Below are 50,133 nucleotides of genomic sequence, written 5' to 3'. Positions count from 1 at the left end.
CTCGCCTGGGTCGCGCTGACGGATTATGCCAGCTCTGGGATCCGGCGCTACCTCCAGACCCTGAGGAGCATGGTCGACAACCATATCGCAGAGAAGGTGTTACGGATCTCTCAGCCGACGCTCGTGGTCTGGGGCACGCGCGACTACATCGTGCCCTATGCGTTCGTGACGAGCCTCGCTGTCTCTCTGCCTCGAGGGACTCTTGCCGTTATCCCCGGCGCGGCCCACGGGATCAATTACTCGCATCCGGAGGCCTTCACGGCTGCCTTGCTGCCATTCCTTCTTGCACCGCAAGAGAGGCCTTCAGCTTGAAGACTTATCCTTCGAATTCGACTTGGATTGAGATCCTTCAGCCGAACTCGACATACTCTAAAGATGTCTACCCACCGACACTCCGTCGGCCGCGTGGCCCAGCGGATACGGGCGTGTCGTCATGATTTTCCGACTCCTCCCCGAGACCTTCCTGCGGAGCTCACTTCCTGCACCGTCAAGACTGGATCTCGCTTAGGTTGCACGCCATGATGCAACCCGAGCTGCGGGGGAGGCGGACGTTCGATGGAGTGGGGGCTTCTCGGCGGCGAGCGCCTGGGCGGGACGCGCCGGGTGCGCACCCTCGGTCTGGGTGCCATCGTCCGCTTCTTCAACGAGCGCGCCGTGCCGGGCCTCGGTGGTGTCTGGTTCGGCCGGCAGGTCATCCTGGCGCTGCTCGGCATCCATCTGGCCGGGACGCTGCGCCGCGAGGGCCGCGGGCCCGCGAACATCGCAGCGGCCAACGCCGTCGAGGCCCTGGCGGTCTGGTTGACCCTCTCCCGCAACGGATGGCCCCGCGATGCGCGCCTGCCGGGGTACCTCAAGCTGCAGCAGCACGCAGGTGGGGAGGATCCAACCTTCCGGCACGCCGGCAGCCGGGCATTCTATGTCAGCCAACCGATGCGCATCGGGACCCGCGACGCGCTCCCGATGCTCGGCCTCGTCTCGGCATCCAGCCGCCGCTTCAACAGCTACGCCGTCACCGAACGCGGCCTCGCCCTTCTTGAGGCCACCTGCCCGCGTGCCCGCACGCCCCTCCGGCTTTGGGCGGGTGGGGGATCCTTGCCGGTTCGCCGCAAGGTCATCGTGGACGAGCTCGATCCGACGCGGCCCCTGCCGGATCGGGCACGTGAGATCCTGCGGGAAGCCTTCCTGTCCGGTCCCGAGGCCGAACGCGCGCGGCGGCGCGAGGCCTTGGCCTTCGTCGAGGGACTTCGCGTCCGGCCGGGCGGCCACACCGCCTGGGACACGCGGCCTCCAGAAATCAGGGACCCGGCGCACTGGGCCGACATGCGCGCGGGGGCCGCGCTCGCCGGGGTGATGGAGGCCGCAGCCGGAGAGGGACCGGGCGGTTCGGTGCTCGGTCGAATCGAGGCCCGCATGGGCGCGGCGGGCTTGCGCAGGCTCGCCCTCGGCGATGCCGTGGATGCCCCCCTGGTCGCTGCGCTCGAGCTGCTGCGCAGTCGGGCGCAGGCCTTCCTGGCCACCGGGCACGATCCCTCGCCAGGGCGAGCCGCCGCGCGGTTCTGCACGGACTGCATCGAGGCGGATGCCCAAACCCTGGTCGGCCGCCTTGTGGCCCGGGACGGACGCATCCTGCGTCTCATCGACGGCGCCATCCTAGCGGGCATCGCCTTCCGGGGGCGGCCTCCGCGCGAGTCGGACCCGGATGACGCCGCGGACGCGATGCAGAACGAACTGCCGGAGGAGGCGCCCGAGGAGACGGTCCCGCCACTGCCGGAGGGGATCTCGCGGCGCATCCGCAACCTCGCCGCCCTGGCACCCGACCTGCGCGCGATACCTAGCGATGCCGATGGGGCCTGACGCGATGGACAACCGCCGGACCTTCGGCTCGGACCAGCCCCCCGCCCTCCTGCACCTGTTCGAGCCCCCGGACGGACATGTCGGCAGCTTCGGCTGGCTGTGCGGCTACTCCGCCGACGCGTTCTTCCTCGACGCCGCCGCGGAACGCTTCACCCGGCGAACGCGGCGTCGTCGGGCCGCCGAGGGCGAGGTTGCGCTGGGGCTGATCCTCGATCCCGGCAGCCCCCGGGTCTCGATCGTGGATGCGCCGGGCGTGCTGCACCTGCCACTCCCGGCAAACGGCGACCAGCGACTGATGCACGCCAAGGTGGCGCTGCTCGGGTTCCGCCCCCTGGGCCGCGACGGCTGGTGGCTGCGTCTCGTCGTCTCGACCGGCAACTGGACGCGCGAGACCCTGGAGGAGAGCCTCGACCTCGCCTGCCGCATCGAGATCGGCTCCGACGAGGTCGGGCAGGCGGATACCGCGCAGAGTGTGGCCGATCTGAGCGCCGGTTCGGATTTCCTCCGGGCCCTGCGGAACCGGGTCGATGCCGCGCCGCTCCAGGTGGCCTCCCGCCTCACGCGGGAAGCCGTGGCGGCCCTCGACCGCTGGTGCGCGGAGGCTGCGGCCGGTGCACCGACGCAGGTGCGACCGCGCTTCATCGACAGCCGTACGCAGGCTTTGCTGCCCCAGATCATTGCGCGGATCGCGCCAGCACGGCGCAACTACCTCGCGATGGGCTCAGGCTTCTACGAGGGCGGAGCGGGTGACGGCGTTCCGCAGGTCCCCGCCCAAGTCGTGGCGGCTCTCACCGATGCCGGGCACCTCGCGCCGAGGCGGGACATCAATCTCTTCGTCAAGCCGGGCGGCTGCCAGGCGGTCGCGGGGGCAATGGCGGCGATCGCGGCTGCGGGCTGGAGCGTGCGCAAGCCCGGACAGGGACCATTCCGGCGGCCACGCGAGCTGCACGCCAAGTTCCTGTTCGGCGCTCAGTACGATGGACGCTCGCCCCGCTGCCGGGACGCTTGGCTCTACCTCGGCTCAGGCAATCTCACGCATCCGGGTCTGCTGCGCGCCGGTCCGTCCGGCGGCAATCTCGAGGCCGGGATCGTGCTAGCCCCCGAGGGGCTCGTCTGGGAGGATGGTTCCAACGGCGTGCCGGTGAAGGCGGCGCTGCCCATCAGCCGGGACGCGGCAACCCTTCTGGACCCCGAGAACGTGGATCCGGGCGGCGAGATGCCCGAGCGGTCGGAGGCTTACTGCGTCGCACCGGTGTCCCATCTGATCTGGACACCTGTATCCGAAGGCACCGGACGTCTCACGCCGCCGGGCGAGACGGAACTCACCTTCGCGGTGCTCAATCCGTCCGGCATCGCGTGCGGCCGCGACGGGAAATCGGTGCTCTGGCCGGGGCCCTGCCCGCCGGAGGTGACGCTCACTTGGACGGCGGATGGTCAGGCCCGTTCCGAGCGGGTGCCGGTGATCGACGGACACGGCCGCGTTGGCGCGATAGCCCTGGCGCCCGTCACCCTCGACGAAGTCTGGGCGCTCCTCGCCGATTTCCCCGCTCCCCCGGCGGACGACACCGACGGGACCGGGACGGACGATGGCGGCGACGACGACGGCGGATCGAGTGTCGCGAGCGGGCGCGGTGCGGCTTCTGCGCCCAGCGACTACCCGATCCGACAGGTCATGGCCCTGATCGAGCGGATCGCCGCGAGGCAGACGGAGCTGCACCCGGCGGACTGGACAGCGTGGTGCGTCCGGCTCGGCCAGACCCTCGAGCTTGCAGGCGCGGATGCCGGAGTCGAGGCCTTCCGTGCGCTCGGCCTTGACCCCTTCAGCGCGCTGCGCGCCGAGCCCTTCCGGCCCGATTTCGCGCGGGACGCCGCGAGCCCGGAGGGAAAGCTTTACGAGGACACCCTCGCGCGCGCCGCAACCGCCTGGCAGGTCGCCGGGCTCGCAACCTTCGAGGCCTGATATGACGTTCACCGGCTGGCACCGGGTCGGCGACAACCTCGGGATCCTCGCGGATGCACCGGGCCCGCATCTGAACGAGGGACAGCGCGCCAGCCTGCGCGCCCTGGCCGAACGCCTGCCCGAGCACGGCTTGGTGATCGCCGACGAGGTCGGCATGGGCAAGACGCGCATCGCCGTTGCACTCGCGCAGGCCGTCACCGCGGCCGGTGGCCGCGTCGCCATCCTGATCCCGCCGACGCTGGGCTTCCAGTGGCAGGAGGAGCTGCGCCATGGCGGCGTCCCGAACGTGCCCGATGTGGTGCGAAGCCTATGGGGTTTCCTCGCCGCCTGGTCCGATCCGGCGCACGCGAAGCCCTGGTTCGACCAGCGCGTGCTCCTGATCTCGCACGGTTTCGTCACCTGGCGGCTCGGGGCGACGACGCAGCGCTGGCGCTTCGAGATCCTGCCGCTCCTCGCCGGACTAGCCCAGCAGGCCGCGACCGGCACCTACCCCTACGGGTTCAGGGCGATGTCGGAGCGGGCCGACACCTGGGTGCAGGCCGCGGCCCGCTCAATCGTGGCATTCTGCGCCGCTTCGCCCGAGGCGGCCGTCCGGACGCGTTTCGCCACACTCGGCAGCGAGACTGCCTGGCGGGCCGCCAACCAGGGCGCGAGCTACGAGCGGGGCAGCCTATCGCGCCGCCTGCTCCAGAACGCGGTCGGCCTCGGGTTCGGCGCGTTCGACCTCGTCATCATCGACGAGGCGCACAAGAGCCGGGGTGATGACGCGGGTCTCGAAAACCTCCTTGCGAACACTCTGCTGACCTCTGCGGCCGCACGACGCCTCAGCCTGACGGCGACGCCGGTCGAGCTTGGCGCGGGTGACTGGGACCAGACCCTGGCCCGCATCGGGGTCGATGAGGCGTCACGCGCGCGGATCAGGCCCATCGTTGACGAATACGGCGCCGCCGCACGGCGCGTACGCCTCGGCTGGCGCAGCAGCGCGGCGGCGCGAGAGGCCTACATCGTGGCCGCCGACGCCTTCGGCACCGCGCTCAGGCCATACGTCCTGCGCCGCGACAAGCGCGGGGACGCCGCCGTCGCCCTGTTTCGCGAGACGGCGTCCGCGGCAGGCAATCCTGACGCGTACCGCTGGCAGCACGACATCGCCGTGATGCCGGCCAATCTCGGTCCCGGCTGGCGGCAGGCCGTGTGCGCGGCCGAAGCCCTCTCCTTCGTCGTGCGCGGGCGCGACGATCCGGCCGCCCAGCGCCTCCGGCTCACCTTCGCCAACGGGCACGGCATCGCGACCCGGCTCGACGCTTCGGCGGCGGCGGCCGAGGATACGGTGATCCAGCCGGGCGATCCGGATTCGGACGCTGCCCCCCTGCCGGGCGAGCCAGCCCCCCCGAGTGAAGAGGACGTGCTGTCTCCCGGGGAGGAAAAGCGCCTCGCACGTGCGGCCTGGTGGCAGCGGGTCATCGACCGCACGGCGCGGGCGGATGGCGCCCTTCATGCGCACCCGGCGATCCTCGCGGCGATCGCCGCCATCGAGGCCTACCATGCGCAGGGCGAGAAGGTCCTCGTCTTCGGCCGCTTCACCGGCCCGATGCGTGCCCTCGTGGAGCTCCTCAACGCCCGGGCGATGCTGCGCGCCCTCGACGCAGGCGCGCTCTGGCCGCAGCGGCGGATCGAGCAGCGCGAGGTCGCCGCTGCCGCCGCAGCCCACCGGCAGCTCGGACGCGCCGGGCCGTTCGATCCGGCAGCCATCGATGCGCAGCTGGCCCGGCAGTACGAGGCGATCGAGCGGCGTCGCGAGGCGCTGCGGGCGTCGCTGTTCGACCTCATCCTGAGCGGCCTGCCGGAGGCGGAGCGGGACGCGCGGATCCTCGCCGAGACGGCACGGGCGGGGCGCGACGGGGACAGAGCCGTGCTGGCGGCAGCCATCGACCAGCTGCTCGGTCACGATCGTCAGCCAGTGTATGAGGCAGCGGACACGCGCGCGGCCGCATCCTTCCCGGCCGAGGCGGTCGCGGAAGCCTTTCTTCAGTTGCTGTCGGCACTGCGCGAGCGCGGCGAGGGTGACGCGGACAACGACGGTGCGCTCGATCCGGTGGAAGCCGGTGCGCTCTGGCGCACGCTCGCGGAGCGCCTTGGTGACGAGTACGGAACCGAGCGCGGCCGCTTCGCCCGCCTGATGAACGGAGCCACGGCGCTGCCCACACGCCGCACGCTCCAGCTCGCCTTCAACCGGGTAGAGAGCAACCCGCGGGTCCTCGTGGCCAATCCCTCGTCGGACGCGAGGGCCTGAACCTGCATCAGGCCTGCCGGATCGTGATCCTGCTGCACCCGGAGTGGAACCCCGGCGTCGTCGAGCAGCAGGTCGGTCGGATCGACCGTGTCGGGAGCCACTGGGCTCGGGACCTAGAGGCCGCCGTCCGGGCGGGCGCGCAGCCGCTTCCACGCATCGAGATCCGGCCGGTGATCTTCGAGGGCACCTATGATGCCCATCACTGGCGCGTTCTGCACGAGCGCTGGGACGATCTGCGCGCGCAGCTCCACGGCGTCGTGGTCCCCCATCGCCTGCGGCCGGGATGCACGGAGGAGGAGCACACCGAAATCCGCCGTCTCGATGCGGCGGCCCCCGATTTCGAGCCACCAAGGCGTGACGGGAAGGGATCGGGATAGGGCTCTACCTGATCATCCTCCAATCCGGATCTTCCGACGGACACATGGCCCCGGAGCAAGTCCGGGTCCGCTCCGGTCGTCCGGGCGCCGCCATCGGGGCGGAGCCGTCAAGCCGTCGGAACATCCGGTCGGTGCCCCGGATCGGGGCGCTTCATGAGCGCGCCCGCGACGGTCACACGAGCCGCGGGCGCCCGACGCCCCGGACGCGACCACAACGTGCGGCCGATCACGAGTCCGAGCCGCTCGCAGAGGCAGGCCAACCCGAGAATCCAGAAGAAGGCTGCAAGCAGCGTCTGCGTGAGACCGGCGACGGTGGCGCCCAACCCGAGGACCGCCCGGCCGAGGAGCCGGAGCACGCCGCGCGTGCGCGCACCCATGCTCCGCGCTAGGCTGCCCACACGCCCGACCTCCTCGGGCGTGTGGGCGAGGCTCAGCGCATCCATGACGCCGCGGGAGCCGGTGCGCCCGTAGAGGTCATGGATCTCCGAGCCGAGGCGGCGCAGTCGCCCGGCCGCGGCGGGCCGAACAGCCGACCCTGCGACCAGGCGCAGGGCAGCCGGATCGAGCCGGGCGCCGCTGCGCAGCACGGTGCGGAGCGCCTCCGGGTCGATGCTGTCGCGGACCGTGCGCGTGAGGGAATCTGTCAGCGGTCGTGACAAACGGCCGAGCCGATGGGTGGCCTTGAGAAGCGTGAGGCCGCCCCGGGCGGGCGCGCCGACGCCACCCGCCCAAGTCGCAGCGGTGGCCGCGAGGCCGACGCTGGCGAGCCCGAGGATGATCCTGTCACAGGGCTGATCCTGCAGACAGGCGGGCCCCTCCCGCAGGATGTCACGGAGATCGCCGATGCCGCTCGCATCCGCAAGGAGGACACCGGTGAGACCCGCGGCCCCGTCGGCCTGCCCGGAGACAACCCCCTGGGTGAAGGCCCGGAGCGACCTGTAGGCCGATCCATCGTCGAGAGTTGCCACGGCGGCGCGGCGATCCGCGGCGACTGCCACACCATGCTCATCCGCGACCGCAAGGAGACTGCGGGCGAGCTCCTCGTCCTCGGCTGCGACCGCCCCGTCGATCTCCGCCGTGATCCGGTCCGGGGTGAGAAGGGCCGGCAGCTGCAGGGCCGCGAGGGCCGCCGGCTCGTCCGCAGCCTGGAGCAGCAGGAGGGCCTGCCGCGCACGAGGCAGAAGCGGCGTGCCGCTGACAGCCAGCAGCGCCATGGCCAGCGCGAGACCGGTCCAGTTCAGGGCGAGGCGTCCCATGGGAGCTCAGGGTCCGGCTGGTCGGGTGCATCGTGGAGACCACACGCCAGAGCGGGTGTCCACATCCTTGGTGCTCCCGTGAAGCTCCTCGCGTTCCGATCGCCGCTGGGCGATCGCGGGGAGACCTCACGCATTCATGCCCGCCGAACCCTACGCCGTACGGGCGACGGCGCAGCCGTCGTCGGCGGCCACGCCGATGTTGCTGTGGCCGGGGGGCAGACTTCGGTCGACGCAGGCAAGATTGCCCTCGTGGATGCCGGCATCGCGCATGCTGAAGCCGGCGATGCGCCAAAGTAAGGTCGCCGACGGGTTCGGTACGAGCCAGCGCGGCAGCTCGATCGCCTGTTCTTGGAAGTCGTCGGCCGGCGACGGGAAGCCTGCGCAGAGTGCGTGGCCCATGACAGGCACCCGCACGGTCGCGACGGCGTCGCTGGGCAGTTCCTTCACGCAGAAGAGACTGCCGCTCATGGCGTGCCGATCCGGCCACGCACGAAGCCGCGAGAGACTTCGCGCCGCACGGCCTCGGTGCGGCGCTCGGCTGCCGCGAGGTCGGTGAGGGCGTCGGTGATGGCCGCCAGAAGTGCCGCACGGTGATCGCCGCGATGGGCGTCGCGATACGCCTGCGCGATGAATTCGGCCTCGGTGCGCGGTGTGTTCGCTCTGGCCGGTGGCTCGTTGTGCGGGGTCGTTCTGCGCTCGGCAACGGCGTGCATGTGCCCCCTATCTCCCTCAGAACACAAAGAGAACAAAGCTGATGGCGGGGCTTGGTTCAACAAGGTTCGGGCCGGCGCCGAAATGGCGTGGGGAGCACTGTGGACGCGGAGCGAAAAGCGCAGTGACCGTCCAGCGTTACCACTTCCACTGTGTGGGCGAGGGGGGCGATGCCGCGCTCGACCTGTCGGCCGTTGGGTGGCGCGATCGCGCATGCTCGGCCCTCAAGCGGATCGCGTGGCGCGGGCGCTGATGGACGGGGCGCCCGAGACGGATTGGGCGGGGTGGTGGGTCGACGTCCACGACGCGCGGGGACGTCGGGTTCTGGTGCGTGCGTTCGCGGACGTGTGCTCGGGAAAGTGACGTGCGCAGTGTCGATGAAGAACGTCTTTGATGCGCGACATAGCGATCATGGCCGGCGCCGCGACGTGTGTTTTGTCTGAGGCTCTCCAGTTAGGTCGACGTGCAGCGCGCGCAGGTAGAGCCACGGGAACGCGAGCTCGTCGTCCGTCGCCTTCTCGCCGGCCGCGATCAGCACGGCGAGCTTGAGCGCGAGATCGGCGCGGGCTTCCGTGGGCGCCAACATCCAGAGTGCGGAGAGCGCCGAGAAGTGCCGCTTGACCGTCTTCTGCGTGATGAGTGGCGCGCGGTTCACGGCCGGCAACGCGTTGGATGCGGCGAGGATCTCCTCGACCGTGAGGTCACGATAGCGCGGGTGCTTGCCGTAATCGTTTGGCAGCCGTTCGATGTGTTCTCGGAAGCGGCCGGCGTCCTTGCGGGAGTAGGCGGAGAGTGGCCGGTCCCCGCAGACGTCCACAAATAGCCGAAAGGTCGCGCTGGCCTGCGATGCTGTCTGTCGGTCCCAGGCACCTGTAGCAACCTGCGTGGCGCGGAAGGCCGTTCCCACGATCGATAGGGGATCGACGCCATGCTGGGCTGTTTGAGGTTCGGGCTCGACCGCAGCAGGAGGGGCCGCCGGCGGGACGGACGACCCTGAGGCCAGCGCCTCCAGCTGCATTTTGAGCAGGCGGTCGCGGGGCTCGAAGTTGAAGTCGCCCTGATATTGCGCTCGGATGGCCTCAGCGACGTCGATGCCCGCCCGCAGCATGGCCTGTCGCGCCTGGGCGAGGTCCGTCGGGCTGAGATCAGTGACCGCGATGCCCTGCTTGCGTAGCACCTGTTCGGTGACGAAGCTGGCTTCCTCCAGCCTGTTACAGGCAAGCGCGTCGCGGTTGCGTACTGCCATCGCCTCGTACTGCAAGACCCGGCGCTCGCGCACCTCGTTCGGAATGGCACCGTGCGTGAGGCGTCCTCGGTTCTCACCGTCGAGGATGAGACCGTAGAAATCCTGTACGAGGCGGGCGAGTTGGGCTTCGGTCAGCATCGGCATCGCACGGAGGGCCGAGAAAAGGCTCTCCGAGGCAACGTATAACTGACACGCTCTCAGCTTGGCAGTGCGGGCATCGGAAGTCGCGAGGCTGCGCACCAGTTCGCGCCGCCCAATGCGCTTACGCAGGTCGTCGGGTATACTGCGCCGGAAGTGAAAGACCGTCCCTCGCAGGACGAAATTGGATCGTGCCGACACTCCGCTCCTTCGCCGTTCCTCGAACGGACTTTGTAGCAGCGGATTGTAGCAACGGGCTCACTCCGCAGGGCGGCTGCGCGAGAAGCTCAATGAACTGAATGACTTAGAGATTTAGTGGCTGGGGGACCTGGATTCGAACCAGGACTAGCGGAGTCAGAGTCCGCGGTTCTACCGTTAAACTATCCCCCACCGGAGGTGTCGCGCGGCCAGCCGATTCGGACTGGGCGCGGTCGGGGAAGCGTTTGTCGGGCCCCCGCACTCGGTGCTGGCGTCAGATAGGCTGGGACGGGCGCCACGTCAACATGGGTGCGCGCGCGATCCGGGCGGTGAGGCCCGGCGGCCACGGTGGGCCCCATCCGCGCCAGGGCCGGTCGGGCTGCGCACAACCTCGAAAAGCCTGGATCAGTTCAACGAGGGCTGACGGTGGCCGGCTTCGGCCGTGACGAGCGCCTCCTCCGCGGACGGGGGGATCGGCCGGGGGAGCGGACCCAAGGCCAGCGTCTCGGCGATCACGTAGCGGGCGAGCGCGTCGAAGGTGTAGACCCGTTCGACGAGGGCCTGGGCCGCCGCCGTCATCCGGTCGACCTCGCCGTCGTCGGTGCGCAGCAGGAGGTCGAGGGCCCGTTCCAGATCCTCCTGCGGGTCGAGGTAGAACCCCTCGCGGCCGTGCAGGAAGGGTTCGATGCCGGCCAGCGGGCGGGTATCGAAGATCGGAACGCTGCCCAGCGACGCGACCTCGTAGTGCCGGTAGCAGTCCCAGCCGACGCCGCCCGGCGACAGGCAGAACCGGCTCCCGGCGATCGCCGCGGCGAACGCGTCCCGGCTCAGGCGGTGCGCGGGCGCGTGGATGCGCCAGCCCCGGGCCGCCAATCGCGGCAGGACGGCGTTCACGGCCTCGCGGAAGGCGATTCCCTGGGCCGAGCCGACGTAGAACAGGTCATGGCTGCGCGCGGCGGCCGGAACCGGCGGCCGCAGCGCCGCGGCCTCGATCCCGAGGGCGAAGGGGCGCAGCTTGGCCCGGAGCGCGAGGCAGGCGGGATCCTGCCGGGCATGGCCGGCGCAGGCGCCGCGGGGCAGCACCGTCTCGAGCGTGTTCCACCGGTTGGCGGCGAGCTCCCGCTTGAAGAACAGGTCGCAGCGGCGAAGGAAGGCGCGGTCGCGCGGATGGATCGTGAGGTGGTCGGTGACGTCGAGAATCGCGAGCCGGACGCGGCCGCCGCGGGCGGCGAACAGGACGAGCCCGCGGAAGGCGAGGCCGATCAGGCTCAGGGCCGCGTGGACGGCAAGCGGTCGCCCGGCGCTGTTCACCGGGCCGACGCAGCGGGCCACGACGATGTCGTAGTCCTGGACAAGGCAGGTGCGGCCGATGCCGGCGACCCGCCGCGCCAGCCTCAGCAGCCGCACGGGCAGGCTGCCGGACCGGGGCGCACGGGTCCGGACGTCGGCCCAGCGCAGCCGCGTGTCGAGAAAGGTCGTGCGGTCGGGGAAGGCGGCGGTGACGAGCGGCATCAGGCCGAGTTCGAGGATCCGGGGAGGCCCCGGATGAGGGTCCGACGCCGCCGCGCGGGGGCGCTCGTTCACCGTCCGCATGGCCGTCCCCATGGCCGTCTCCATGGCCGTTCTCCGCCGGCATGCGACCGTGTCGTCCGGCCGCGCCCGCCCCGAGCCCGGCGGGAGCGGGGGTGGGATCGAGGAGAGGCCGCGCGGGACATCAGAAATGGGCGTGCGGCTGAAGCTTCAGCCGGCTGCGGCCGAAATCGAGCTGCTTGCTGACGAGCCAGTCCGGGTTGCGGGCGTTGAAGTAGCCCTTCAGCGCGTAGCGCCAGAACAGGTCCTCCGCGCGCGAGGACGGCCCGTGCACCGCCTTCACCCGGGCGACCTCGCCCAGCGCCCGCGCCTTGTGGGCGAGGTTGGCGCTGTTGTTTTGGCCCGTGCGGCGGAAGCAGGCCACCGGGCGGCCGACCCGCGCGTAGGGCTCCCGCGCCAGGGCACGGCAGAACATCTCGTAGTCGCCGCAATCCTTGAAGGCGTGATCGAACCCGCCGAGTTCGGCGTAGAAGTCGCGCGCGATGTAGGTCGCCATGTGCATCACCGGGTTCCACCCGAGGCACACGAGCATGCGCGGCGTCATCCAGTTGGGCGGGGCGGCGAGCCCGCCCAGGCCCCGGCCGCGCCCGTCGATCCAGCGGATCCCGCCGACGACCCAGCGCCGACGCTGCGTCGTGTAGGCCTCGACCACGGCCTCCAGGCCGCCTTCGAGCAGGACGTCGTCGGCCCCGAGGAACCCGAGCAATTCGCCCGAGGCGGCGAAGGACCCCTTGTTGATCGCGTCGAAGATGCCGCGATCCTTACCCTGGAGCACCGTGGCGCCGAGGCTCCGGGCGAGTTCCACGGTGCCGTCGGTGCTGCCCGCATCGACGATCACGTGCTCGACCTCGATGCCGTTACGGGCGCTGGCGCGGGAGGATTCGATGCATTCGCGCAGGTATTCGACGCCGTTGAGCGTCGGGGTGACCACGGACACCTTCATCGCCGGCTTCCTCGTCTCTGGCTCGAATGACGCTTGGAATGACGCTTGAGCCGCACGGGTTGCGGCAGCGGCGGCGCCGGGCCCTCACGGCGCCGCAGGATCATCAGGCGACCATCAGGCGATCGTCAGGCAACCGCCGCCACCAGAGCGGAGGAAAAGCCGTCGCGGGCCGCGACCAGGGGGAGGGGAGGCAGAAGGCTTCCGAACCGCTCGGCGGGGGCGCTTCCGTGGCTGACGATGCCCTTGTTCATCGCCCAGACCGCGGCCTGCGTCCGGTTCTTCACCCGGACCTTGCGCAGGATCGCCTTGACGTGAACCTTGACCGTCGCCTCCGCGATGTCGAGGTTGCGGGCGATGACCTTGTTGGACTCGCCCAGGGCGAGACCTTCGAGGATGTTGACCTCGCGGCTCGACAGGCTGGAGAGCGAGGTGCCGTCCGCCCGCTGGAGCCCCGTCAGGGCGGTGACCGGGCCGGGCGCCCGCACCGGATCGGCCGCTAGGCACAGGCGCCCGAGGAAGCTCATCGGCAGCACCGCGCAATCGGCGATCACCACCTCGAGGGTCTTGAGAAGGTCGGCCGGGGAGACGTCCTCGGTCAGATAGGCCGAGGCGCCGAGTTGGAGGCTGCGCAGCATCAGCCCCTCGGTGTCGCGCAGCGCGAGCGCCACGATCTTGACCTCGGGCAGCGCTTCGGCGACCTGCCCGACGATGCACGCCGCCTCCTCGTCGATGACGACGAGCGCCAAGCGCGCCGCCTCCAGGCCGGACAGGTGCAGCGCCGGGCTGGCCGCGACCTGCCGCACCGTGAAGCGGGTGCCGGATAGAAGCGCGACCAAACTTTCCCTCACCATGCGATTGTCACTGACAATCAGCGTATCGATGTGTTCCATCGGAGCTACTCCCCTGATCTGCCGAGAACCTCCTGCGCCGGTTCTTCCTGACTGCCACATTCTATTCGGGCCGTTCGCACAGAGGTATTGTGCGTCGCAGGATGTTAGGCACAAATTAACTAGACCGAATGGGAGCTTCCCTGTCATGTCAGAAAAAACTTGGACACCCCAACAGGACCTATCCAGTTCGTATTAGATTTTACCCTTGAGGATGGTCGGCGCGAGCAGCGCAGCCTCGGTCCGATTCCTGACGCCGAGCATTCGGATTACGGCGGAAACATGGATTTTCACCGTGGCCTCGGCGATGTTCAGCGCGAACGCGATCTCTCGATTGGAAAGGCCCTTGCCGATCAGGGCCAGAACTTCGCGCTGACGCAGGGTCAGCCCGATCGTCCGCGCGCCGCGCTCCGGCGGCCGCATGGCGGGGGCGGCCTCCGGCGGCTTCACGGCGAGGATGGTGTTGGGAGCGTAGAGCCGGCCGTCGAGCGTCGTGCGGATGGCCTCGAGCATTTCCTCGGGGCGCTGCCGGCGGACGATCAGCCCGTGGAAGCCGAGACTCAGGGCATCCTGGAACAGGTCGGCCGAGGCATGCGGAACGACGAGCAGGAGGCGCGCGGCCCCGGCCGCCCGCTTCAGGGCTCCGAGATAGGTCGGGTCCCCGGCCGGAAGGAGGCGCGATCCGACGATGACGAGATCGGTCTTCAGCGGCGATCGAAGGTGACCGAGCAGTTCGGACGCCCCGGCGACGTCGACGATGATCAGCCCGCTCGAACCAACTTCCAGAGCCTTCCGCAGGCCGACGCGAAAGCTTTTCTGGTCATCCGCGATGATGATCCGCCACATAGCTTCGCATTTACTCCACTGGCGGCAATCAACGTTCGGGACGGACCCGATTGGTCTCGACGATCACACTCCGTGCGCAAGAGAGGCCGGCTCATCGTCCGCGACGGGTCCGCACGGCACCGCACAACGCCAGGTGACAGACGGCCCATCGATTTAAACTATAGGCAGGCATGTGAGCGCAGGTCAGCCGCATCACAGCAAAGCTCGACGCCGCCGAGTTTTAACACGCCGCCGGCGACCGGCAAGTTTCTCTCAAGAGACTACCCTATATAGGCAAATATAATTTAACACGCTCACTTTCGCTTCGGATCGAAGCCAGAAAAATCCCGAGCCCCCCACGAGCGACCATTGAATACGCCCTTTGGACTATCAACAACGAGGTATCCACAAAACACTTTTGTTATATACCGCGCTGCAACGGAGTCGTATCCTACAACCTTACGGTTGATTGTGCGGTCCTGATCCATTGTCCGGTTCATAGCTCGGTTGGATCAGTCATCGCGGCGGCCGTAGGCAATTGGGGGGCTTCGATGTTCTCAGTCATCGCGGCAGGCGGCCTCCGCCGGCGCTTGAACCCGACCACGCCGCCGCCCCGCGCGGCGTCGTGCGAGACACTCCCCGCATGTCCCGCGCCGCGTCGTGCGTGGGACCGACCGAATCGACTCCGCCCCCCCGGCCACTGACCTCCCTGGGGGGCCTCGTCGATGGATCAGGACGTGGCACCGGAACGGGCCGGCTCGGGTTCGCTGAGCGCGGAGGCCGTGCGCGCCCTTGAGGCGATCGGCGATCCCGTGCTGGTCGTCGCCCGCTCAGGCAGCGTCGCCTACGCGAACAACCCCGCCCGCCTGCTGCTGACGCGGGAGGATCCGACCCGGATCCATCTCACCGGCAGGGCCTCGACGGCCTTCCTGGCTCGGGCCGGGGCGACGCGGCGACCGCTCCCCGGCGTGATCGCGGTCAAGCGGAGGGCGGGGGTGCACCGCTACCGCTGCCAGGGTTGCCGCCTGACGCGAGAGAGCATCGATCCCCTCGTCCTCCTGCGGCTCCTGCCGGTGCGGGATGCGCGCTTCCACCTGCTGGCGGGCGAGGCGATGATGCTGCGGCGTGAACTCGCCGAGCGCGAGCGCTATCAGCGCCGCCTGCAATCGCTGCTGCGCGAGCGGGACCTGCTTCTGGCCAACCTGCGCAGCACCGCCCAAGCCCGTGCCTGCGCCGAGCGCGACCGGGACGCGGTCCTGGCCCAGCTCTACCGGGCGCATCAGGCGGAGCGGGAACGCCTCGCCCGCGAACTCCACGACGAGGCCGGCCAGCAGCTCGCATGGCTGAAGCTGCGGCTGGACCGCCTGCGGCGCGAGCCGTCGCCGACGGAAGTCGAGGCGATGCTGAGGCAGGTCGATGCGATCTCGGCCAGCCTGCGCCAGGTGGTTCGGGAGTTGCGCCCGGTCGCGCTGGCCGAACTCGGCCTCACCTTCGCCCTGGGCGGCCTCGTGCGCGAATGGTCGGATCGGTGCGGGATCCCCATCGAATTCCAGCTTTCCGGAACCACGGTCGCCCTCACGCCGGAGATCGAGGTGACGATCTTCCGGCTCGTTCAGGAAGCGCTGACCAACGTCGTCAAGCACGCGCCGGGCGCGCAGCACATCTCCGTGACGCTGCAATACGCCCAGGCCGGCGTCACGCTGGCGATCGAGGACGACGGGCCGGGGCTCGTGGACGAGCCGGAGCCGGAGGACCGTCGCGCGGCAAGTGGCTTCGGACTCGCCGGCATGCGCGAGCGGCTAACGCTGCTCGGAGGAAGACTCATGATCGAATCGCCCCCCGGCGGCGGGACGACGATTCTCGCACGTTTGCCGCTGAGAGGGGGATGATGTGTGCACCGAAAGAGCATTGATCAGGGTCGCCCTGATCGACGACCACCCGATCTTCAGGAGCGGCGTCCGCGGCCTGCTCGGCGAGACCGCCGGCATCGAGGTCGTCGGAGAGGCGAGCGACGGGCGGCACGCCCTGGATCTCATCCAGCGCACGCTCCCCGACGTCGTCGTCATGGACATCACCATGACCGGCATGAGCGGCCTCGCCGTCGCGCGTGCGCTCCGCGACACGGGCTCGGAGGTGCACGTCATCTTCCTGACCGTCAACGAGGATCTGGCCTTCGTCGACGAGGCGCTGACCGCAGGAGCCCAGGGCTACGTCCTGAAACGCTCCGCCGGCACCAGCCTGCTGGAGGCCATCGAGGCCGTCGCGTCCGGCGGCCGCTACGTCGATGCCGAGATGCGGGCGACGCCCGCACCGGCCGACCGCACCGAAGCCGGACCGCCCGCGCCCCACCCTTGCGAAGAGGGGGGCCTCACCGGGCGGGAACGCGAGGTGCTCCGGCACATCGCCCTCGGCATGACGATGAAGGAGGTCAGTCTCACGATGTCGATCTCGGTGGCGTCGGTCGATACCTACAAGATCCGCGGCTGCAAGAAGCTCGGTCTCCGCTCCCGCGCCAGCATCGTCCGCTACGCCCTCGGACAAGGTTGGCTCGAAACCGAGAATAGGCGACCGGCGTCAGACCGGCCACCGTCCTTGATGTAAGCTTTTCGAAAAGACCATTTCGGTGCCGCGGCGTCGCCGGCCCTTCGCGGCCGTCCCGCACGATGCATCGGACCGCGAATCCCTCGCCCGATTCGGGCAGACGTCCTCCGCGGACGGCCCCCGCGCATCCGGCCCGCCTCAGCCGAGCTCCCGCGCCGCGCGCTCCAGCGCCCCCAGAAGCGGCTCGATCTGCGCCGGACTCAGATCATGGAAGCCGAGGGTGCGGCCCATCACGACACCGAGCAGCGCGAAGAACAGGGCGGCCCCGACGCCCGCGGGCCCCTCCGCGGCCTCGAATCGGGCCAGCCGCTCGGCCACGAACGCGCGATATCCGGCGAGGGCATCCGGATTCTCAGCGGACGCAAGCAGCAGGGCGCGGCTGAACTCGTCCTCCGCGCAATAGCTGCGGCGCAGGTGCTCGATCATTCCGAGGGCGAGCCCCGTGGCGCCCCCCGCCCGCTCGGCCTCGCAGGCGGCGATGCCGGCGCGCAGCTCCTCCAGCTTGCGATCGACCAGAGCGAGAATCAGCGCATCCTTCGAGGCGTAGTGATGCAAGACTCCGCCCTTGCTCAGGCCCGCCTGCGCGGCCACGGCATCGATGGTCAGGGCCCGCGCGCCGCCGCGGCGCAGCACCGAGCCCGCCGCGTCGAGAATCGCTTCCGCACGGTCGTCGCGGCGGCTGCGCGTCCTCTGCGACATGATCGACCCCGAACTCCACTCTTGGACGCCATATCCGGTTCCTCAAGCTAAGTCACTGCCGCAGATTGACTTTTCGGAGGATCCGAAAAGATTCCCTTCCGCCGGCAGCGCTTAAAAACCGTCTGGACGGTCGGTAATTTACGCGATAAGCCTGCGCCGCGAAAGCCGCCCTTTCGAACCGTGACCGCCTGTCCCGTCTCCGATCCGACGCCTCGTCCTCTGCCCGGAACCTCGGCCGATGTCCTCAAGGCTCCGTCCCCGCCTCAGCGCCGCTCTACTGGCCGCCGCCCTCGCGGCCCTTCCCGTAACCGCGGCGTTCCCGGCGGATGCGCCCGCTGCCCCCGCCGTCCCGGATGCGGAGAACCCTTCCGTGGTGCTGGTGCGCGTGGTGACGGCGACGAAGGGGCCCGTCACCTCGGACGTGGTGCTGACCGGCGACATCCAGGCCCAGGCCCAGACCAACGTCGCCTTCCGCACCAACGGCAAGGTCGCCGAGCGTCGGGTCGAGGTCGGCGACCACGTCACTGCCGACCAGGTGCTCGCGGTGCTGGAGCCGCTGGTGCAGCGGGCCAACCTCGACAACGCCCGCGCCGCCCTGGTCTCGGCGGAGGCGCAGCTCACCCAGGCGAAGGTCACCTTCGAGCGGCAGAAGCAGCTCATCAGCGGCGGCTTCACCACGCGGCCCTCCTACGACAACGCCGAGCAGCAGCTGCGCACCTCCCAGGCCGCGGTCGATTCGGCCAAGGCGGCGCTCGGCACCGCCGAGGAGCAGCTCTCCTACACCGAGCTGCGGGCGGGCGTGCCCGGCATCGTCCTGAGCCGCACCTTCGAGGTCGGGCAGGTGGTCCAGTCGGGACAGGCGGTGATGGTGCTGGCCCAGGACGGCCCGCGCGATGCGGTGTTCAACGTCTACGAGGCGCTGACCGCCCACCCGCCCAGCGACAAGACGATCCAGGTCACTCTCCAGTCCGACCTCGCGGTGACGGCGGCGGGTCACGTGCGCGAGATCTCGCCGACGGTGGACGCGGCGAGCGGGACGGTGCGGGTCAAGGTCGGGCTGGCGGAGACCCCGCCCGCGATGTCGCTCGGCGCCGTGGTGATCGGCCGGGGCCGCTTCGCCTCGCGGGAGGCGGTGGTGCTGCCCTGGTCGGCGCTCTACCGCTCCGACGATCGTCCGGCGGTGTGGATCTACGACTCCGCCGCGGGCACGGTCTCGGTCCGCACCGTCGAGATCGACCGCTACGGTTTCGACGACATCGTGCTGAAGGGCGGCGTCGAGCCCGGCGAGGCGGTGGTGACCGCCGGCATCCAGTTCCTGCGCCCCGGCCAGCACGTCGCGCTGGCGGGGCAGGCCGCGCGAGACGAAACCACCAAGGCCGCGGCGGGGGAGGGCGGACGATGAGGCGCGCGCTCCTCGCCGGCGCGGCCCTGGCCGGCACCGCCCTGGTCGCCGGGGTCGCCGCCTGCCAGCCGTCGCAGGAGGCACCCGCGCCGCCCGCGGTGCGGCCGGTTCTGACGGTCCTGGCGCAGCCCACCGACAGCGTGATCTTCGGCCCCTTCGCCGGCACGGTCGAGCCGCGCTACCAGTCGCAGCTCGGCTTCCAGATCGGCGGCCGGGTGGTGGCGCGCGACGTCACCGTCGGGGACGTCGTGAAGAAGGGTCAGCGGCTCGCCGCCCTCGACCCGATCGTCTCGCGATTCGATCTCAGCCGCGCCGAGGCGGAGCTGGCCGACGCCAAGGCCCAGGCCGAGAACGCGAGCGCCACCGAGGCGCGCACCCGGCGCCTGCTGGAGGGCAACAACGTCACCCAGGCCCAGCTCGACGCGGCGGTGGCCCGGCGCGACACCGCCCAAGCCCGCCTCGCCCAGGCCGGCGCCAGCCTGCAGAAGGCGCGCGACCAGATCGGCTACACCGAGCTGCACGCCGATTTCGACGGCGTCGTCACCCAGCGGCTCGCCGAGATCGGGCAGGTGGTGAGCCCGGGGCAGGGGATCGTAACGCTCGCCCGGCCCGAGACCCGCGAGGCGGTGGTCGACATCCCCGAGACGCTGGCCGGCGCCATGCCGAAGGACGGGCGGTTCACGGTGGTGCTCCAGAGCGCGCCGGAGATCACCGCCCGCGGCCGGGTGCGCGAGGTCGCCCCCTTCGCCGAATCGGGCACCCGCACCCGCCGCGTCCGCCTGACCCTGGAGGAGCCCGGCCCGGCCTTCCGCCTGGGGGCGACCATCACCGTCGCCCTGGAGCGCCGCACCGAGCGCCGCTTCATCCTGCCCGCCACCGTCCTCCTCGACGCGGACGGGCGCCGCTCGGTCTGGATCGTGCCGGAGGCCGGCAAGCCGGGGGACGCGACGGCGGACGGGCCGGCCGCCGGAGCCGACACCCGGCAGGTCGCGCGCCGCGACGTCACCCTCGACGGCGACGGGCCGGACGGGCACGGGCGCGTCGCCGTGCGCACCGGGCTGGAACCCGGCGAGCGGGTCGTGGTGGCGGGCGTCCATTCCCTGCGCGACGGCCAGACCGTCCGGCTGGCCGACGACCGGAACTGAGCCGGTAGAAGGGTTTCATCCTTGAAGGACTTCAACCTTTCCGACTGGGCGCTCGGCCACCGTTCGCTGGTCTGGTTCCTGATGCTGGTCTGCCTCGTCGCCGGCGTGATGGCCTATTCGCGGCTCGGCCGCGAGGAGGACCCGCCCTTCGCGATCAAGACCATGGTCGTCCAGGCGAGCTGGCCCGGCGCCACGATCAAGGACACCCTCGATCAGGTCACCGACCGGATCGAGAAGGAACTGCAGCAGATCAACGCCCTCGACTACGTCCGCAGCTACACCACGCCGGGCCAGGCGACGGTGTTCGTGCAGTTCCGCGACACCACGCGGAAGGAGGAGATCCAGCCCGCCTTCTACCAGGTGAGGAAGCGCCTGGGCGACATCCAGCACACCTTTCCGCAAGGGGTGCAGGGCCCGTCCTTCAACGACGAGTTCGGCGACGTCTACGGCAACGTCTACGCCTTCACCGCCGACGGCCTGACCCACCGGCAATTGCGCGACTACGTCGAGGGCGTGCGCACTGAGATCCTCAAGGTGCCCAATATCGGTAAGACCCTGCTGATGGGCGTGCAGGGCGAGACGATCTATCTCGACTTCTCGACCCGCAAGCTCGCCGGCTACGGCATCGACATCCAGGCGCTGATCAGGGCGCTGCAATCGCAGAATGCGGTGGCCGCCTCCGGGGTGGTCCAGGCCGGTCCGGAGCGGGTGAGCCTGCGCGTCAGCGGCCAGTTCTCGTCGGAAGACTCGCTGCGCAACGTCAACCTGCGCTTCAACGACCGCTTCTTCCGCCTCGCCGACGTCGCCGAGATCTCCCGCGGCTACGAGGATCCGCCGGCCGCCCTGTTCCGCGTCGGCGGCAAGCCGGCGATCGGGCTCGCCATCGCCATGCGCCCCAACGCCAACCTGCTCAAGTTCGGCGAGGACCTGAAGGAGCGCATGCACGTCATCGAGGGCAAGCTGCCCATCGGCGTCGGCATCCACCTCGTCTCCGACCAGCCCAAGATCGTCGAGGAGGCGGTCGGCGGCTTCACCAAGGCGCTGGTCGAGGCGGTCGTCATCGTGCTGGTGGTCAGCTTCGTCAGCCTGGGGCTGCGCGCCGGGCTGGTCGTCGCGATCTCGATCCCGCTCGTCCTCGCCATCGTCTTCGTGGTCATGCAGATCATGGGCGTGACGCTGCAGCGCATCTCGCTCGGCGCGCTCATCATCGCGCTGGGGCTCCTCGTCGACGACGCGATGATCACCGTCGAGATGATGGTGGCCCGCCTCGAACTCGGCGACAACCTCAAGAAGGCGGCGACCTTCGCCTACACCTCCACCGCCTTCCCGATGCTCACCGGCACGCTGGTGACGGTGGCGGGCTTCCTGCCGATCGGCTTCAACGGCTCGTCGGCGGGCGAGTACACCTACTCGCTGTTCGTGGTGATCGCCGCCTCGCTCCTCGTCTCGTGGGTGGTCGCGGTGCTGTTCGCGCCGCTCCTCGGCGTGACCATCCTGCCCAAGACCATGAAGCACCACGCGGAGAAGCAGGGCCTGTTCACCCGCGTCTTCATGGCCGCCCTGCGGGTCGCGATGCGGCTGCGCTGGATCACCGTGATCGTCTGCGTCGCCCTGATGGGGCTGGCCGTGGTCGGGATGGGCCACGTGCAGCAGCAATTCTTCCCGTCCTCCGACCGCTCCGAGGTGCTCGTCGACCTGACCCTGCCGCAGAACGCCACCATCACCGAGACGCGGGCGCAGATGGACCGGTTCGAGGCCCACCTGAAGGACGACCCCGACATCGAGCGCTGGTCCTCCTATGTCGGCCAGGGCGCGGTGCGCTTCTACCTGCCGCTCGACCAGCAGCTCGCCAACGCCTTCTTCGGGCAGATCGTGATCGTCACGAAGTCGCTGGAGATCCGCGACCGGGTCATCGAGCGCTTGCAACGATTCGGCCGGCACGACTTCGTCGGCACCGACGTGCTGGTGCAGCCGCTCAATCTCGGCCCCCCCGTCGGACGCCCGATCCAGTACCGTCTCTCCGGGCCCGACGTGCAGGAGGTGCGCCGCCTCGCGCTCAAGCTCGCCGACGTCGTCGCGACCGACAAGCGGCTGGCCGTGCCGACCTTCGACTGGAACGAGCCCGGCAAGGTGCTGCGGGTCGAGATCCTCCAGGACAAGGCGCGCCAGCTCGGCGTCACCAGCCAGGACATTGCCGGCATCCTCAACGGCGTCGTCGGCGGCCAGGCGATCACGCAGGTGCGCGACTCGATCTACCTCGTGAACGTGGTCGGCCGGGCGCGGACCGTCGAGCGCACCTCGCTCGACACGCTCCAGAGCCTTCAGGTCGCCCTCTCCAACGGCTCGGTCGTGCCGATCCTGGCCTTTGCCAAGATCGACTACGACCTGGAGCAGCCGATCGTCTGGCGCCGCGACCGGGTGCCGACCCTGACCGTGCGCGCCACCATCACCGACGCGACCCAGCCCCCCACCGTCGTCGCCGCGCTCCAGCCCGCCATCGACGCCTACGTCAAGGCGCTGCCGGAGGGCTACACCCTGGCGACCGGCGGCGCGGTCGAGGAGGCCGGCAAGGGCCAGGGCCCAATCGCGGCGGTCGTGCCGGTGATGCTGCTGGCCATGGCCTTCTTCCTGATGATCCAGCTCCAGAGCTTCCAGAAGCTTTTTTTGGTGTTCTCCGTCGCGCCTCTCGGCCTGATCGGGGTGGTTCCGGCCCTTCTCTTGTTCGACAAGCCGATGGGCTTCGTCGCGATCCTCGGCATCCTGGCCCTGATCGGCATCATCGTCCGCAATGCCGTGATCCTCGTGAGCCAGATCGAGGAATGCGAGGCGGACGGGATGGCGCCCTGGGACGCCGTGGTCGAGGCCACCCGCCACCGCATGCGGCCGATCCTGCTCACGGCCGCGGCGGCGAGCCTCGGCCTGATCCCGATCGCCCGCGAGGTGTTCTGGGGGCCGATGGCCTACGCCATGATCGGCGGCATCCTGGCGGCGACGGGGCTGACCCTGCTGTTCCTGCCCGCGCTCTATGTCGGCTGGTACCGGATCAAGGCGCCGCCGCGGGGTGCCGGGGCTCCGAACCCGGGCTGACGCTCCGAGGGGGCTTTTTCCGATCGCTCGGCACCGGCATTCCGGGGTGACGGAGCGTCGCGTGTCATAAGAGGCGCCGCGTCCGGAAAGCGCATCCCCTCGACGCGGGCGTGCGGGAGCGGCGGTCGGAGGCGGCGCGGCACCGGCGGAAAAGCGCCGAATCGACCGGATTCGGCCGCTGCCAAGTCCAATATTCGGATCTATTATGCATTGCGTGCGGACTAAACCGTATTCCGCGCGTGAGAACGTGCGAGCTCTGCCTTCGTTGCATGGCCGTCCTGTGCGAGCGACCGCGACGCCGAATACACTTTGCGGATGTCAAGCCTTCGGCTAGGCACGTGCCGAACGCCGCGGCAAGGCGGCGGCTTCGATCGTAGCTTCAGGCGAGCCGGCTGCCCGCGATGACCACCGACCACGCCACGGCCAATTCCCGCCCCCTCGAGCGCGACGCGCAGGTGGCCATGAGCCACCACGACGTCAGCCCCAACGACATCGCGCTCGGCGTGGTGATCGGGCGGGCCTCGGAATATTTCGACTTCTTCGTCTTCGGCATCGCCTCGGTCCTGGTGTTCCCGAAGGTGTTCTTCCCCTTCGCCGATCCGCTCACGGGCACGCTCTACGCGTTCGCCATCTTCGCGCTCGCCTTCATCGCCCGCCCGCTCGGGTCGATCTTCTTCATGTGGGTCCACAAGCGGCACGGGCGGGGGGTGAAGCTCACCGCCGCCCTGTTCCTGCTCGGCGGCTCGACCGCGGCGATCAGTTTCCTGCCGAGCTACAACTCGATCGGCGTCGTCGCCATCGAGCTGCTCGCGGTGCTGCGGGTGCTGCAGGGCTTCGCGCTGGGCGGCGCCTGGGACGGGATGGCCTCGCTGCTCGCCCTCAACGCCCCCCGGGAGCGCCGCGGCTGGTACGCGATGATCCCGCAGCTCGGGGCGCCGTTCGGCTTCATGGTGTCGAGCGCGCTGTTCGCCTTCTTCGTGGTCAACCTGACCCCGGAAGACTTCACCGATTGGGGCTGGCGCTTCCCGTTCTTCTGCGCCTTCACCATCAACGTGGTGGCGCTGTTCGCGCGGCTCCGCCTCGTCGCGACGCCGGAATTCACCCGGCTCCTCGACAAGGGTCAGCTGGAGCCGGTCGGCATCGTCGATCTCGCCCGCCACCACGCCCTCGACGTGTGGATCGGCGCCTTCGTGCCGCTGGCGAGCTTCGCCCTGTTCCACCTCGTGACGATCTTCCCGATCGCGTGGCTCGTCCTGTCGAGCGACCGCTCCGCCGGGGATTTCCTGATGGTGCAGTTCTCCGGCGCCTTCATCTGCGCCGGCGCGGTCGCTGCCTCGGGCCTGATCGCCGACCAGATCGGGCGCCGCAACGTGCTGCTCATCAGCGCGGGGCTGATCGCCGCGTTCGCCTGCGGCAGCATCCTGGCGCCGCTGATCTTCGGCGAGACCGCCATCGGTCAGACGATCTACGTCAATATCGGCTTCATGCTGCTCGGCCTGTCCTACGGCCAGACCGCCGGCGCCGTGACGTCGCGGCTCGGAGCGCGCTACCGCTACACCGGCGCGGCCCTCACTTCCGATCTCGCCTGGCTGTTCGGCGCGGGGTTCGCTCCCCTCGTGGTGCTGTACCTCTCCACCGCCTACGGCCTCGCCATGGTCGGCGTGTACCTGCTGTCGGGTGCGCTGGCGACGCTGCTCGCGCTCTCCCTCGACCGCTCCGAGATGCGCCAGATGTGAGTTTTGCCCCGCGGGCGGAGCGTCCCTCCCGCCGCGGGATCTTGAGAGAAGCGAACCGTCGCCGCGCGGGATGTCACCCGCGCGGCCCTTGCGATGGAACGAAGATTCGTGGCCATGACCGCCGACCGTTCAATGAGCGCCCGTGCCGGGGCCGGCTCCGCGCGCCGGATCCTGCGGGGTCTCGTCCTGCTGCCCCTGTTCGGCCTGCTCGCCGGCTGCAACCTCGTGGTGATGCAGCCGTCGGGCGACATCGCCGTGCAGCAGCGCAACCTCATCCTCGCCTCGACGGGGCTGATGCTGCTCATCATCATCCCGGTGATCGCGCTGACCCTGCTGTTCGCGTGGCGCTACCGCGCCTCGAACACGCAGGCCCGCCACGACCCCGACTGGGACCACTCCACCGGGCTCGAAGTGGTGATCTGGACCGCGCCGCTGATGATCATCATCGCGCTCGGCGCGCTCACCTGGATCAGCACCCACACCCTCGACCCGTTCCGTCCGCTCTCGCGCATCGAGCCGGGCAAGCCGATCGCGGCCGAGGTGAAGCCGCTGGAGGTCCAGGTCGTCGCCCTCGACTGGAAGTGGCTGTTCTTCTACCCCGAATACAACGTCGCGACCGTCAACGAACTGGCCGCGCCGGTGAACCGGCCGATCAGCTTCAAGATCACCGCCGCCTCGGTGATGAACGCCTTCTACGTCCCCGCGCTCGCCGGCATGATCTACGCCATGCCCGGGATGCAGACGCAGCTCCACGCGGTGATCAACCGGGCGGGCGAGTACGAGGGGCTGTCCTCGCACTACAGCGGCAGCGGCTTCTCCCGCATGACGTTCAAGTTCCACGGTCTCGACGGCGACGGCTTCGACCAGTGGGTTGCCAAAGTGAAGCAGCAGGGTTCGGACCTGACCCGCGATGCCTATCTCGAACTGGAGCGCCCGAGCGAGCGGGTGCCCGTCACCTACTACGCCACCTTCGCCGACGGGCTCTTCGGCAAGATCCTCGGCATGTGCGCCGTGCCCGGCAAGATGTGCATGCACGAGATGATGGCCATCGACGCCAAGGGCGGCGCCGGCAAGGAGAGCCGCGAGAACGCCGAGCGGCTCCAGTACGACAACCGCCACACGCAGCGCGGCGACGAGGCACCGGGGGCGACGACGCCGGCCTCGCACCGCGCACCCAAGAGCGAGTCGCCCGACTCCGACAAGACGCACGAGGGCAGCGGCCAAGGCCATCCCGCCCCCGACCAGACCAACAACTGATCCGTCGCCGCCTCAGGATTCACGGACGAGTTTCGACCCATGTTCGCAAACACGGACCTGCAGCACCTGCTGTTCGGGCGCCTCTCCCTCGAGGACATCCCGTACCACGAACCGATCCTGCAAGTGACCTTCGCAGGCGTCGCCGTGGCCGGGATCGCGGTGCTCGCCGCGATCACCTATTTCCGCTTCTGGGGTCCGCTCTGGCGCGACTGGATGACCTCCGTCGATCACAAGAAGATCGGCATCATGTACGTGGTGCTGGCCCTCGTGATGCTGCTGCGGGGCTTCGCCGACGCGCTGCTGATGCGCTCGCAGCAGGCGATCGCCTTCGGCGCCAACGAGGGCTACCTGCCGCCGCACCACTACGACCAGATCTTCACGGCGCACGGCGTGATCATGATCTTCTTCGTGGCGATGCCCTTCGTCACCGGCCTGATGAACTACGTCGTGCCGCTGCAGATCGGCGCCCGCGACGTCGCCTTCCCGTTCCTGAACAACTTCTCGTTCTGGATGACGGTCTCGGGCGCGGTCACGGTGATGATCTCGCTGTTCGTCGGCGAGTTCGCCCGCACCGGCTGGCTCGCCTACCCGCCGCTCTCGGGCGCGGACATGAGCCCCGGCGTCGGCGTCGACTACTACGTCTGGGGCCTGCAGATCGCGGGCATCGGCACGACGCTTTCAGGCATCAATCTGGTCGCGACCATCGTGAAGATGCGCGCGCCCGGCATGTCGATGATGAAGCTGCCGATCTTCACCTGGACCTCGCTGTGCACCAACGTGCTCATCGTGGCCGCCTTTCCGATCCTGGCCGCCGTCCTCGCGCTGCTGACCCTCGACCGCTACGTCGGCACGCACTTCTTCACGAACGACCTCGGCGGCAATCCGATGATGTACTTCAACCTCATCTGGATCTGGGGTCACCCGGAGGTCTACATCCTCATCCTGCCGGCCTTCGGCGTGTTCTCCGAGGTCACCTCGGCCTTCTGCGGCAAGCGCCTGTTCGGCTACACCTCGATGGTCTACGCGACCGTCGTCATCACGATCCTGTCCTACCTCGTGTGGCTGCACCACTTCTTCACGATGGGCTCGGGCGCGAGCGTAAACTCGTTCTTCGGCATCACGACGATGATCATCTCGATCCCGACGGGTGCGAAGATCTTCAACTGGCTGTTCACGATGTACCGCGGCCGCATCCGCTTCGACGTGCCGATGCTGTGGACGGTCAGCTTCATGGTCACCTTCGTCATCGGCGGCATGACCGGCGTGCTGCTCGCCGTGCCCCCGGCCGACTTCGTGCTCCACAACTCGCTGTTCCTGATCGCGCACTTCCACAACGTGATCATCGGCGGTGTGCTGTTCGGCATGTTCGCCGGCGTGAACTACTGGTTCCCGAAGGCCTTCGGCTTCAAGCTCGACGAGTTCTGGGGCAAGGTCAGCTTCTGGTTCTGGACCATCGGCTTCTACGTCGCCTTCATGCCGCTCTACGTGCTGGGGCTCATGGGCGTGACGCGCCGCGCCCAGCACTTCGACGATCCCTCGCTGCAGATCTGGTTCGTGATCGCCGCCTTCGGCGCGGGCCTGATCGCCATCGGCATCGGCGCGATGATCGTCCAGTTCGCGGTCTCGATCAAAAACCGCGAGCGCCTGCGCGACGTCACCGGCGATCCGTGGGAGGGCCGCACCCTCGAATGGTCGACCTCGTCGCCGCCGCCGGACTACAACTTCGCCTTCACGCCCGTGGTGCACAACCTCGACGCGTGGTGGGAGATGAAGTCCCGCGGATTCCAGCGTCCGGTCCAGGGCTACAAGCCGATCCACATGCCCGCGAACACCGCCACCGGCGTGATCCTGGGCGCGATCAGCATCGCCTTCTCCTTCGGGATGATCTGGTACATCTGGTGGCTGGCGGCGCTGAGCTTCGCGGCGGCCCTCGTCGTCGCGATCGGCCACACCTTCAACTACAACCGCGACTTCTACATCCCCGCCGAGACGGTCAGCCGCACCGAGCAGCAGCGGACTGAGGCCCTGGCGGCGGTGCGGGCCTGAGGACACCATGGCATCCCCTGCAAATCCCGCCATGAACCCGGCCATCACCGGGGCGGCCGCCGCCGACGTGCCGGACTTCCTCGATCTCGAGGGCGAGCATCACCCGGAAGGGAGCACGATGCTCGGCTTCTGGATCTACCTGATGAGCGACTGCCTCATCTTCGCGGTCCTGTTCGCCACCTACGCCGTGCTCGGCCGCAGCTACGCGGCCGGGCCCTCGCCGAAAGACCTGTTCGACCTGTCCCTGGTGGCGGTGAACACGTCGATGCTCCTGTTCTCCTCCATCACCTACGGTTTCGCCATGCTGGCGATGGAGAAGGACGACATCGCCAGAACCCAGCTCTGGCTGGCGGTGACGGGCCTGTTCGGCGCGGCCTTCATCGGGCTCGAACTCTACGAGTTCGCGCACCTGATCCACGAGGGCGCCACGCCCCAGCGCAGCGGCTTCCTGTCGGCCTTCTTCACCCTGGTCGGCACCCACGGCCTGCACGTCACCTTCGGCCTGGTCTGGCTCGTCGTGCTGATGGTCCAGACCCAGCTCAAGGGTCTCATCCCGGCGAACCGGCGCCGGCTGATGTGCCTGTCGATGTTCTGGCACTTCCTCGACGTCGTCTGGATCGGCGTCTTCACCTTCGTGTATCTGATGGGAGTCCTGCAATGAGCGGGGCAGCGCACGCCGACGATCACGGGCACGGGCACGGGCACGGGCACGGGCACGACGGTCATGAGCATGGCGGCCACGGGCAAGATGCCCACGGCCACGGCTCGTTCAAGGATTACGTGACGGGCTTCGTGCTCTCCGTCATCCTGACGGCGATCCCGTTCTGGCTGGTGATGGGCAACGTCATCGACGACAAGCTCGTCACCGGCATCGTCATCCTCGGGCTCGCCGTGGTGCAGATCGTGGTCCACATGATCTACTTCCTGCACATGAACACGAAGTCGGAGGGCGGCTGGAGCTTCCTGGCGCTGATCTTCACGATCACCCTCGTGGTCATCACCCTGTGCGGGTCGATCTGGGTCATGCACCACCTCAACACCAACATGATGCCGATCTCGGCCGAGGAGATGCGTCACGCCCCCTGACGCGATCCCGCAGCCCGCCGCCCCGGCGGCGGGCCGGCGGCGCTCCCGGCTCGCCCGGCTCCTGCTGATCCTGGCGGGCCTCGCCGTGACGGCCGTGTTCCTCGCCCTCGGCACGTGGCAGGTCGAGCGCCGGACCTGGAAGCTCGACCTGATCGACCGGGTCGAGGCCCGCATCCACGCCGAGCCGGCGCCCGCGCCGGGTCCGGAGGCGTGGGCCGGCCTGACGGCGGCCTCGGCCGAGTACCGGCGCGTCCGGCTCACCGGCCGCTTCGCCTACGATCGCGCCGCCCTGGTCCAGGCGGTGACCGAGCGCGGCGCCGGCTTCTGGGTGCTGGTCCCGCTGGTGACCGATCGCGGCTTCACCGTTCTCGTCAACCGCGGCTTCGTGCCGACGGAATCCCGTGCGCCCGCGGCCCGGGCCGCGGGCGAGCCGGACGGGGCCGTGACGGTCACGGGCCTCCTGCGCCTGACCGAGCCCGGCGGCGGGTTCCTGCGCCACAACGATCCGGCGGCCGACCGCTGGTTCTCCCGCGACGTCGCGGCCATCGCTGCAGCCCGCGGGATCGGCCGGGTCCCGACCGAGGTCGCGCCCTACTTCGTCGATGCCGACGCCACGCCCAATCCCGGCGGCCTGCCGGTCGGCGGCCTCACGGTGGTGGCCTTCCACAACAACCATCTCGTCTACGCGCTGACGTGGTACGCCCTCGCCGCGATGACCGCCGGGGCCCTGATCTACGCGCTCAAGGGAATTCGGAGAGGCTCCTAGAGCATTTTCGCGCGAGGTGGTCGCCGGCTCGCGTGAAGAAAATGCGGAAAACCAGGCGTTTAGAGCGTTTTCCGTGATCCAGGCATTATGGAAAACGGCCTAGCGCCGACGGGGCGTCCCCGCGGACGCGGCATCGCCTGCCCGGGGATGGTCAGGCTTGCCGGCCACCACCGGAGCGCCGTGCTGAATATTGCATGCAGAACGACGCATGAAACTCTCGTCACCGCATCGTCGAGAGGGCCGGAGGACGACTTTGTGAACGATGCTCTGGAAACTATTTTCTATTTGGCCCGTCATACCACCATATCAATTTGACGGCCGAGTTTGTTAACCCTTCGTACACCGTGGCCGTCGCGATTCGCGGCGGCCCTCGTGCCTTCGGGTGACGTCCGCGGACGAAGTGAGGGGAGCCAGGATGGGGGTCGCCCTGCAGGAGCCTGCGCGGGAGGGTCTTTACCGCCGTGACGGCGACGGGATCTCCCGCCGTGTTCCCGAGCCTCTGGCGGGGCTCATCGTGGCCATGGAGCGGACGCTCGCCGCGCTGGCGGGGGACGGCGGGGGCCGCAACGAACTGCATGCGCTTCGCAACACCCTCTCCGACCTCTGCGTGCTGACCGAGGAGACGCCCACGATCCGGCGGGCGGTGGACCGTCTGGTCCTCGCCGGCGACCGCCTCGGCGAATCGGTGATCGCGCCGCGCGGCTACGAGCGCCGCTGGTGCAGCCCGCGCCTGGGCAAGGCCCGGCAGGCCCTCGCCGCCCTCGAACGGACGCTTGCGGACGCGCGCCCGAGCCGGATCGCGGTGCGGCTCGACCGCGACTGGTGAGGGCGCGGCGGCCGGTCCCGCGGCGGCGCCGACGGGATCGGGCGCGAAAACGGTCGAGCTTGGCGGGAACAGTTGCGCCGGCCAACGGTTTGCGGACGCGTGCGAACGGCGCACCGCTTTCCCCTCGAGCCACCGAATGGATCCAAAGAGCCGCCCGGCCCAGACCTGGGCAGCCACGGCCGGCGCCGCCGCCCTCGCGGTCGGGGCGTGGTATCTCCTGCCCGTCGAGGACTGGCTGCGCGCCTTCTCGAGTTGGGCGAACGGCCTCGGCCCCTACGGCCTCCTGGCCTTCGGCGTGCTGTTCTTCCTGGCGACCCTTCTCGTCGTGCCGGGCACCCCGCTCACCATTGCCGGAGCCGTGGCCTTCGGCTGGGCGGTGATGCCGGTGGTGCTGCTCGCGGCGACGCTGGGCTCCTGGCTCGCTTTCGTGGCCGCCCGCTATCTCTTCCGCGACCGGGTGCGGGGGCTGATCGCGCGCCGGCCGGCGCTGAACGCCACGGTGGAGGCGGTGGGCGACGGCGGCTGGCGGCTGATGACCCTGATGCGGCTCAGCCCCTTCGTACCGTTCAACGCCCAGAACTACGTCTTCGGGGTCACGGACGTCCGCACCTCCGCCTACTTGGTCTCCACGGTGATCGGCATGCTGCCGGGCACGGTGGTCTGCGTCTATCTCGGCGTGATCGGCCGCCATGCCGGCAGCGACGAGCCGACCCACTGGATCACCCTCGGCCTCGGCCTTCTCGCCACCGTCGCGGCGGTGGAGCTGACCCGGCGGCGGGTGCGGGCCAAGCTCGACAAGGGCAAGCGCGAGACGGGCAAGCGCGAGACGGGCAAGCGCGAGACGGGCAAATCCGGGACGGGCAAGTCCGAGACCGGCGAAATCGAGGCGGGCAAAGTGGCGGCGGGAAAGGCGATGGCACAATGAGCGTTCCGCTCGCGCGAGGCACGAGGCAGACTGCGCGGCGCGGCGGGCCGGTGCGCGCATGAGGATGGATGTCGAGGTGGGTAAAGGATCGGCCGAGAGCTGGCTGCGACCGGGCCTCACGTGCTGGCGGCAGGAGCGGGCCGGGCGCGTCGCGGTGCTGCACGACGGCGCGGCCTATTTCGCCGCCGCCCGCGCGGCGCTGCTGCGGGCGCGCCGGTCGGTCACGCTGATCGGCTGGAGCTTCGACCCGCGGGTGCGCCTGCTGCCGGGGGATTCGCCCGACGCGGGCGAGACCCTGGCCGAGCTGCTGCGCCGCCTCAAGGCCGCGCGGCCGGACCTGGCCGTCCGCATCCTGATCTGGGACATGCCCTGGCCGATCTCGGCGGGCAACGAGCACACGCACGAGAGCGTGCGCGAGAGCCTGGGGCCCGAGATCGACTTCCGCATCGACGGCACCCTGCCCTTCGGCGCCTGCCAGCACCAGAAGATCCTAGTGATCGACGACCGGATCGCGTTCTGCGGCGGCAGCGATTTCGAGGTGAACCGCTGGGACACCCCCGCCCACCGCGACCGCGATCCCCGCCGACGCCTGCCCTCCGGCGAGGAGTACCCGCCGCGCCACGACGTGATGATGCTGGTCGACGCTTCCGCCGCGCGGGCCCTGGCGGAACTGGCCCGCGAGCGCTGGCGCCGCGCCACCGGCGAATCCGTCCCGCTCGCCGATTCCGATCCGGACCACGACGAGGACCGGGACCACGATCCCTGGCCCGAAACCCTCGCGCCACACCTCACCGACGTGACGGTGGGGCTCGCCCGCACCGATCCGCTGCTCGGCGGCCGACCGGCGGTCACGGAGAGCGCCGCGCTCTACCGCGAATCGATCCGCGCGGCGGAGCGCTTCATCTACCTGGAGAACCAGTATCTCGCCTCGCCGGTCGTCGCGGAGGCGCTGGCCGCGCGCCTTGCCGAGCCGGAGGGGCCGGAGATCGTGATCGTGCTGTCCGAGCGCAGCCCGAGCGGCTTCGACCGCTTGACCATGGACAGCGCCCGCCGCGGCCTGATCCGCGGGTTGCGCCGAGCCGACCGGTTCGACCGCCTGCGGATCGTGGCGCCGCACACGCCCAAGGGCCGGCCGATCCTCGTCCATGCCAAGGTCGCGATCATCGACGAGCGCCTGCTGCGGATCGGTTCGACCAACCTCAACAACCGCTCCTTCGGTTACGACACCGAGTGCGACCTCGCCGTCGAGGTGCCCGCCGAGGACGCGGAGGCCCGCGCGTCCGTGCGGCGGCTGCTCGTGCGGCTGCTCGCCCATCACGGCGGCTGCCCGCCCGACGTGTTCGCCGAAGCCTTCGCGGCGCGCGGCTCCCTGCGGGCGGTGCTCGACGATCCCCGGCTGATGCCGAGCCCGCGGGTCTGCCCGCTCGTTCCCTCCCGCCGCGGTCCCGTGGCCCGCCTCGTCGAGGCGTTCCATCTCGGCGACCCGGTGAGCCCCGCCGACGCGTGGCGCCCCTGGCGGCGGCGCGCCCTCCTCCGCCAGGCCCGCAACGCGAGCTTCTCCGAAGAGGACACCGCTTCGCAGTCGGAGAAGGTGGCGCTCGGCGCTTCGTGATCCTCGACCGTGGCGGTTGGGCGATTGGATTCGGTCGGGCTCCCCCTCTCCCCGCACGCGGGGAGAGGCCGGCCTGCACCCTGTCGTGCAGGCCGGAAGCGGAGGCGCAGCCGGAGCGAGGGTGAGGGGGCGGCTCAGGAAGAGGCTTCCTCGGCCAAGCCCCCCCTCACCTTCGGCTGCCGCCTCGCTTTGCCGACGACGAGGTCGGCAAAGCCCTCTCCCCGCACGCGGGGAGAGGGGAGAAGCACAGGGCCGGGTCCGTCACTCAGAGCCGAGAGGCACGGCTACTTGTCGAACACCGCCTGCAAGGCCGCCTGGTCCTTGCGCGCACCCTTGTCCGCGGGCAGGGCGAGCAGGGTGAGGATGCGGGCCTTGTCCGGCGTGAGGTCGCCCGCGAACACGGCGCCGGCCTTGCGCAGGGTGTTGCCGCCGCCCTTGAAGCCGTAGACCGGCAGCGCCCGGCCGTCATGGACCTTGGTCGCCACGACCACCGGAACGCCCCCCGCGATGACCTCGGCGATGGCGTCGTGCATCTCGGCGTTGACGTTGCCCCAGCCATAGGCCTCGACCACGATCGCGTCGGCCCCGCTCTGCGCCGCGTGCCGCACCTGCGAGCCGTCGGCGCCGGCATACATCGCCACGAGATCGACCCGCGGCAGGCGCTCCGGCAGCGGCAGGGTCTGGCGCCGCAGGGAGCGGCGGCCGAACACGACGCGGTCCTCGTCGACGGTGCCGAGGATGCCGGCCTCCCCCGAATTGAAGGTCTCGACGTTGCTGGTGTGGGTCTTGCGCACCTCGCGGGCCGCGTTGATGCGGTGGTTGAGCGTCACCGTCACCCCCTGACCCGCCGCGCCCTCGGCCAGGATCTGGCGGGCGGCGTTGAGGAGGTTGCGCGGGCCGTCGGCATCCGCGTCGGAGGCGTTGCGCTGCGCGCCCACCAGCACCACCGGCTTGTCGCTCTTCAGGGTCAGGTCGAGGAAGTAGGCGGTCTGATCGAGGGTGTCGGTCCCGTGCAGGACGATGGCCCCGCGGATGCCAGGATCGGCGAGCAGCGCGTCGATCCGGCGGGCCAGCGCCGGCCAGCGGTCCGGGCCCATATAGTCGCTCGGCACGTTGCTGAACTCGGTGACCTCGATGGTCGCGATGTCCTTCAGCTTGGGCACCGCCGCGACGAGATCCTCGCCGGACAGGGCCGGGACCGGCGCGTGGGTCGTGGGATCGAGCTTCATCGCGATGGTGCCGCCGGTGGCGACCACGGCGATGCGCGGCGGCTCGGCCAGGGCCGGCCCGGCGGAGAGCGCGATCAGGGCGGCCACCCCGAGGGCGGTCAGGTGTCCGGTCGTCTTCGTCATCGCGCGCTTCCTCTCCCGTACGCGGCCGGTCGTCCGGACCGGCCCGCCGGGACCATGCGCATGTGCGCAAAAACGCTCAACCCGGATCGATCCGGATCTCCGCCAGAACCGGGAGATGGTCGGAGGCTTCCCGCGCCAGCGGGGTGTCCACCACCGTGACGCGCTCGACGGCGACGCGCTCGCTCACGAAAACATGGTCGATGCGCAGCAGCGGGAAACGGCTCGGGAAGCTCGCCCCGCCGCGCCGCCAGCGCCGTTCCCCGGTGAGCCGTCGCGCGTCGGTGAGGCGCGCGCTCAGCCGGCGGTAGGACCGCGACCAGCCCGTGGCGTTGAAGTCGCCGAGCAGCACCGTCGGCGCGCGGCAGGCGGGATCGCCGAGCCAGTCGGGCCCGAGCAGCGCCTCGGCCTGGGCGATGCGCTCCGCCCCGAGCAGCCCGAAATGCGTGGTGAGCACCTGGATCGCCGCCGCGCCCAGGCTCACCTCGACCCAGAGCGCGCCGCGCGGCTCCAGGCCGGGGCGCCGCGTCAGGCCGGGGAGGGGGCCGGCCCGCCTGAGCCGCGACGGCAGGTGGGTGAGCAGGGCGTCGCCGTAGCGCTCCTCCTCGACGTGCAGGGCCGGGTGGAAATGCGAGAACATGCCGGTGAGCCGGGCGATCTCCTCCGCCTGATCCAGTCCGCCGGTGCGCTTGCGCCCGACATCGACCTCCTGCAGGGCGATGATGTCGGGCGAGAGCGCCGCGATCACCCGCGCGACCCGCTCCGGCGCGACCCGCCCGTCGGTGCCGCGGCAATGGCGGACGTTGTAGGTCAGGAGACGCAAGCGCCGCGATGCCCCTCGATCCCGCCCGTCCCCCGCGATCTCCGGCCGCTCCTCGGCGTGCCCCTCGATCTGCCCCTGCTGCACGCCCTCTCCCCCGGCCGGCTTCCCGCGCATCCGTCCGTCGAGAACCGGAGTGGCGCGCCAACCGAACGCCGGGACCGGCCAACCGATCCCTGATCGGGTCGGAGCCCGCCGCCCTTTTCCGCTCCCGGCGGAACCGCACCGGGGATGACCTCTTTCGAACAGGCGAGAGCGCGACACGGCGCCGAAGGCGGGATCGGACGGACGAAATGAGGACGCAAGGGGCGCGGAAGAAGGCGCGGCGAGAGGCGCGGCAACAGGCACGACGGGAGGCAGGCGCGGCATGAGAACGGAGGACGCCAGCGCCCGCTACGTCGACCTCGACGCCTGGGCCAGACTCGACATTCTCCAGGCCCTCTGGGAGGGCCAGCTCGCCGCGGTCGCGGCGGTGGGGCCGGCCCTGCCGGCGATCGATGCGGCGGCGCGGGCCGCCGAGCCGGGCCTGCGCGAGGGCGGGCGGCTGGTCTATGTCGGGGCGGGCACCTCGGCGCGGATCGGCGTGCAGGACGGGGCGGAGCTGCCGCCGACCTTCGACTGGCCGGAGACGCAGCTCGGCTTCGCCATCGCCGGCGGGGAGGGCGCCCTGCTGCGCGCGGTGGAGGATGCGGAGGATTCGGCCGCCGACGGCGCGGCCTGGATCGCCCGCGCGGAGATCGGCCCGCGCGACGTGGTGGTGGGGCTCGCCGCCAGCGGCTCGACGCCCTTCACCGTCGAGGCGCTGAAGGCCGCCCGCACCCTCGGCGCCGTCACCGTCGGCGTCAGCAACAACCCCGACGCGCCGATCCTGCGCGAGGCCGCCCACGGCATCCTCGCCGCCACGGGGGCGGAGGTGCTGGCCGGCTCCACCCGCATGAAGGCAGGCACGGCGCAGAAGGTGATCCTCAACCTGTTCTCGACGCTGGTGATGATCCGGCTCGGGCGGGTCTATCGCGGGCGGATGGTGGCGATGCGCGCGACCAACCGGAAGCTGCGCGCCCGCGGCGTCGCCATGGTCTCCGAACTCGCCGGCTGCCCGGCGGAGACCGCCGCCGACGCCCTGGCGCGGGCCGAGGGCGACATCAAGCGCGCGGTGTTGATCGCGGGGGGAATGAGCGCGATGCGGGCCGACGACCTGCTCCTGCGCCACGAGGGCAACCTGCGCCGGGCGCTCCGCGAGGTGGGGCGATCATGAGCGCGACGACCTTCATGGCACGGGAGATCGCCGAGATTCCCGCCGCCGCCGACGCGGTGCTGGCGGCGGGCGAGGCGGCGCGGATCGGCGCGGCGCTGAGTGCCCGGAGCTTCCCCTTCGTGGTGGTGTGCGGGCGGGGCAGTTCGGGCCATGCCGGCGTGCATCTGCGCTACCTGATCGAGACGCGGCTCGGCCTGCCGGTCTCGGCGGCGGCACCCTCGGTGGTGACGGGCTATGCCCGCCCGCCGCGGGTCGCGGGCGCGCTGTTCGTCGTGGTCTCGCAATCGGGCCGCTCGCCGGATCTCGTCGCGGCGACGCAGGCGGCGCGGGCCGGCGGCGCGCTGACCCTGGCGCTGGTCAACGATCCCGACTCGCCGGCCGCGCGGGCGAGCGACCTCGTCCTGCCGATCCTCGCCGGACCGGAGCGGGCGGTGGCCGCCACCAAGACGGTGACGAATTCGGGGATCGCGGGGGCCGCCCTCGTGGCGGCCTGGGCCGGCGACCGCGATCTGGATCAGGGCCTCGCCGCTCTGCCGGAGCGGTTGAGGCAGGCGCTCGCCCTCGACTGGTCCGCCTGGAGCGCCGACCTCGACGGCGCGCCCGCGGCCTTCGTCACCGGGCGCGGCCACGGCCTCGGCCCCTTGCGCGAGATCGCGCTCAAGCTCGCCGAGACCCTGCGCCTGCCGGCCCTCGGTTACTCCGCGGCGGAGCTGCGCCACGGCCCCCGCGCCTCCGTCTCGGCGGCGACGCCGGTCCTGGCCCTGCGCCAGGCCGATCCGCTCGCCGAGGGCGTGGACGACCTCGTGCGCGACCTCGCCCGCGACAGCCTGCGGGTCCATGCCTGCGGCGGTCCCCTCGGCACCCTGCCCTGGATCGGCGACGGCCACCCGGCCTGCGATCCCGTCGCCATGCTGGTGCCGGCCTACCGCGCCATCGAGGCGGAGGCCCGCCGCCGCGGCCTCGACCCGGACAAGCCGGCCGGCCTCACCAAGGTCACGGAGACGCTGTGATGGAAAGTCCGGGTTTCGAAAGGGCGAGCCCTTTCGCGGGTCCAGGGCGGAGCCTTGGAAGGAAGCCGGGGCTCTGCCCAGATCTGCCACCTTGCGCCCCGCCAAAGGGATGATCCCTTTGGGACCCCAGGATCCGTGCGCGCTGGCCGCCGCGCAGGTGTTCGACGGCGAGCGGATGCTCGGCGACCGCATCGTCGTGCTGCGCGGCGGGCGGATCGCCGACGTCACCGCCGAGCCGCCCGCGGACATGCCCCTCGTCCGGCTGCCGGCGGAGGCGATCCTGGCGCCGGGCTTCCTCGACCTTCAGGTCAACGGCGGCGGCGGGGTTCTGCTCAACGACGATGCGAGCGTGGCCGGCATCGCCCGTATCGCGGCGGCGCACCGGCGCGGCGGTACCACCGCCCTGCTGCCGACCCTCATCACCGACACAAGGCCGGCGATCCGGGCGGCCATCGCGGGCGTCGCGGCGGCGATCGAAGCGGGTATCCCCGGCATTCTCGGCATCCACCTCGAAGGGCCTTTCCTGAGCCCGCAGCGCATCGGCATCCACGATCCCGGCCGGCTCGCGGCCTTCGGTCCCGGCGACGCCGAGCTGCTCACCGACCTGGGGACGCGCGGCGTCACCCTGGTGACGCTGGCGCCCGAGCGGGTGCCGGAGGGCGCGGTCGCCGACCTCGTCGCCCGCGGCGCCTTCGTCTGCGCCGGGCACACGGCGGATACGGGGCTCGCGATCCGGGCGGCGGTGGCGGAGGGGCTCACCGGCTTCACCCACCTGTTCAACGCCATGTCGCAGCTCGGCCCCCGCGAGGCCGGCGCGGTCGGCGTCGCCCTCTCGGAGGAGGCGACCTTCGCCGGGATCATCGCCGACGGCCACCATGTCGGCGACGACCAGCTCCGGCTGGCCCTCCGCCTCAAGGGGCGCGACCGGCTGATGCTGGTGAGCGACGCCATGCCGCCGGTCGGCGACGCCCGCGCGGACGCGTCCTTCCCCCTGTTCGGGCGGCGCATCGTCCGGACGGGCGACCGCCTTACCGGCGAGGACGGCACCCTGGCGGGCGCGGCGATCACCATGGCGCAGGCCGTGCGCCACATGAGCACGCGCGGCGGCGCCTCCCTCGAGGAGGCCCTGGCCATGGCCTCGCTGACGCCGGCCCGCTTCCTCGGGCTCGACGCCCGACTCGGCCGGATCGCCCCCGGCCATGCGGCGGATCTCGTCGCGCTCGCCGCCGACCTGACGGTGCTCGGCACCTGGATCGGCGGGGAACAAGCCCCCTAGGCCGCGGTTCGCCCCCTCACGGAGCCCGTCGGGGCTGCCTTTCGGGAGGATTGCGAACCATGACCCATCCGCTTCGAAGCGGCCTCTTCGCCCTGGCCGCGGCGCTCGTCCTCGCCGCCGGCCCCGCGGCCGCGCAGGGTGCCAGCAGCAACGCCGGCAGCGGCCTCTCGCCCTCGTCGCGCGCCACCGGCAACGACCGCACCGCCGGAGTCAGCGGCGGCAGCTACGGCCGGTCCGGCGGCTACGGCGCGCGGCGGGCCTACCACCGCCCGCACAAGAGCCGGATGCACCGGATGATGCGGCGCGGCGCCTCACGCTTCTGAGCCGGGCCTCCGCTCCCCCTCGGCTCCCGATCGGGCTCCCGCGTCGCCTGATGTCGCAGGGGCGAACCCTGCGAGGCTCGGAACGTTGCCGCCGCGCCACTCGACGGGAGCGACCGTGACGGACAGACCCATCGCCGACTACGCCGTGATCGGCGATACCTGCACCACGGCCCTGATCGCCCGCGACGGCTCCCTCGACTGGCTGTGCTGGCCCAAGCACGACGGGCCGGCGGTGTTCCTGGCCCTGCTCGATCATGAGCGCGGCGGCAGCTGCCGCCTCGCCCTCGACGGCCTGAGCGGGACCAGCCGCCGCTATCTGCCCGGCACCAACATCCTCGAGACGACCTTCGTCACCGCCACCGGCCGGGCGGTGCTCACCGATTTCATGCCGCTCCATCCGCACGAATCCGTGCCGGAGGAGGGGCCGGACGGTCACGCCCGGGGCCGGGTGGTGCGCCGCCTCGCCTGCGTCGCGGGCCGCGTCTCCGGCCGCTGGCTCCTGCGCCCGAGCTTCGACTATGCCCGTGCCCCGACCGAGGCGGCGGCGGACAGCGAGACCTGCCTGCGCTTCCGCGGCGGCGGCGACGCGATCCGCGCCGCCTGCACCGTGCCGCTGGCGCTCAGCGGCGGCGCCGCCGAGGGCGCCTTCGCCCTGACGGCCGGCGGGCGCGCCGACCTCGTGATCCTGCACGGTGAGGGTGAGGGCAAGGGCGAGGAGGACGCGGCGGAGGGGATGCCCGGCGCGGTCGATGCCTCGCTCGCCGCCACGCGGGCCTATTGGGAGGAGTGGTCGGGCCGCTGCACCTACGACGGACCCTACCGCGAGGCGGTGCTGCGCAGTGCGCTCACCCTCAAGCTCCTGACCCACGGCCCCTCGGGCGGCATCGTCGCCGCCGCGACCGCGGGGCTGCCCGAGGCGGTGCCGGGCAACCGCAACTACGATTACCGCTACGTCTGGATGCGGGACGCGAGCTTCACCGTCACCGCCTTCGTCAATCTCGGCTACGACCGTGAGGCCGCCGAGTTCCTGCGCTTCCTGCGCGAGGCCGACGCCAGCCGGGGCCGCGACCTCCACCTGATGTACGCCCTCAAGGGTCCGGTGCCGGTCGAGGAATGCCTCGACCACCTGCGCGGCTGGCGCGGCGTCGGCCCGGTGAGGATCGGCAACGCGGCGGCGGATCAGGAGCAGTACGACATCTACGGCGAGTTCCTGGTGGCCCTCCACGGCTACCTGGAGGCGGTGGAATTCGATCCGCCGGTCAAGGTCAACGACCACCTGCCCGAGGCGTTGGGCCATCTCACCGACCACATCCTGCGCGCCCGCCACGCCCCCGACCACGGATTGTGGGAGATGCGCACGGAGAAGCGCCAGAGCCTGCACACCAAGGCGATGCTCTGGGTCGGCCTCGACCGCGCCGTGCAGATCGCCCGCTCCGATCCGAAGCACCGGCTCGCCGACGCGGCGACGATCGAGCGGTGGGAACGGGCCGCCGCCGAGATCCGGGCGGAGTATCACGCACGCGGCTGGAACGCGTCGCGCGGAGCCTACACCATGGCCTACGGCGCGGACGAGCTCGACGCGGCGGTGCTGCGCGCCGTGCTGTTCGACGCCTTCGACCCCGACGACCCGCGGGTCGCGAGGACCCTGGAGCGGGTCGGCGCGGAACTCGGCGCGGGCGACCTCGTCTACCGCTACCGGATCGACGACGGGCTGGAGGGCGCGGAGGCGACCTTCACCGCCTGCGCCTTCTGGCGGGTCGGCTGCCTCGCGCTGGCCGGCCGCAACGGCGAGGCGACCGCCCTGTTCGAGCGGCTGCTGGCGCGGGGCAACGACCTCGGCCTGTTCGCCGAGGAGATCGACGCCGAATCGGGTGAGCAGCGCGGAAACGTGCCCCAGGGCTTCACCCACATGGCGGTGATCAACCACGCCGTCCGCCTCGCCGCGGCCCGCGACGGCGAGACCCCGACCGACGAGCCGGATTGCCGGGCCGAGGAATCCGACGCCCTTCCGGCCTGATCCGCTCGTGGTCCGACACAAACCGGGCCGACACAAACCGGACCGATTGTCGGGTTAACCCTCCGCATGAGGGTGGGCGAAGCGGAGGCGATCCGATGCGAAGCTACAACCTGTTCCGGCGACGCGGCCGGGAAGCGCTGTTCTGCGCGGTTCCGGAGAGCTGCGCCGTGCCGCGCTTCGTCGGCGGGCGCCGCTGGACCTTCGGCGGGCGAATCGACGGCAGCGCGAACCCGCCTCCCGGCTTCGACGACCGCGCCGCGGCGACCGCAGTGCGCTTCAACGGCTTCTACCTGTTCCAATGCCTCGACGAGGGCGGGACCGAGCGCGGGGCCGGCCGAACCTGAGCGCCTGCGCGATCTTGTCGAGCATTCCTTAACGGGCGGCGTGTCAGACAGGTCGGGCCGTTCGGAGGGGCCGGAGACCATCATGATCAGCGAGAAGCGCCAGGAGGCTCGCAAGCGGACGTTCCTCAAGGGAAGGATCCACTTTAACAAGGGAGCGTCCAGCATGGACTGCCTCATCCGCGACTTCTCGGAGATGGGTGCGCGGCTGGAACTGAGCGAGACCAACACCCTGCCGGAATCGTTCGACCTCTACATCCCGCAGAAGGAAATGACCCTGCGGTCGAACCTGCGCTGGCGCCGCGGCGACGCGGTGGGCGTCGCCTTCCTGGAGGCGCACAAGCCGGCGGCCCCCGAACCCGCCCCGGCGGCCGACCCGTCGATCGCCATCCTGCTGCGCCGGATCGCCGAGCTGGAGGCCGAGAATGCCGGCCTGCGCTCCGTCATCGCCGCCATGGGAACCGGGCAGGCGAGCGGACCGCAGCTCGCCTGAGGCGGGGCGACACCCCCGCCCCGTGAGACCGGGTCATACGGTTTCCGGCTAATTGGTTCGATCCAGACCTCACCACCGTCATTCCGGGGCGCCGCAGGCGAACCCGGAATCGACCCGTGATGCCACTTTGAGCCGCGCATCACGGGTGGATCCCGGGTTCCGCTGCGCGGCCCCGGGATGACGGGAGGCAGCACCGAAGGGATCAACCGGAAACGGTTTCAGGCCGCGTCCGCCAGCGCCGCCCGGATGCGCGCGGCGTGCTCGGCCAGCACGGCGTTGTCGGCCATGCCGCCCTCGTGCCGCTTCAGCGGCACGCCGTCGAAGCGCGGCACGAGGTGGAAATGCAGGTGGAACACCGTCTGCCCGCCCGCCGGCTCGTTGTACTGGAACAGGGTCAGGCCGTCGGCGCGGAACGCCGCCTTCACCGCCCGCCCAACCTGCTGCACCGTGCCGATCAGGGCCGCGAGCGTCCGCGGCTCGGCGTCGAGCAGCCCGCGCGAGGGTGCCTTCGGGATCACCAGGGTATGGCCCTCGCCCTGGGGCATCACATCCATGAAGGCGAGGCTGTGCTCGTCCTCGTAGACCTTGTGGCAGGGGATCTCCCCACGCAGGATCTTCCCGAAGATGTTGTCCGGATCGTAGGGCGGCATCGCACGGCTCCTCGCAGCAACGGGCGGCAGGTTGCACGGACGCCCCCACCCCAGCAACCGTGTCGAGCCCTCCGCAGCCCTCTGCCCCGGCAACCTCGGCCGCTCCGGCGGCGTTGACGCCCCCGTGACGGCGGCAGGCGTGAGGCGCCGGCGCCGCCGGAGCACGATGCGGAAGGGTGGGAAACCGGCTTTCCGAGACCGTCGTGCGGCAGCAATGGATGGGAGCAGGCCGCCGGCTCGGTGAGACGGCCGCCTGCACCGGGGAGCGGGACATGGCCGAGAGCACGGGTGCGATCTACACGGCGGCGGGCGCCAACCTCGCCATCGCGGCGGCGAAGTTCGTGGGCGCCTTCCTGACCGGATCGACGGCGATGCTGGCCGAGGGCGCGCACTCGCTGGTGGACACCGCCAACCAGCTCCTGCTGCTGGTCGGGCTGAAGCGGGCGAAGAAGCCGGCGGATGCCAAGCATCCCTTCGGCTACGGGCGCGAGGTGTATTTCTACGCCTTCATCGTCGCCCTGTTCATCTTCCTCGGCGGCGGCATCTTCGCGATCTACGAGGGCGCCCACAAGATCGAGCATCCTGAGCCCGCCGCCGACGCGACCCTGTTCGGCGTCCGACTGTCCGGCTTCTGGGTGAACGTCTCGATCCTCGGCTTCGCGATCCTGGCGGAGGGGTATTCCTGCCTCGTCGCGGTGAGGGCGTTCTGGGCCGAGAAGGGCGAGCGCGGCGCGATCACCGCGATCCAGCGCAGCAAGGACCCGGCGCTCTACACCATCCTCGTGGAGGACGTGGCCGCGCTGATCGGCCTCGTCATCGCCATGACCGGCGTGGTGCTTGCCCACCTCCTCGACAAGCCGGCGCTCGACGGCTGGGCCTCGATCGGCATCGGCCTCGTGCTGGTCGGCATGTCGATCTTCCTGATGTTCGAGACCCACGGCCTGCTGATCGGCGAGGCCGCCGACCCGGAGGTGGTGCGCACGATCCAGGCGGCGGTGCGGGAGGAGGCGGCCGTGCAGCACGTCAACGCGGTGCTGACCCAGCATCTCGGCCCCTCCGACATCCTGGTGAACCTGAGCCTGGACTTCGCCGACGACGTGCCCGCGGGCGAGGTCGAGCGCACGGTCGCCCGGCTGGAGAGCCGCATCAGGGCGCAGAGCCGCCACGTCACCCGCGTCTTCATCGAGATCCAGTCGCGCAAGGCCGCTGCCGCGGAGAGCGCGCCGGCCCCGGCCCCCACCGGCTCCGACGCGGCCCCGCCCGGCTCGGCCGTGCCGGCCTGATCCCTACCGCTCCACCCCCTCGCGGGCGAGCAGGGCGGCCTTGCGCGCCGTGCCCCAGCGATACCCGGAGAGCGCCCCGTCCGAGCGCACCACCCGGTGGCAGGGGATCGCCACCGCCAGCGCGTTGGCGCCGCAGGCCATGGCCACCGCCCGCACCGCCGCCGGCGCGCCGATGGCGCGGGCGATGTCGGCATAGGTCGCGGTGCTGCCGGCCGGGATGCGGCGCAGGGCCTGCCAGACCCGCTGCTGGAAGGCGGTGCCACCGATGTCGAGCGGCAGGTCGAAGGCGGCTCCGGGCGCCTCGACGAGACGCACGACCGCCGCCACCGTCGCCGCGAAACCCGCCTCGGCCGCGGCGATCTCGGCCCTCGGAAACCGCGCCGTCAGTTCGCGCCGAAGCGCCTCGGCGTCGTCGCCGAGGAGGATCGCGCAGAGGCCGCGCTCCGTGGCCGCCACGAGGACGAGCCCCAGGGCACAGGGTCCGGTCGCGAAGGAGAGGCGCTCGCCCGCGCCGCCCCTGCGATAGGCCGAGGGGCTCATGCCGAGCCGCTCCGCACCGTCGGCGTAGAACCGGCTCGGCGCGCCGTAGCCCGCCGCGTAGACGCTCTCGGTCACGCTTCTCCCCTCCGCGAGGCTGTCGGCGGCGCGGGCCGCACGGTGGGCCTGCGCGTAGGCCCGCGGCGTCACCCCGGTCACCGCCTTGAACATCCGGTGGAAGTGGAACGGGCTCAAGCCCGCCGCGCGGGCCAGCGCGTCGAGGGAGGGCGGCGCCTCCGCGGCCTCGATCAGCCGGCAGGCGCGGGTGATCGTCTCCGCCTGCCGCTCGGACGGGGCCGCCGCGTCCGGCCGGCAGCGGCGGCAGGGCCGGAAGCCCGCGGCCTCCGCCTCGGCCGGGCCGGCATGGAAGGAAAGGTTCTCGGGCCGCGCCGCCCGCGACGGGCAGCCCGGCCGGCAATAGACGCCCGTGGAGCGCACGGCGTAGACGAAGCGCCCGTCGAAGCCGGCATCGCGTGCGGCGACCGCCGCGCGCATCCGCACCTCGGTGAGCGGGGTTTCGGCGGGCGGAACGGTCTCGGATTCGGCGAGCATGGGATCACTCCCGGGGGCATTTCTTCGAATGCGCGATCCTGACCGAGCGGCGCAGGCCGCGCATCCCGACTCTTGCGGTCGAATCCAGACTGCGCGTGTCCCCTCCCCCTTGCGGGGAGGGGTTCGGGGTGGGGGTGGTGCAGGAGGCACCGCCCCGTTTGATCCTGCACCACCCCCACCTCCTGCCTCCTCCCCGCGAGGGAGAGGAGAGGCGCACAGGATGAGCCGAGAGGGAGGGATTCAAGCGGCCGTCACGCCGCCGCGCGCCGCTCCACCATCCGCGCCAGGTAGGCCGCACCCAGCGGGATCAGGCTGTCGTCGAAGTCGAAGCTCGCGTTGTGCAGGCCCGGCCCCGGCGTGGCGCCGAGCCAGGCATAGGCGCCGGGCACCGCCGCGACCATGTCGGCGAAATCCTCGCTGCCCATGCGCGGCACGGTGTTGGGCTCGACCTTGTCGGCGCCGAACAGCTCCGAGGCGATCTCGGCGGCGGCCGCCGCCTGTTCGGGGTGGTTGTCGAGCACCGAGAAGACGTCGCGCAGGTCCACCTCGATGGTCGCGCCGTAGGCCGCGGCGAAGCCCGCCGCCAAGTCGCGGATGCGTTTCGCGATCAGCTTGCGCAGCTCCGCGTCGAAGGTGCGCACGGTGCCGGCGAGATGCGCGCCCTCGGGGATGACGTTGTAGGCCGCGCCCGCGTGGATCTGCGTGATCGAGACCACGGCGGATTTCAGCGGGTTGCTGTTGCGGCTGACGATCGATTGCATGGCCTGCGCCAGCCCCGTGGCGACCACGATCGGGTCGATGCCCTGATGCGGCATGGCCGCGTGCGCGCCGCGGCCGGTGATGCGGATGTCGAAGAAGTCGGCCGCCGCCATGATCGGTCCGGGGCGCACCTGCAGCACGCCGTGCGGCCCGTGCGGCGCGTTGTGGATCGCGTAGATCTCGTCGACCGGAAATTTCTCGAACAGGCCGTCGGCGATCATCGCGCGGGCGCCGCCCAGACCCTCCTCCGCCGGCTGGAACACGAACACCGCGGTGCCGTCGAAATCCCGCGTCTCGGCGAGGTAGCGGGCGGCGCCGACGAGCATGGTGGTGTGCCCGTCATGCCCGCAGGCATGCATCTTTCCCGGCACGGTGGAGCGGTAGGGGAGGTTGGTCTCCTCCGTGATCGGCAGGGCGTCCATGTCGGCGCGAAGCCCGATCCGGCGGGAGCCCGGCCGGCCCCGCAGCACGCCGACCACGCCGGTCTTTCCGAGCCCCCGGTGGACCTCGATGCCGAATTTCTCGAGCTGCTCGGCGACGATGCCGGAGGTGCGGACCTCCTCGAAGCCGATCTCGGGATGGGCGTGGAGATCCCGCCGCAGGGCGGTCAGCTCGTCGGCATAGGTGCGGATGCGGTCGATCGTGTTCATGCGCTGGTATCCTCGCAGCGGCGGAAGGGCGACATCGCCTCGTACTCGGCGATGGCCGCGCGCACATGGCTGCGCTCCCGCCTCAGATAGTCGGCGACGGCCCGGCCGAGGCTCGGGTCGGCGATGTCGTGGGCCGAGTACATCGGCACCGGGCGGTAGCCGCGGGCGAGCTTGTGCTCGCCCTGGGCGCCGGCCTCGACCCGCTTCAGCCCGCGGGCGATCGCGAAGTCGATGGCCTGATAGTAGCAGACCTCGAAATGCAGGAAGGGGTGATCCTCGAGGCAGCCCCAGTTGCGGCCGTAGAGCGCCGTGTCGCCGATGAAGTTGATCGCGCCCGCGATCGGCCGGCCCGCATTCTTCGCGATCACCAGCAGGATGCGATCCGCCATCCGCTCGCCGATCAGTGAGAAGAAGCGGCGGTTGAGGTAGGGGCGGCCCCATTTGCGGGCGCCGGTGTCCTGATAGAAGGCGTAGAAGGCGTCCCAATCGGCTTCCGAGAGGTCGGCGCCGGTCTTGTGCTCGACCGTGATTCCCCGGCTCAGGGCGTCCCGCCGCTCGCGCTTGATCGCCTTGCGCTTGCGCGCGGCGAGCGCCCCGAGAAAGTCGTCGAAGCCGGCGTAACCCTCGTTCACCCAGTGGAACTGCTGGTCCATGCGCGGCAGCATTCCGAGGCGCTCCGCCTGCCCGGCCTCGCGCTCGCGCATGAAGGTGACGTGGATCGAGGAGGCGTCCGTCTCGGTCCGCAGGGCGCGCAGGCCCGCGACGAGGGCCGAGGCCGCAGTGTCGGGATCCTCGCCGGGCGCGACGAGGAAGCGGGGGCCGGTGACGGGCGTGAACGGGACGCTCACCTGGAGCTTCGGATAGTAGCTGCCCCCGGCCCGCTCGTAGGCGTCGGCCCAGCCGTGGTCGAACACGTATTCGCCCTGGCTGTGGGACTTCAGGTAGCAGGGCGCGGCGCCGACGAGCTTGCCCTCGCGCTCGACGCGGACATGCAGCGGCAGCCAGCCGGTGCGGCGGGAGACGCATCCCGCCTCCTCCAGCGCCGAGAGGAAGGCGTGGGAGGTGAACGGGTTGAAGGTCTCGTCGCCGGCGCCGAGCGTCTCGGGCGAGGTGGCGCAGGCGTCCCATTCGGCCGCGTCGAACCGGGCCATGCCCGGCACGGCGCGCACCTGAAGGACGGGCTCGGGAGCGGTCGCCGTCGCGGGGGTGGTCATGGGCGGCAAGGTAGAGCGCTTGGGCGCGGAAGTGGATACCGGATCGGCACGGGCGGGGCGCGACAAAACGGGAGACGCATTCGATCCAACCCTCCTCCTCATCCTGAGGTGCCGCGCCAGCGGCCTCGAAGGATCCTCCAGGGATCGCGCGGCCGGCTGGAGGATCCTTCGAGGCTCCGCTTCGCTCCGCACCTGAGGATGAGGCGATGAGTGGGAGACCGATCATCGCTGTGACTCGGGCGCCGGCGCCGCTTGATCCGGCCCCCGCCGGGCGCCCATATCGCGTTCATGTGCGGGCGCTTCTTCATCGGTCAGCCGCCGGAGGTCTACCGCGCCTTCTACGGCTATTCCGAGCAGCCGAACTTTCCCGGCCGCTTCAACGTGGCGCCGACCCAGCCGGTGCCGGTGGTCCTGCGCGAGAGCGGCGAGCGCCACTTCCGGCTGATGCGCTGGGGCCTGTGGCCGGCTTGGCTCAAGGACCCGTCGGACTTCCCCGTCCTGTTCAACGCCCGCATCGAGACGGCGGGGGAGAAGCCGGCCTTCCGCGGGGCGCTGCGCCACCGCCGCTGCGTGTTCCTCGCCGACGGCTTCTACGAGTGGCGCCGCGACGGCACGGGGAAGGCCGCGACCAAGACGCCGTTCGCCGTGCGCAGGGCCGACGGCGCGCCGATGGCGCTGGCCGGCCTGTGGGAGCCGTGGATGGGGGCGGACGGCTCGGAGGTCGATACCGCGGCCATCGTCACCTGCTTGGCCAACGGCACCCTGAGCGCGATCCACGAGCGGATGCCGGCGATCCTGGCGCCGGAGGCGGTCGGCGCGTGGCTCGACGCGGCGGTGGACGCGCCCGAGGCGGCCCGCCTCTGCCGGCCCTGTCCCGACGACTGGCTGCGGCTCGATCCGGTGAGCGAGCGCGTCAACAGCGTGCGCAACGACGATGCCGGCCTGCCCGAGCCCGTGGCCGCGAAGCCGCCCTCGACCCCGACGGCATCGGCCGAAACCGTGCAGGGCGAACTGTTCTGACGAGGCCGTCCGCTTCAGGCCGCCTCGCCGCCTCCGCCGGCCAGCTCCGCCCCGAACCGTTCGGCGGCGTAGGCCTCCAGGTCGAAGCGGTCGTCGGGGACGCGGAACATGAAGCGCTCGGCGATCTCGGTCAGCAGGATGTCGGGCCGGACCCGCTCGACATAGGCCCAATCGACCGACGTGCTCCAGACGAAATGCACCTCGGCGAAGGTCTCGGCCAGCATGATGGTGAGCATCAGCGGCGCGAAGTGCGAGTACGAATCGCCGAAGAGGACGAGGCGGCGCGGGTCCCGCGCGGCGGCGTTGCCGTAGATGACGTGCGAGCCGACATGGAGCGTGTCGGCGCGGCCTGCCGCCTCCCGCGCCGCCACGATCGGGCTCGCGTAGCGGCGCACCGCGTCGCGCTGGAGTTCGTGGATCCGGGTCCGCTCGGTGCGGGGCGGATCGAAGCGGCCGCCGAGGTCGCCGGAAATCTCGGTCTCGCGATAGCCGCGGGCGGACAGGTCCGGGCAGGGCGGGGCCCGCAGCGCGCGGCAGATCTCGACATAGGCGAGATGGCAGCCGGCGAAGGTCCAGTGGCTGTCGGTGCGGTAGAACAGGTCCTCGCCCCCGCGCGCCGCCCGCATCGGCTCGACGAGGTCGACGCAGGTCCGCCGCAGGACGCGCGTCGTCGGCCAGTCCCGGAGCCGGCCCTTCAGCCGGGAGAACCAGCGGCGGCGCGGCAGGCCGCGGATCAGGCGGCGGGCCGGTGAGAGGCGGGGATCGACCGCGATCCCGTCCAGGAAGTTGTCGTAGACGCTGAGCTTCTCCGGGACGACGACGTGGTGGTAGGCGATGCCGAGCCGGCCCGCCCGCGCCGCGCGGGCGGCGATGAGCTCGCGCCAGAGTTCGGCCTGGCGGGCCATGAAGCCCGACGCGTTGAACTGCGCGATGACGTTGTTGCTGCCGGCGACGACGAACAGCCAGCCGTCCTTGCCGACATGGATGTGATCGGTGATGTGATCGGTGGCCGTATCCGACACGAACGCCCCGCCCTTCCTCAATCGTCTTCGCCGATGCCGAACGCGCGCGCCGGCGCGTCAGGTCCGAGGCGGGACCGGACGGTCGGCGGTGGGGAGGGA

At 70.8% G+C, this 50,133-nt stretch carries 43 protein-coding genes, 1 tRNA gene and 1 pseudogene; 27 read left to right on the top strand and 18 right to left on the bottom strand.

The genetic code is table 11. From position 1 onward, the window contains the following. The 4 genes from ABS772_RS06880 to ABS772_RS06865 all read left to right on the top strand — a co-directional run. Positions 1 to 312: alpha/beta fold hydrolase (locus tag ABS772_RS06880; protein WP_350393207.1), on the top strand; the 312-nt coding region annotated here is incomplete at its 5' end. 243 nt (positions 313 to 555) lie between these two features. Next, positions 556 to 1,854 carry a hypothetical protein gene (locus ABS772_RS06875; RefSeq protein ID WP_350393205.1) on the top strand — a complete coding sequence of 433 codons (1,299 nt, stop codon included), beginning with the start codon at positions 556 to 558 and terminating at the stop codon, positions 1,852 to 1,854. Positions 1,855 to 3,653: 1,799 nt separating this feature from the next. Then, the gene (locus ABS772_RS06870; protein WP_350393203.1) at positions 3,654 to 6,104 is read left to right on the top strand and encodes a hypothetical protein; all 2,451 of its coding nucleotides are present in this window, start codon (positions 3,654 to 3,656) and stop codon (positions 6,102 to 6,104) included. Positions 6,105 to 6,127: 23 nt separating this feature from the next. Beyond that, positions 6,128 to 6,481: a hypothetical protein gene (locus tag ABS772_RS06865; protein ID WP_350393201.1), complete on the top strand. Its 354-nt coding sequence runs from the start codon at positions 6,128 to 6,130 to the stop codon at positions 6,479 to 6,481. 107 nt (positions 6,482 to 6,588) lie between these two features. Here ABS772_RS06865 and ABS772_RS06860 read toward each other — a convergent pair whose 3' ends face one another. From ABS772_RS06860 to ABS772_RS06815, 10 genes and pseudogenes are all read right to left on the bottom strand, one after another. Continuing rightward, the gene (locus ABS772_RS06860) at positions 6,589 to 7,737 is read right to left on the bottom strand and encodes a hypothetical protein (protein ID WP_350393199.1); all 1,149 of its coding nucleotides are present in this window, start codon (positions 7,735 to 7,737) and stop codon (positions 6,589 to 6,591) included. A 150-nt stretch (positions 7,738 to 7,887) separates the two neighbouring features. Then, entirely contained in the window at positions 7,888 to 8,205 is a 318-nt protein-coding gene (locus ABS772_RS06855) for a S24 family peptidase (protein ID WP_456238265.1), read from the bottom strand. Then, positions 8,202 to 8,450 carry a hypothetical protein gene (locus ABS772_RS06850; protein WP_350393198.1) on the bottom strand — a complete coding sequence of 83 codons (249 nt, stop codon included), beginning with the start codon at positions 8,448 to 8,450 and terminating at the stop codon, positions 8,202 to 8,204. Before ABS772_RS06850 ends, ABS772_RS06855 begins: the two co-directional genes overlap by 4 nt. Before the next feature lie 407 nt (positions 8,451 to 8,857). Further along, complete coding sequence (locus ABS772_RS06845; RefSeq protein WP_350393217.1) at positions 8,858 to 9,832, bottom strand: hypothetical protein; 975 nt, start codon at positions 9,830 to 9,832, stop codon at positions 8,858 to 8,860. A 21-nt stretch (positions 9,833 to 9,853) separates the two neighbouring features. After that, positions 9,854 to 10,033, bottom strand: a pseudogene (locus ABS772_RS06840) (DUF6538 domain-containing protein); the annotation flags it as partial. 115 nt (positions 10,034 to 10,148) lie between these two features. Then, a tRNA-Gln gene (locus ABS772_RS06835) sits at positions 10,149 to 10,222 on the bottom strand. A 213-nt stretch (positions 10,223 to 10,435) separates the two neighbouring features. Next, a complete protein-coding gene (locus ABS772_RS06830; RefSeq protein WP_350393197.1) occupies positions 10,436 to 11,647 on the bottom strand; it encodes a CgeB family protein in 1,212 nt (403 codons plus the stop codon). 97 nt (positions 11,648 to 11,744) lie between these two features. Next, entirely contained in the window at positions 11,745 to 12,563 is an 819-nt protein-coding gene (locus tag ABS772_RS06825) for a glycosyltransferase family 2 protein (protein WP_238255486.1), read from the bottom strand. Between the two features lie 125 nt (positions 12,564 to 12,688). Continuing rightward, positions 12,689 to 13,453 (bottom strand): LuxR C-terminal-related transcriptional regulator, encoded by a 765-nt coding sequence (locus ABS772_RS06820; protein ID WP_238255487.1) that lies wholly within the window; start codon positions 13,451 to 13,453, stop codon positions 12,689 to 12,691. A gap of 192 nt (positions 13,454 to 13,645) precedes the next feature. Beyond that, the gene (locus tag ABS772_RS06815) at positions 13,646 to 14,296 is read right to left on the bottom strand and encodes a LuxR C-terminal-related transcriptional regulator (RefSeq protein ID WP_238255488.1); all 651 of its coding nucleotides are present in this window, start codon (positions 14,294 to 14,296) and stop codon (positions 13,646 to 13,648) included. A gap of 704 nt (positions 14,297 to 15,000) precedes the next feature. Here ABS772_RS06815 and ABS772_RS06810 point away from each other — a divergent pair. Beyond that, positions 15,001 to 16,164 carry a sensor histidine kinase gene (locus ABS772_RS06810; protein ID WP_238255489.1) on the top strand — a complete coding sequence of 388 codons (1,164 nt, stop codon included), beginning with the start codon at positions 15,001 to 15,003 and terminating at the stop codon, positions 16,162 to 16,164. A 19-nt stretch (positions 16,165 to 16,183) separates the two neighbouring features. Further along, the gene (locus ABS772_RS06805; RefSeq protein WP_350393193.1) at positions 16,184 to 16,876 is read left to right on the top strand and encodes a response regulator transcription factor; all 693 of its coding nucleotides are present in this window, start codon (positions 16,184 to 16,186) and stop codon (positions 16,874 to 16,876) included. Between the two features lie 138 nt (positions 16,877 to 17,014). Here ABS772_RS06805 and ABS772_RS06800 read toward each other — a convergent pair whose 3' ends face one another. Further along, on the bottom strand, positions 17,015 to 17,575 hold the full coding sequence (locus tag ABS772_RS06800; protein ID WP_238255491.1) for a TetR/AcrR family transcriptional regulator: 561 nt from the start codon (positions 17,573 to 17,575) through the stop codon (positions 17,015 to 17,017). Positions 17,576 to 17,813: 238 nt separating this feature from the next. Between ABS772_RS06800 and ABS772_RS06795 the strand changes: the two genes are divergently transcribed. The 12 genes from ABS772_RS06795 to ABS772_RS06740 all read left to right on the top strand — a co-directional run bounded on the left by ABS772_RS06795 (position 17,814) and on the right by ABS772_RS06740 (position 33,463). Further along, a complete protein-coding gene (locus ABS772_RS06795; protein WP_350393190.1) occupies positions 17,814 to 18,977 on the top strand; it encodes an efflux RND transporter periplasmic adaptor subunit in 1,164 nt (387 codons plus the stop codon). Further along, positions 18,974 to 20,122 (top strand): efflux RND transporter periplasmic adaptor subunit, encoded by a 1,149-nt coding sequence (locus ABS772_RS06790; protein WP_350393189.1) that lies wholly within the window; start codon positions 18,974 to 18,976, stop codon positions 20,120 to 20,122. The genes ABS772_RS06795 and ABS772_RS06790 overlap by 4 nt, the downstream gene beginning before the upstream one ends. 21 nt (positions 20,123 to 20,143) lie before the next feature. After that, positions 20,144 to 23,209, top strand: a complete 3,066-nt coding sequence (locus ABS772_RS06785; RefSeq protein WP_350393187.1) for an efflux RND transporter permease subunit — start codon at positions 20,144 to 20,146, stop codon at positions 23,207 to 23,209. Positions 23,210 to 23,610: 401 nt separating this feature from the next. Beyond that, positions 23,611 to 24,945, top strand: coding sequence for an MFS transporter (locus ABS772_RS06780; protein WP_238255494.1), 1,335 nt, complete (start codon positions 23,611 to 23,613; stop codon positions 24,943 to 24,945). Between the two features lie 132 nt (positions 24,946 to 25,077). Continuing rightward, on the top strand, positions 25,078 to 26,202 hold the full coding sequence (gene cyoA, locus ABS772_RS06775; RefSeq protein WP_350393184.1) for a ubiquinol oxidase subunit II: 1,125 nt from the start codon (positions 25,078 to 25,080) through the stop codon (positions 26,200 to 26,202). Positions 26,203 to 26,241: 39 nt separating this feature from the next. Further along, complete coding sequence (cyoB, locus tag ABS772_RS06770; RefSeq protein ID WP_350393183.1) at positions 26,242 to 28,248, top strand: cytochrome o ubiquinol oxidase subunit I; 2,007 nt, start codon at positions 26,242 to 26,244, stop codon at positions 28,246 to 28,248. Between the two features lie 31 nt (positions 28,249 to 28,279). Further along, positions 28,280 to 28,909, top strand: a complete 630-nt coding sequence (gene cyoC, locus ABS772_RS06765) for a cytochrome o ubiquinol oxidase subunit III (protein WP_350393215.1) — start codon at positions 28,280 to 28,282, stop codon at positions 28,907 to 28,909. Next, positions 28,906 to 29,334, top strand: a complete 429-nt coding sequence (gene cyoD / locus ABS772_RS06760; RefSeq protein ID WP_350393181.1) for a cytochrome o ubiquinol oxidase subunit IV — start codon at positions 28,906 to 28,908, stop codon at positions 29,332 to 29,334. Before cyoC ends, cyoD begins: the two co-directional genes overlap by 4 nt. 4 nt (positions 29,335 to 29,338) lie before the next feature. After that, positions 29,339 to 30,100, top strand: a complete 762-nt coding sequence (locus ABS772_RS06755; RefSeq protein WP_407942970.1) for an SURF1 family protein — start codon at positions 29,339 to 29,341, stop codon at positions 30,098 to 30,100. Between the two features lie 415 nt (positions 30,101 to 30,515). After that, complete coding sequence (locus tag ABS772_RS06750; RefSeq protein WP_350393179.1) at positions 30,516 to 30,926, top strand: hypothetical protein; 411 nt, start codon at positions 30,516 to 30,518, stop codon at positions 30,924 to 30,926. Between the two features lie 136 nt (positions 30,927 to 31,062). Beyond that, positions 31,063 to 31,851, top strand: a complete 789-nt coding sequence (locus tag ABS772_RS06745) for a TVP38/TMEM64 family protein (RefSeq protein WP_350393177.1) — start codon at positions 31,063 to 31,065, stop codon at positions 31,849 to 31,851. 58 nt (positions 31,852 to 31,909) lie between these two features. After that, positions 31,910 to 33,463: a phospholipase D-like domain-containing protein gene (locus ABS772_RS06740; RefSeq protein ID WP_350393175.1), complete on the top strand. Its 1,554-nt coding sequence runs from the start codon at positions 31,910 to 31,912 to the stop codon at positions 33,461 to 33,463. A 284-nt stretch (positions 33,464 to 33,747) separates the two neighbouring features. Here ABS772_RS06740 and ABS772_RS06735 read toward each other — a convergent pair whose 3' ends face one another. Both ABS772_RS06735 and ABS772_RS06730 read right to left on the bottom strand, forming a co-directional pair. Then, positions 33,748 to 34,815: an asparaginase gene (locus ABS772_RS06735; RefSeq protein WP_238255031.1), complete on the bottom strand. Its 1,068-nt coding sequence runs from the start codon at positions 34,813 to 34,815 to the stop codon at positions 33,748 to 33,750. 76 nt (positions 34,816 to 34,891) lie between these two features. Then, a complete protein-coding gene (locus ABS772_RS06730; RefSeq protein WP_350393211.1) occupies positions 34,892 to 35,719 on the bottom strand; it encodes an endonuclease/exonuclease/phosphatase family protein in 828 nt (275 codons plus the stop codon). A gap of 280 nt (positions 35,720 to 35,999) precedes the next feature. On the opposite strand from ABS772_RS06730, the gene ABS772_RS06725 reads away from it, so the two are divergent. The 7 genes from ABS772_RS06725 to ABS772_RS06695 all read left to right on the top strand — a co-directional run bounded on the left by ABS772_RS06725 (position 36,000) and on the right by ABS772_RS06695 (position 42,347). Next, on the top strand, positions 36,000 to 36,887 hold the full coding sequence (locus ABS772_RS06725) for an N-acetylmuramic acid 6-phosphate etherase (protein WP_350393172.1): 888 nt from the start codon (positions 36,000 to 36,002) through the stop codon (positions 36,885 to 36,887). Next, the gene (locus ABS772_RS06720) at positions 36,884 to 37,897 is read left to right on the top strand and encodes an SIS domain-containing protein (RefSeq protein ID WP_350393170.1); all 1,014 of its coding nucleotides are present in this window, start codon (positions 36,884 to 36,886) and stop codon (positions 37,895 to 37,897) included. The genes ABS772_RS06725 and ABS772_RS06720 overlap by 4 nt, the downstream gene beginning before the upstream one ends. 109 nt (positions 37,898 to 38,006) lie before the next feature. Then, positions 38,007 to 39,173, top strand: a complete 1,167-nt coding sequence (gene nagA / locus ABS772_RS06715) for an N-acetylglucosamine-6-phosphate deacetylase (protein WP_350393168.1) — start codon at positions 38,007 to 38,009, stop codon at positions 39,171 to 39,173. Between the two features lie 59 nt (positions 39,174 to 39,232). After that, entirely contained in the window at positions 39,233 to 39,496 is a 264-nt protein-coding gene (locus ABS772_RS06710) for a hypothetical protein (protein WP_350393166.1), read from the top strand. Positions 39,497 to 39,611: 115 nt separating this feature from the next. Next, positions 39,612 to 41,513: a glycoside hydrolase family 15 protein gene (locus ABS772_RS06705; protein WP_350393164.1), complete on the top strand. Its 1,902-nt coding sequence runs from the start codon at positions 39,612 to 39,614 to the stop codon at positions 41,511 to 41,513. A 95-nt stretch (positions 41,514 to 41,608) separates the two neighbouring features. Further along, positions 41,609 to 41,857 carry a hypothetical protein gene (locus tag ABS772_RS06700; protein ID WP_350393162.1) on the top strand — a complete coding sequence of 83 codons (249 nt, stop codon included), beginning with the start codon at positions 41,609 to 41,611 and terminating at the stop codon, positions 41,855 to 41,857. An 82-nt stretch (positions 41,858 to 41,939) separates the two neighbouring features. Continuing rightward, a complete protein-coding gene (locus ABS772_RS06695; RefSeq protein WP_238255023.1) occupies positions 41,940 to 42,347 on the top strand; it encodes a PilZ domain-containing protein in 408 nt (135 codons plus the stop codon). Positions 42,348 to 42,565: 218 nt separating this feature from the next. Here ABS772_RS06695 and ABS772_RS06690 read toward each other — a convergent pair whose 3' ends face one another. Further along, a complete protein-coding gene (locus ABS772_RS06690; protein ID WP_350393160.1) occupies positions 42,566 to 42,997 on the bottom strand; it encodes an HIT family protein in 432 nt (143 codons plus the stop codon). Between the two features lie 272 nt (positions 42,998 to 43,269). Here ABS772_RS06690 and ABS772_RS06685 point away from each other — a divergent pair, with 272 nt between their 5' ends. Then, complete coding sequence (locus ABS772_RS06685) at positions 43,270 to 44,280, top strand: cation diffusion facilitator family transporter (protein WP_350393158.1); 1,011 nt, start codon at positions 43,270 to 43,272, stop codon at positions 44,278 to 44,280. A gap of 3 nt (positions 44,281 to 44,283) precedes the next feature. On the opposite strand, the gene ada is transcribed toward ABS772_RS06685, so the two are convergent. The 3 genes from ada to ABS772_RS06670 all read right to left on the bottom strand — a co-directional run bounded on the left by ada (position 44,284) and on the right by ABS772_RS06670 (position 47,992). Beyond that, complete coding sequence (gene ada / locus ABS772_RS06680; protein ID WP_350393156.1) at positions 44,284 to 45,369, bottom strand: bifunctional DNA-binding transcriptional regulator/O6-methylguanine-DNA methyltransferase Ada; 1,086 nt, start codon at positions 45,367 to 45,369, stop codon at positions 44,284 to 44,286. Positions 45,370 to 45,620: 251 nt separating this feature from the next. After that, positions 45,621 to 46,778 carry a M20 aminoacylase family protein gene (locus ABS772_RS06675; protein WP_350393154.1) on the bottom strand — a complete coding sequence of 386 codons (1,158 nt, stop codon included), beginning with the start codon at positions 46,776 to 46,778 and terminating at the stop codon, positions 45,621 to 45,623. After that, a complete protein-coding gene (locus ABS772_RS06670) occupies positions 46,775 to 47,992 on the bottom strand; it encodes a GNAT family N-acetyltransferase (RefSeq protein WP_350393152.1) in 1,218 nt (405 codons plus the stop codon). The genes ABS772_RS06675 and ABS772_RS06670 overlap by 4 nt, the downstream gene beginning before the upstream one ends. A gap of 288 nt (positions 47,993 to 48,280) precedes the next feature. Here ABS772_RS06670 and ABS772_RS06665 point away from each other — a divergent pair, with 288 nt between their 5' ends. Further along, on the top strand, positions 48,281 to 49,012 hold the full coding sequence (locus ABS772_RS06665; protein ID WP_350393209.1) for an SOS response-associated peptidase: 732 nt from the start codon (positions 48,281 to 48,283) through the stop codon (positions 49,010 to 49,012). A gap of 14 nt (positions 49,013 to 49,026) precedes the next feature. On the opposite strand, the gene ABS772_RS06660 is transcribed toward ABS772_RS06665, so the two are convergent. Further along, entirely contained in the window at positions 49,027 to 50,034 is a 1,008-nt protein-coding gene (locus tag ABS772_RS06660; RefSeq protein WP_350393150.1) for an alginate O-acetyltransferase AlgX-related protein, read from the bottom strand. Positions 50,035 to 50,133: the final 99 nt, after the last annotated feature.

It is taken from the genome of Methylorubrum podarium (assembly GCF_040270385.1).
Classification (GTDB): Bacteria; Pseudomonadota; Alphaproteobacteria; order Rhizobiales; family Beijerinckiaceae; genus Methylobacterium; species Methylobacterium podarium.
This window is presented reverse-complemented; position numbering and strand designations above follow the sequence as displayed.

Coding starts and splice junctions, on each gene's coding strand:
- ABS772_RS06855 (WP_456238265.1), bottom strand. CDS start 8,205: ATGAGCGGCAGTCTCTTCTGCGTGAAGGAACTGCCCAGCGACGCCGTC.
- ABS772_RS06735 (WP_238255031.1), bottom strand. CDS start 34,815: ATGACGAAGACGACCGGACACCTGACCGCCCTCGGGGTGGCCGCCCTG.
- cyoD (WP_350393181.1), top strand. CDS start 28,906: ATGAGCGGGGCAGCGCACGCCGACGATCACGGGCACGGGCACGGGCAC.
- ABS772_RS06740 (WP_350393175.1), top strand. CDS start 31,910: ATGAGGATGGATGTCGAGGTGGGTAAAGGATCGGCCGAGAGCTGGCTG.
- ABS772_RS06695 (WP_238255023.1), top strand. CDS start 41,940: ATGATCAGCGAGAAGCGCCAGGAGGCTCGCAAGCGGACGTTCCTCAAG.
- ABS772_RS06820 (WP_238255487.1), bottom strand. CDS start 13,453: ATGGAACACATCGATACGCTGATTGTCAGTGACAATCGCATGGTGAGG.
- ABS772_RS06860 (WP_350393199.1), bottom strand. CDS start 7,737: ATGGGACGCCTCGCCCTGAACTGGACCGGTCTCGCGCTGGCCATGGCG.
- ABS772_RS06710 (WP_350393166.1), top strand. CDS start 39,233: ATGACCCATCCGCTTCGAAGCGGCCTCTTCGCCCTGGCCGCGGCGCTC.
- ABS772_RS06685 (WP_350393158.1), top strand. CDS start 43,270: ATGGCCGAGAGCACGGGTGCGATCTACACGGCGGCGGGCGCCAACCTC.
- ABS772_RS06795 (WP_350393190.1), top strand. CDS start 17,814: ATGTCCTCAAGGCTCCGTCCCCGCCTCAGCGCCGCTCTACTGGCCGCC.
- ABS772_RS06780 (WP_238255494.1), top strand. CDS start 23,611: ATGACCACCGACCACGCCACGGCCAATTCCCGCCCCCTCGAGCGCGAC.
- ABS772_RS06665 (WP_350393209.1), top strand. CDS start 48,281: ATGTGCGGGCGCTTCTTCATCGGTCAGCCGCCGGAGGTCTACCGCGCC.
- ABS772_RS06825 (WP_238255486.1), bottom strand. CDS start 12,563: ATGAAGGTGTCCGTGGTCACCCCGACGCTCAACGGCGTCGAATACCTG.
- ABS772_RS06790 (WP_350393189.1), top strand. CDS start 18,974: ATGAGGCGCGCGCTCCTCGCCGGCGCGGCCCTGGCCGGCACCGCCCTG.
- cyoA (WP_350393184.1), top strand. CDS start 25,078: ATGAGCGCCCGTGCCGGGGCCGGCTCCGCGCGCCGGATCCTGCGGGGT.
- ABS772_RS06750 (WP_350393179.1), top strand. CDS start 30,516: ATGGGGGTCGCCCTGCAGGAGCCTGCGCGGGAGGGTCTTTACCGCCGT.
- ABS772_RS06810 (WP_238255489.1), top strand. CDS start 15,001: ATGGATCAGGACGTGGCACCGGAACGGGCCGGCTCGGGTTCGCTGAGC.
- ABS772_RS06675 (WP_350393154.1), bottom strand. CDS start 46,778: ATGAACACGATCGACCGCATCCGCACCTATGCCGACGAGCTGACCGCC.
- ABS772_RS06830 (WP_350393197.1), bottom strand. CDS start 11,647: ATGGAGACGGCCATGGGGACGGCCATGCGGACGGTGAACGAGCGCCCC.
- ABS772_RS06745 (WP_350393177.1), top strand. CDS start 31,063: ATGGATCCAAAGAGCCGCCCGGCCCAGACCTGGGCAGCCACGGCCGGC.
- ABS772_RS06700 (WP_350393162.1), top strand. CDS start 41,609: ATGCGAAGCTACAACCTGTTCCGGCGACGCGGCCGGGAAGCGCTGTTC.
- ABS772_RS06720 (WP_350393170.1), top strand. CDS start 36,884: ATGAGCGCGACGACCTTCATGGCACGGGAGATCGCCGAGATTCCCGCC.
- ABS772_RS06875 (WP_350393205.1), top strand. CDS start 556: ATGGAGTGGGGGCTTCTCGGCGGCGAGCGCCTGGGCGGGACGCGCCGG.
- ABS772_RS06670 (WP_350393152.1), bottom strand. CDS start 47,992: ATGACCACCCCCGCGACGGCGACCGCTCCCGAGCCCGTCCTTCAGGTG.
- ABS772_RS06815 (WP_238255488.1), bottom strand. CDS start 14,296: ATGTGGCGGATCATCATCGCGGATGACCAGAAAAGCTTTCGCGTCGGC.
- ABS772_RS06800 (WP_238255491.1), bottom strand. CDS start 17,575: ATGTCGCAGAGGACGCGCAGCCGCCGCGACGACCGTGCGGAAGCGATT.
- ada (WP_350393156.1), bottom strand. CDS start 45,369: ATGCTCGCCGAATCCGAGACCGTTCCGCCCGCCGAAACCCCGCTCACC.
- cyoB (WP_350393183.1), top strand. CDS start 26,242: ATGTTCGCAAACACGGACCTGCAGCACCTGCTGTTCGGGCGCCTCTCC.
- ABS772_RS06725 (WP_350393172.1), top strand. CDS start 36,000: ATGAGAACGGAGGACGCCAGCGCCCGCTACGTCGACCTCGACGCCTGG.
- ABS772_RS06850 (WP_350393198.1), bottom strand. CDS start 8,450: ATGCACGCCGTTGCCGAGCGCAGAACGACCCCGCACAACGAGCCACCG.
- ABS772_RS06690 (WP_350393160.1), bottom strand. CDS start 42,997: ATGCCGCCCTACGATCCGGACAACATCTTCGGGAAGATCCTGCGTGGG.
- ABS772_RS06845 (WP_350393217.1), bottom strand. CDS start 9,832: ATGCTGACCGAAGCCCAACTCGCCCGCCTCGTACAGGATTTCTACGGT.
- nagA (WP_350393168.1), top strand. CDS start 38,007: ATGATCCCTTTGGGACCCCAGGATCCGTGCGCGCTGGCCGCCGCGCAG.
- cyoC (WP_350393215.1), top strand. CDS start 28,280: ATGAACCCGGCCATCACCGGGGCGGCCGCCGCCGACGTGCCGGACTTC.